Consider the following 43,133-nt stretch of genomic DNA (forward strand, 5'->3'; position numbering starts at 1 on the left):
CGTCACGACCCGCCCCGAGCACCGCGTCCCCGACGGCGTGCACGTCGCCGCCCGTCGCACCCGCCAGAACACCGACGGCACGGTCGGCGCCGTCCCGGCCGACGAGGCCTTCTACGTCTACCACCGCGACGGGCTGCCGTGCCGCGTGTGCGGCGCCCCGGTGCTCACCAAGGAGCTGGCCGGCCGCAACCTCTTCTGGTGCGGGGTCTGTCAGGCCTGACGCCGCAGCACCCCGGACAAGTGGCGGCCCGGGGCCTCGCCCCAGTCCGCCCATTCGGCGTCGGTGGCCTCGGCGAGCGCCCCGCACCACGCCCACGCGCGGTTGACGGCGTGCACGGTACCGGCGGCGCGGCGCAGGCCGTCCCAGCCGGCGCCCTCGCCCCCGGTCGCGCCGTCGTCGAACCCGGGCAGGCCGCGCGCCGCGAGCCACGCTTCCCACGACGACCGGTACGCGGCTTCGACGGGCGCCCAGGCCACCCCGGCGTCGCGGGCGACCGCCGAGGACACCTCGAGCACCTCCAGCGGGTGCGCCCACTGCGCGTCGCCGAGGTCGAAGACGCGCAGCGCGCCGCCCGTCTCGAACACGTTGCCCGGGTGCAGGTCGCCGTGCTGCAGCGTGGCCGGCAGGGGGCCTGCGGCGAGGAGGTCGGCGGCGGCGCGGACGGCGGGTCGCGCGCGGTCGAGGGCGGCGGCGGTCGTCTCGTCGAGCCGGACGGGGTGCCCCGGCGGCAGCGTCCGCAGGTGGTCCAGGACGGCGTCGAACCGGCCGGGCAGGGTGCCGGGGGAGCAGTCGGGCAGGCCCGTCGCCAGGAGCTCGTCGCGCCGCTCGGCGACGTCCTGCTGGAGGCGCGCGAACCGCACGAGCACGGCGGCCCAGTCGGCCGTCGACGGGTCGCGGCGCTCGCGCAGGGTCGCGCCGCGGTCGGCGGTGAGCATCCATCCTCGCGCGGCCTCGACCGCGAGCGGGGCGTCGACCTGGTCGGGCGCGATCTCGGCCAGCAGCCGCTGCAGCGCCGGCTCGTGCGCCGCCGCCCGGCAGCCGGCCTTGAACCAGGCACGCCCGGCGTCGGTCTCGAGGACGAGCTGGGTGGACCAGGGGCGCACCCGCGTCTGGTCGGCCGGGACGAGGACGCGCACGCCCCGGCGGGCGAGCGCGTCCTCGGTCCACGCGGCGACCTCGGACCGCCAGGCGGCGGAGGTCACCGTGGTGGAGAACGCGCCGGCCATCAGAACACCCAGCCGCAGGCGGGGGCCAGCGGCCACCCGAACGCCGCGCCGGCGTGTGCGAGCGCGCCCGCGGAGCGCTCGACGACGAGCCCCGCGCCCGCCAGCGCGACGAGGGACGTCCCGCCGAGGAATGCGGCGCCGAGCTCCCGCACGTCGAGCTCCAGGTCGGGCGCGGCGTCGGTCCGCTCGCACGTGGCCTCGCCGAACGCCGTCGCCCGCACGCGCCACGACCCGGTGTTGTCGGGCAGGCGGGCGTCGGTGACGCCGAGGACCACGTCGACGTCGGCCTGGTAGCGGCGCCCGGCGAGGGCGGCGGGGACGTCGACGACGCGCACCCACACGTTGTCGGTGATGTGGGCGTCCACGGCCCGCGCGTCGACGAGCAGGCTCATCACGACGTCGTCGGCGGGCAGCAGGAACGGGTTCGTGCTGCTCATGAGGTCGAGGTCGAGCAGCACGCCCCACAGGGCGCGGGCGGCGGCCGCGTCGAGCGCCACCACGTCGCCCAGGTGCACGGTGCCGCGGGGCCCGGTGACCTGCCAGTCCATGCTGCGGCGGAACGTCGCGTAGCCGCGGGGCTCGCCGTCCCGCTCCACGACGACGATCCGCAGCGACTCGCGCCCGCTCGCGCGGAACGTCTTCGGGTCCGCCCAGTAGCTCTCCCACAGGGCGTCGGTCTCCCGCGTCGCCCAGCCCGGCCGGTTGATCCCCGCCGAGTCGTCGGGCAGCCCCGGGGCCCGGTGCAGGCGGGCGACGAGCTCGCCGTGGCGTGCGCGGTCGGCGTGCTCCACTCGCACCGTGTGCTCCGCAGCCCCGGGGACGTCGCGCAGGGCGGCACCGCGCGGCACGGTGACGCGCAGGTCGTCCGCCGCCTTGCCGTACCCGAACCGCCCGTAGATGGCGGCCTCCGCGGCGAAGAGCGCCGACAGCGCCTCGCCGCGCTCGCGGCAGCGCGCGAGGTGCTGGTCGATCATGGCGGTGAGCAGGCCGCGGCGGCGGTGCTGCGGGTGCACGCCCACCCAGGTGAGGCCGGCCGTGGGCAGCGTGGCGCCCGGCACGGGGAACCGGGAGAACGGGTACGAGGCGTGGATCGCGGCGAGCCCCGCGTCGGGCGCGTCCTCGCGCTCGACGCCGACCGCCCGCTCCCACGTCAGCGGGAGCGGCAGGTCGTCGAACTCGGCGACGGAGTGCGGGTCGGGGAACGCCCAGGTGTCGAGGTCGAGCAGCGCGCGACGGTCGTCGGCGGTGAGCTGCCGGGAACGGTAGCCGACGGGCAGGTCGGCGGGCAGGGGGAGGGAGCGGTCGGAGGTCACAGCCCGATCGTGGCGCCGTGCGCGTCCCGCGGCCAGCCGATTTCCGCGCCGCCCGGGCGGCCGTAGGGTCGGGCGTGTGCACGCCGCCGACGAGACCGCGCCCACCGACGAGCCCCTGGACGGCCCGGACGAGTACGCCGCCGAGGTCCTGGCCCTGGTGCGCCGCATCCCGCCGGGCCGGGCGATGACGTACGGCCTGATCGCGGAGATCGTCGGCGAGCGGCTGGGGCGCGGGGGGCCGCGGCAGGTGGGGCAGGTGATGTCGGGCTCGGGCGACCGGTACGCGCACCTCGTGCCGGAGGGCGCCGCCGTCGTGGGCCCGGTCCAGGACAACCACCCGGTGCCGTGGTGGCGCGTGGTCAACGCGTCCGGGGCCCCGCCCGCCCGTCACGTCACCGCCGCGCTCGACGCGCTGCGGGCGGAGGGATGCCCGCTGAGCCGCGACGGGTGGCGCGTGGACCTGCGCCGCGCCGTCTGGTTCCCCGAGGACGACGGCGCGGCGGTCTGACGGTCAGGCCTTCGAGGGTGCCACCCGCGCGGCGGCGGTGCCGGCGACGGCGCGCACGCGAGCACCGAGGGGCGTGCCGCCGTCGTCGGTCCTCCGGGCGGCCTGCGAGGCGGCGAGCACGGTGAGCATCGAGGACGGGTCGCCCTGCAGCAGCAGCGTGGTCAGGGCGGTGTCGTCCCAGCGCGCGAGGTCGCGGGCCACCTTGTCCGCGGGGCCCACCAGGGCGATCTCCTCGACGAGGGCGGTGGGCACGGCGCGCGCCGCGTCCTCCTTGCGGCCGGCGAGATACAGCGCCTGCACCTCGTCGAGCTCGGCGGCGTAGCCCAGGCGGTCGAGCGAGGCCTTGTGGAAGTTGGCCTCCTTGGACCCCATGCCGCCCGCGTACAGGGCGATGTGGGGGCGGATGACGTCCGCCGCGGCCTCGACGTCGTCGCGCACGACGACGGGCACCGTCGCGAGGACCTCGAACTCCGAGGCGGGGGTGCGCTCGTCGGCGCGCTGCGCGAACCCGGCGGACAGGAGCTCGCGGTGCTCGGCGTCGGCCTTCGGGGCGTAGAAGCCGGCCATCCAGCCGTCGGCGATCTCGGCCGCGAGGGCGACGTTCTTGGGGCCCTGGGCCGCGAGCACGATCGGGATGTCGGCGCGGCGCGGGTGCACGGTCGGCTTGAGCGCCTTGCCGAGGCCCGTGGCGCCGGGGGCGTCCGCGGGCAGGGGCAGGCGGAAGAACTCGCCGTCCGCGGTCACGGGGCGCTCGCGGGCGAAGACCTGGCGCACCACGTCCACGTACTCGCGCGTCCGCGCCAGCGGGCGGCGGTAGGGCTGGCCGTACCAGCCCTCGACGACCTGCGGGCCGGAGGCCCCGAGACCCAGCACGAAGCGACCGCCCGACAGGTGGTCGAGCGTGATCGCCTGCATCGCGGTGGCGGTAGGCGTGCGGGCCGCCATCTGCGCGATGCCGGTCCCGAGCCGCAGGCGTCGCGTGCGTGACCCCCACCAGGCCAGCGGGGTGAACGCGTCGGACCCGTAGGCCTCCGCCGTCCACACCGAGTCGAGGCCGAGGGCCTCGGCCGCGACCAGCGCGGGGACGATGCCCTTCGGGGGCTTGCGGGACCAGTAGCCGGTCTGGATGCCGATGCGCAGCGTGCTCATGGGGCGGGGATGCTCCTCGTCGAGATGGGACCGCCGGAAAGTGTCCGGTACCCGCAGTACGGGGTAATGCCCGTCACACCCTAGCCGACGCCGTGCGCGCCGCGGGCGCGCGGCTAGGTTCGGGGGATGGCGACGATCGACGACGCGGGCCGCGCGGCCGCGGCGCTGCCCGAGGTGACGGAGACGACGACGTTCCGGAACCGTGCCTGGGCGGTGTCCGGGCGGGTGTTCACGTGGCACCGCCCGTTCAGCAAGGCCGACCTGCGGCGGTTCGGCGACGACCCCGTCCCCGAGGGGCCGATCCTCGCGGTCGTCGTGGAGGACCTCGGGGAGAAGGAGGCGGTGCTCGCCGCCCGCCCCGAGACGTTCACCATCCCGCACCTCGACGGGGTGCCGGTCGTCCTCGTGCGGCTGGAGGCGGTGGACGACGCCGCGCTGCGCGAGCTGATCCTGGACGCCTGGCTCGCCAAGGCGCCCCGCCGGGTCGCCGCGGCGCACCCGGAGCTGCTGGCCTGAGCGGTCCGCGGTCCGCGGGCCCGGTCCGCGAGCCCGCGGGCCCGGTCCGCGAGCCCGCGGGCCCGGTTCGTGCGCTCCGGGACGCGCCGGTCAGCGCGCGGCGCGCGAGCGGTCGGCCACGGTGTTGAGCAGGGCCGCGCCGGTGGCCGCGTCGTCGACCGTGACGACGATCGACCGCCCGCCGGTGCGCTCGACGAGCAGCGCCTCGCCGGCGCGCAGCACCACCCCGGTCCGGCCGCCGCGACCGACGCGCCACCCCCAGCCGCCGAACTCGCCGAACGGCCGGACCTCGGTCACGGACGCGGCGAGCACCTCGTCGGCGGGCACGTGGGTGCCGGGCCAGCCCAGCACCGAGCGGACCGTCAGCCCGGTGGCGTCGACGCGGACGGTGAAGGCGAACATGGCGGCGAACAGGGCGGCCAGCACGACCGGGACCGCGAGCATCGCCCAGGTCTCGAGCACGACGGCGAGCGCCGCCGTCACGAGGATCGCGACCATGCCGACGGCGAGTCCCGGGCCGCCGGTCGCGCGCCGGAGCCAGACCGCACGCTCACCGTCGCGCAGCGGGGCGCGCGGCGCGTCGTCGGCGACCGGCTCGTCGGCGGGGAGGGCTGGGTCTCCGGGGGCGAGGACCGCGGCCAGGACGGCCGGTACGAGGGGGAGCAGCAGCGCGAGCGCGGTCGCCCCGCCGTCGACGGTCACCTGCGACACGTCGGCGAGGCCCCGCTGCGGGGCGAGCGTGGTCAGGAGGGTGCCGCCGACGAAGCCGCCGGACCAGACGCTGCCGGCCGCGGCGATCCGCCGTGTCGACGCCGCGCTGCCGGCGGCGGTGCCGATGAACCAGAAGAGGACCAGCAGGCCCGCCGCGACCCCGACGAGCAGCAGCGTGAACACCACGGGGCCCGAGAAGCCGTCGGGCGCCCCGCCGCCGCTCCAGTGGGAGGCGATCTCGTCGGGCAGCTCGTCGAGCCACGCGAGGGCCACGATCCCGGCCGCGAGGACCAGAGCGCCCCCGGCGGCGGTGGCCCAGGCCATCGTGCGCCGGGCGCGGGCGCGCCAGGCCTCCGGCGCGGTGTCGGTGCTCGCTCCGTGCATCGCTGTCATCGGTGCATCGCCTCCTTGACGAGGGTGGTGGTGGTCTCCGCGGAGAGGCCCGCGCGCCGGGCGGCGGCGACCAGGTCGGACAGGGCCTGCTCGACGAGGCTCAGGTCCGGGCCGGCCCCCGTCGTGACGGCGCCGCGGCCGCGCCGCAGCTCGATCAGGCCGTCGTCGCGCAGGGCCTGGTAGGCCTTGAGGACGGTGTGCACGTTGACGTCGAGGGACGCCGCGAGCTCGCGGGCCGCGGGCAGCCGCTCGCCCGCGGGCAGCTCGCCGCGGGCGACGGCGAGGCGCACCTGGGCGACGAGCTGCGCGTAGAGCGGCTCGTCGGCCGCGGGGTCGATCCTCCAGAGCACGTGCCCATGCTAGTTGTTCTAAGGCAACTAGAACAATCCGTCCGGGGTGCGACGACGGCCCGCGCCCGCCCGCCGGGCGGGGGACGCGGGCCGTCGGGCGGGGCGCGCCTAGATCGACACCGTCAGATGACGTACTCGAGGAGCTCGGAGGCATCCTCGACGTGCTGGCCGTGGTCCGGCCGGTGACCGGGGGTGCGCGCGTGGGCGGGCACGCCCACTGCCACCATCCCCGTGGGCACGTCGCGGGTGACGACGGCGTTCGCGCCGATCTGCGCGTCGTCGCCGATCCACAGCGGCCCGAGGATCTTGGCGCCGGCGCCCACCATCACCCGGTCGCCCAGGGTGGGGTGCCGCTTGCCGCGTGTCATCGACCGGCCGCCCAGCGTGGAGCCGTGGAACAGCACGCAGTCGTTGCCGACCACCGCCGTCTGGCCGATGACCACGCCCATGCCGTGGTCGATGAAGAGCCGCCGCCCGATCCGCGCCCCGGGGTGGATCTCGATCCCCGTGATCCACCGCGCGGCCTGCGACAGGAGGCGCGCCGGCAGGCGCAGCCCCGGCCGGTGCCACATGCGGTGGCTCACCCGGTGCGCCCAGACGGCGTGCACGCCGGGGTACCCGAGGGCCACCTCGAAGCGCGAGCGGGCCGCCGGGTCGTGGGCGTGCGCCGCCTCAAGGTCCTCCGCGAGGATCTCGAGCAGGTGGCGCAGGCCCGGGCGGTGCCCGTCAGGCATCGGGTGGTCGACCTCGCCGTCGGCGTCGTGCACGCCCGCGGACGGGTCGGGGAGGGGAGCGGGGCGGTGGCTCGTCACGTCAGTCCAGCAGGTCCGAGTAGAGGATCGTGGACAGGTAGCGCTCGCCGAAGTCGGGGATGACGACGACGATCAGCTTTCCGGCGTTCTCCGGCCGCTTGGCGATCTCGAGCGCCCCGGCGATCGCGGCGCCCGAGGAGATGCCGACCAGCAGGCCCTCCTCCTTCGCGGCCCGGCGCGCGAGCTCGACCGAGGTCTCTGCGTCGATGTCGATCACCTCGTCGTAGACGGAGGTGTCGAGGATCTCGGGCACGAAGTTGGCGCCCAGGCCCTGGATCTTGTGCGGCCCGGGGTTGCCGCCGGTGAGGATGGGCGACTCGGCCGGCTCGACGGCGACGATCCGGACCTCGGGCTTGCGCTCCTTGAGCACCTGGCCGACGCCCGTGATGGTGCCGCCGGTGCCGATGCCGGCCACGACGACGTCGACCTCGCCGTCCGTGTCGGCCCAGATCTCCTCGGCCGTCGTCTCGCGGTGGATCTTCGGGTTGGCCTCGTTGGCGAACTGCCGGGCGAGGATCGCGCCGGGCCGCTCGGAGGCGATCTTCTCCGCCGCGGCGACGGCACCCTTCATGCCCTCCGCGCCGGGGGTGAGGATCAGCTCGGCGCCGTACGCGCGCAGCAGGGCGCGGCGCTCCTTCGACATCGTCTCCGGCATCGCCAGGACGACCTTGTAGCCGCGCGCGGCGCCGACCCAGGCGAGGGCGATGCCGGTGTTGCCCGACGTGCCCTCGACGATCGTGCCGCCGGGCTGCAGCTCACCGGAGGCCTCGGCGGCGTCGATGATCGAGACGCCGATGCGGTCCTTGACGGAGTTGGCGGGGTTGTAGAACTCGAGCTTCGCGACGACCGTCGCGTCGAGGCCGGCGGCGAGACGGCCCAGCCGGACGAGCGGGGTGCGGCCGATGAGCTTCGTCGCGTCGTCGTAGATGCGTGCCATGGTGATCCTTCTCGATGAGAGCGTGCGGGCGAGGGGTGCGGGTGTGCCGCGGCCTGCGACCGTCGGGCCCTCGGGGGCCGGGGGAGCGCAGGCGTCTCGGCGGGGTCGGTGCGAGCGCCGCACGATCGCCGGGGACCCGCCGTCAGGCGGGCCGGGCGTGGCGTGGACGCTCTATCGACAGCATCGCGGCGTCGTCGCCGCGGCGCACCCGGGGATGCGGAGCGTCGACGCCGGCCCCGTCCTGCGTGCGGACGAGGCGGCGACGCGGGGGACGACGATCGTCATGCCCGGCCCTCCTCGTGGTGCGTTCGGTCTGTCGCGGCTTGCGGCGCCGAGCCTAGCCAGGCGCCGACCGATCGACAAGGCGCATCTCATCCATCGGCGCCGTCGATCGGTCGAGGGGCACGCGTGTGCCGCGGACGATGGGGGACGAGGGGGCGCGAGCGCGCGCCGAAGGCGCCTCGGGGGCGAGGGGGAGGAAGAAGGAAGAAGAGGAGGGGAGCGGGCGACGGGAATCGAACCCGCGTAGCCAGTTTGGAAGACTGGGGCTCTACCATTGAGCTACGCCCGCACGGCCGTCCCGGGGCAGGTGCCGCCGGGGTTGAACGCGGGGCTCACCCTAGCAAAAGGGAGCCGGTGCGTCGGACCTCCGTTCGCGCACGTCGTGCCGTTCCGGCGGTGCCGTCGCACTACACTGACCGAGGCCCCGCCCGGCGGGCGGGCCACGGGGTGTGGCGCAGCTTGGTAGCGCATCTGCTTTGGGAGCAGAGGGTCGCTGGTTCGAATCCAGTCACCCCGACCGTCGCCCATCTGTGCGGACCTGTCCGGCGCAGGTGGGCGTCCCTGTGTCCGGACAGCCGGCGCCGCTACCGTGCGGACCATGGAGCGGACCACGGTGTCGATACCCCTGGAGGTCGACCGCGACCCCGAGGACCCGCGGCAGGCGCTGCCGTACCTCACGGTGTCCGTCGACGGCCGGCCGCACCGGGCGCTCCTCGACTCGGGCGCCGCGAGGACGGCGTTCGCCGCGCCGCCCGGCACGGTCACCCGCCCCGCGGCGGGCGCCGGCCGGGGCGTCTTCGGCGCGTCCTCCGAGCGGCGGCGGTGGCACGCGACGATCGCGCTCGGCGGGACGAGCCTGGGTTCGTTCGAGGTCGCCGACCAGCGCGACCCCGACGGGTTCCTCCTCGGCCAGGACGTGCTCTCGAGGTTCCGCTGTCACTACCGCCTCGCCGACGGCGAGCTCGTCCTCGACGGGCCGGAGCCGGACCATGCCGGTCCGATCCACGCCGAGCCGGTCTACCTGGACCCCGGCCGGCACGTGTACCTCGCCGCGCGCTGGCCGTCCGGCGCGACCGCCGACGTCGTGCTCGACACCGGCGCGTCGCTGACGGTCCTCGACGCCGGGTTCGCGGCGCGCCACCCGGAGCTCGTCGAGGCGCGCGGGACGGAGGCGGGCACGGACACCACCGGGGAGACCCGCGAGGCGGCCCTGGTCGAGCTGGCCGGGCCCGCGATCCTCGGCCACGAGTTCGCGGCCTCGCCGGCCGTCGTCGTCGACCTGTCCGGGGCGAACGCCACGCTGCCGCGACCGATGGACGCCATCCTGGGATGGCCGCTCCTCAGCCAGGTGGACTGGGTGGTCGACCATCCCCGCGGGCGGGCCGCGGTCGTCCCCCGGGAGGGTCGCGACGCATGAGACCTCCCCGGGGCCGGGGAGGCGGCGGCGTTCAGGGGCAGCCGACGCGGTGGAAGCCGTCGGGCTCGTCGAGCGGGAACAGGTAGCAGACCTCGGCGCCGACGTCGCCCGTGGGCTGGCCGAAGAAGTCCAGCTCGGGCCGCGTGTAGCGGACGGTGACCGTCCCGGTGCCCTGCGCGCCGCGCCTCGGCTTCGTCGACATCGGCCCAGGGTGCCACGAGCGGGGCCGGGCGGGATGCCGGGTGGGATCGCTCACGACGGTATCTCCGCGAGGGCCGCGTGCCGTAGCATGGACGGGTTGCCCGTACGCCCGTCGTACGGTCCCCGCACCCCGCGCCGCAGCAACCAGGCCGGCTCGCGCCGGTGAGACGCGCGCGCACGCACCCGAACCGTTGGAGACCATCGAAGTGAAGAGCGCCGTCGAGACCCTGGAGCCCACCAAGGTCAAGCTGACCGTCGAGGTGGAGTACGACGAGCTCAAGCCGAGCATCGACCACGCGTACAAGCACATCGCCGAGCAGGTGAACATCCCCGGGTTCCGCAAGGGCAAGGTTCCCCCGCGCATCATCGACCAGCGCGTCGGCTGGGGTGCGGTCGTCGAGCACGCGGTGAACGACGCGCTGTCGGGCTTCTACCGCGACGCTGTGACGTCGGAGTCGCTGCGCCCGCTGGGCCAGCCCGAGGTCGAGGTCACCGAGATCCCCGCCGCCGCCGGCGAGGGCCAGCTCGCGTTCACGGCCGAGGTCGAGGTCCGCCCGGAGATCACCCTCCCCGAGCTGTCGGGCATCGAGATCACGGTCGACTCGACCGAGGTCACCGACGAGGACGTCACGGAGCGCCTCGACGCGCTGCGCGAGCGCTTCGGCACCCTGGTGGGCGTCGACCGCCCGGCCGCCGAGGGCGACTACGTCGTCATCGACCTCAAGGCCGTCATCGGCGACGAGGAGATCGACTCGGTCTCCGGCGTCTCCTACCAGATCGGCGCCGGCAACATGCTGGAGGGCCTCGACGAGGCGCTCACCGGCCTGTCGACGGACGAGACCACGACCTTCGCCACGAAGCTCGCCGGCGGCGAGCACGAGGGCGAGGAGGCGCAGGTCACCGTCACGGCCACCGCCGTCAAGGAGCGCGACCTGCCGACGCCGGACGACGACTTCGCCCAGCTCGCCTCCGAGTTCGACACCCTCGAGGAGCTGACGGCGGACCTGCGCGAGCAGGTCGCGTCGATCAAGACGTCGAACCAGGCCGTCGCCGCGCGCGACCTGCTGCTCGAGAAGCTGCTCGAGGCCGTCGAGGTCCCGGTGCCGTCGGGCGCCGTCGAGGCCGAGGTGCACCGCCACCTGGAGTCGGAGAACCGCCTCGAGGACGACGAGCACCGCGCCGAGGTCACCGAGGACGCCACCAAGGCGCTCACGAACCAGATCCTGCTGGACACGCTCGCCGAGCAGCTCGAGGTGCAGGTCGGCCAGGGCGAGCTCGTCGAGTACCTGGTGCAGGCGTCGCAGCAGTACGGCATGGACCCGAACCAGTTCATCTCCAGCCTGGACCAGGGCGGCCAGATCCCCGCCATGGTCGGTGAGGTCGCGCGCTCGAAGGCCCTCGCGGTCGCGCTGCGCGAGATCGAGGTCAAGGACTCCGACGGCAACGTCGTCGACCTGACCGAGTTCATCGGCACCGAGGAGGAGGACGCCGCGGCCGCCGAGGTCGAGGGCGCCACCGACACGGAGGCCGCCCCGGCCGAGGCGTCGGACGACGCGGTCGAGGAGACCCCGGAGGAGACGGCCAAGGCCTGATCCCCGGCACCGCCGGACCAGACGTACCCCGACGGCCCGCATCGTCCTCACGGACGGTGCGGGCCGTCGTCGTACGCGGGGACCCGGCGCCGGGCCCCGCGTGTGCGCCTGCAGCGAAAACGGCCCGGTGCGGGACGTTTCGCCGCACCGGCGCACGTTAGGGTCGATCGACGGCGATGACGAAGGAGACGGACGTGAACGACTTGCTGCGGATGGACGGTGCGACGCCGGTGGCGCGCGCCGATGGCCCGGGCCTCGGCCTCAACGACTCCATCTACAACCGGCTCCTCAAGGAGCGCATCATCTGGCTCGGCTCGGAGGTGCGCGACGAGAACGCGAACGCCATCTGCGCCCAGATGATGCTGCTGGCCGCGGAGGACCCGGACAAGGACATCTGGCTGTACATCAACAGCCCCGGCGGCTCGATCACCGCCGGCATGGCGATCTACGACACGATGCAGTACATCCAGCCCGACGTCGCGACCATCGCGATGGGCATGGCGGCGTCGATGGGGCAGTTCCTGCTCTCCTCGGGCGCCAAGGGCAAGCGCTACATCACGCCGCACGCGCGGGTGCTGATGCACCAGCCGTCCGGCGGCGTCGGCGGGACCGCGACCGACGTGCGGATCGGCGCGCAGCTGATCATGCACATGAAGAAGGTGCTCGCGGAGCTCACGGCCGAGCAGACCGGCCAGCCGCTCGAGCGGATCCTCAAGGACAACGACCGGGACAACTGGTTCACCGCGGAAGAGGCGCTCGAGTACGGGTTCGTCGACCACGTGGTCACCAACGCGTCCTCGGTCTCGGGCGGCGGCGGCACCGCGGCGTCCTGACGATCCCCACCGACATCCACCTGAGGAGACCACAGTGAGCTACTCCGAGGAGTACCAGTTCGCCCTCCGGGCGCAGAACCTGGCCGGCGCCGCGGGCCGCCCCGGCGGCGTCGCGCTGCCGCACGGCGCCCCGTCGTCGCGGTACGTGCTGCCGCAGTTCGAGGAGCGCACGGCCTACGGGTTCAAGCGTCAGGACCCGTACACCAAGCTGTTCGAGGACCGCATCATCTTCATGGGCGTCCAGGTCGACGACGCGTCGGCCGACGACATCATGGCGCAGCTGCTTGTCCTGGAGAGCCAGGACCCCGACCGCGACATCATGATCTACATCAACTCCCCGGGGGGCTCGTTCACCGCCATGACGGCGCTGTACGACACGATGCAGTTCATCAAGCCGCAGATCCAGACGGTGTGCCTCGGCCAGGCGGCGTCCGCCGCGGCCGTGCTGCTCGCCGCCGGCCAGCCGGGCAAGCGGCTGGCGCTGCCCAACGCGCGCGTGCTGATCCACCAGCCCGCGATGGAGGGCGGCGGCTACGCCCAGGCGTCCGACATCGAGATCCACGCCAACGAGCTCATCCGCATGCGCGAGTGGCTGGAGTCGACGCTGGCGGCGCACACGGGCAAGTCCGAGGAGCAGGTGCGCGAGGACATCGAGCGCGACAAGATCCTCACCGCCGCGCAGGCGAAGGACTACGGCCTGGTCGACCAGGTGCTCGAGAGCCGCAAGCCGGCCGCCCTCGCGGCGCGCTGACCTGCGACGTCACGAGGTCCGCGACCTCCTCGACAGGGGGACGCGGACCTCGTGTCACGACGCACCGGGGTACTCGGCTGACAACGACGCCCCCGTGGTGTGGAATGGATGCAGGACCCAGCACTCAGGACATGGAGGCTCCCGGTGGCTCGGATCGGTGACGGCGCAGACCTGCTCAAGTGCTCGTTCTGCGGAAAGTCGCAGAAGCAGGTCAAGAAGCTGATCGCCGGCCCCGGCGTGTACATCTGCGACGAGTGCATCGACCTGTGCAACGAGATCATCGAGGAGGAGCTCGGCGAGGCGGCGGAGCTGGGGCTCACCGAGCTGCCGAAGCCGCGCGAGATCTTCGACTTCCTCGAGCAGTACGTCATCGGGCAGGAGCCGGCCAAGCGGGCCCTCGCGGTGGCCGTCTACAACCACTACAAGCGCGTCCAGGCGGGCGAGGCCGCGCGGGACGGCGACGACGCCGTCGAGATCGCGAAGTCCAACATCCTGCTCATCGGCCCCACCGGTACCGGCAAGACCTACCTCGCGCAGACGCTCGCGAAGATGCTCAACGTGCCGTTCGCCATCGCCGACGCCACGGCCCTCACCGAGGCCGGCTACGTGGGCGAGGACGTCGAGAACATCCTCCTCAAGCTGATCCAGGCCGCCGACTACGACGTGAAGAAGGCCGAGACCGGGATCATCTACATCGACGAGGTCGACAAGGTGGCCCGCAAGGCCGAGAACCCGTCGATCACGCGCGACGTCTCCGGCGAGGGCGTGCAGCAGGCGCTCCTGAAGATCATCGAGGGCACGACGGCGTCGGTGCCCCCGCAGGGCGGGCGCAAGCACCCGCACCAGGAGTTCATCCAGATCGACACCACCAACGTGCTGTTCATCGTGGCGGGCGCGTTCGCCGGCCTCGACGACATCGTGGCCTCCCGCGCCCGCAAGCGGGGCATCGGGTTCAGCGCCCCCATGGAGACCGCGGCCGACGACGACCTGTTCGCCGAGGTGCGGCCCGAGGACCTCCAGAAGTACGGGCTGATCCCCGAGTTCATCGGCCGGCTGCCCGTCATCGCCTCCGTCTCGCCCCTGGACCGCGACGCGCTGGTACGCATCCTCACCGAGCCGCGCAACGCGCTCGTCAAGCAGTTCCAGCGGATGTTCGAGATCGACGGCGTCGAGCTCGAGTTCGAGCAGGAGGCCATCGAGGCGATCGCCGAGCAGGCACTGCTGCGGGGCACCGGGGCGCGCGGCCTGCGGGCCATCATGGAGGAGGTCCTCCAGCAGGTGATGTTCGACGTGCCGAGCCGCGACGACGTCGAGCGGGTCGTCGTGACCCGCGAGGTCGTGCTGGAGAACGTCAACCCGACGCTGGTGCCGCGCACGTCGCCCGTGCGCCGTCGCCCCCCGCGGGAGAAGTCGGCCTGAGCCTCGCGGACGCCGGCCCTCGACCTGCGTCTCAGCGCGCGTAGAGCGCGTCGACCTCGTCCGCGAAGTCGCGGAGCACGAGGTCCCGCTTCACCTTCAGCGAGGGCGTGAGGTACTCGTTCGCCTCGGTGAAGTCCCCGTCGAGCACCCGGAACTTGCGGATCGACTCCGCGCGGGAGACCGCGGTGTTCGCCTCCTCGACGGCGGCGTCGAGCGCCGCGAGCACGCGCGGGTCCGTGCGGGCCGCGCCCACGGACATCGGCGGGATGCCCTGCGTGGCGAGCCAGCCGGGCAGCATCTCCGCGTCCAGGGTGACGAGCGCGCCGATGAACGGGCGCTTGTCGCCGACCACCACGACCTGCGAGACGAGCGGGTGCGCCCGCACCCGGTCCTCCAGCGGGGCCGGGGCGACGTTCTTGCCGCCCGCGGTCACGATGATCTCCTTGGTGCGGCCCGTGATGCGCAGGTGGCCGTGGTCGAGCGCGCCGACGTCGCCGGTGCGGAACCAGCCGTCCACCAGGGCCTCGGCCGTGAGGTCGGGTCGCCCGCGGTAGCCGCGGAACAGGTGCGGGCCCGCGACGAGGACCGCGCCGTCGTCGTCGATCCGCACCGAGGTGCCGGGGAACGGCGGGCCCACCGTCCCGATGCGCAGGTCGGACGGCAGGTTGACCGCGGTGGGCGCCGTCGTCTCGGTGAGGCCGTAGCCCTCGAGCACGGTGAGCCCCGCCCCCCGGAAGAAGTGACCCAGGCGGTCGCCCAGCGGGGCGCCGCCGGAGATCGCGTACCGCAGCGCGCCGCCCATCGCCGCCCGGAGCTTCGCGAGGACCAGCCGGTCCGCGACGGCGTGCTTCAGCCGCAGCGGGACGGGCACCGTGCCCTCGTCGAGTGCGCGCGAGTACGCGCCGGACACGCGCGCGGCCCAGCTGAAGACGCGGCGGCGCGCGCGGGAGCCGGCACGCTGCTCGGCCGAGTTGTAGACCTTCTCGAACACCCGCGGCACCGCGAGGAGGAACGTGGGCCGGAAGGTCCGCAGGTCGTCCGTGAGGGTCTTGACGTCCGGGAGGTGGCCGAGCACCGAGCCGCTGGCGATCACCGCGACCTGGATCAGCCGCGCGAAGACGTGCGCGAGCGGCAGGAACAGCACCGTCCGTGCGCCGTCCGCCTCCAGCAGCTCGGGGAGCGCGAGGCGGGCGTTCATGGCGAGGTGCGCGAAGCTGCCGTGCGTGAGCTCGGCGCCCTTGGGGCGGCCCGTCGAGCCCGAGGTGTAGACGATGGTCGCGAGGTCGTCGCGGCGCACCGCGTCCCGCCGGGCGACGACGTCGGCGGCGGGCACGGACGCCGCGGCCTCGCGCAGCGCGTCGACGGCCCCCGTCGCGATCACGAGGACGTCCTCGAGGTCGGGCAGCTCCGCGTCCACCTGGCGCACGGCGTCGGCGTGCGCGGGCGTCTCCACCACGACGAGGCGCGCGCCGGAGTCCGCGAGGATCCAGCGCACCTGGTCGGGGGAGGAGGTCTCGTACACCGGCACGACGACGGCGCCGACCGCCCACGCCGCGAAGTCGAGCAGCGTCCACTCGTAGCGCGTGCGGGACATGATGGCGACGCGGTCGCCCGCCTGGATCCCGCGGGCGACGAGCCCGCGCGCCACCGTGACGACGTCCGCCTGGAACTCGCCGGCCGTCACCGGCACCCAGGCGCCGCCCGACGTCGCGCGCCGCTCGATGAGGGGACGATCGCCGGCCCGGGCCACCCGCTCCGCCAGGAGGGTGCTGATGCTCGTGCCCTCGGGCACCTCCACGAGGCTCGGCGTGGTCGCGACCGTCATCTGTTCTCTCTCCGTGCGTCGGGTCGGCCGTCTCAGGCCGAAGAGGGACCTTACACGCTCGCGGGCTCGTAGGATCGACCCATGCCCGACACCCCCGACGAGACCACACCCGTGCCCGCGCCGGCCGGCCGACCCGCCGACGACGGGATGCCGCAGGAGATCCTCGACCTGCGCGCGAGCATCGACAACATCGACGCCGCGCTGGTGCACCTGCTCGCCGAGCGGTTCAAGATGACCCGGCGCGTGGGCGAGCTCAAGGCCGTGGGTGGGCTCCCGCCGGCCGACCCGTCCCGCGACCGGCAGCAGGTCGACCGGCTCAAGGGGCTCGCCGCGGGCGCCGGCCTCGACCCCGAGTTCACCGAGCAGTTCCGCAACTTCATCGTCTCCGAGGTGATCCGGCACCACGAGTGCATCGCCGCGGAGCACGCCGCGGGCCGCCTCAAGGGCGAGCTGCCGGCCCTGGACACCTACGCTTGAAGGGGTGAGATCTGACCCCGGCGTCGGGGTCGTGACCCTCCGGCCGACGCGGTGGCGTCGGCCGCGTTTCCGTCGCAGGCTGGAGGCCACAGCCGACGACGGACCTCAGGGGGATCACGAATGAAGATCGACTGGCTCAAGCCCCTCGTCGGCCGCCCCGGACCGTTCGCGACCGTCTACCTGGACGCGACGCCCTCGGCCGAGGCGGGCGACAGGGACGTCGCGAACCGCTGGCGGGCGGTGCGACGTTCCCTCGAGCGGCAGTCCGCACCCTCGGCGGTGCTCGACGAGCTCGAGGCCGCGGTGCTGCGGCCCACCCGGGTGGCCGGTGCGCACGGCCGGGTGCTCATCGCGGTGGACGGCGGCGTGGCCGTGGACCGCGTGCTCCGTACTCCGCCCGCCGTCGCGACGGGCGTCTGGCTGCCCGTCCCGGCGCTGCTGCAGGCCGCGCTCGCCGCGGACGAGACGGTCGACGCGCTGTGCGTCGCCGTCGACCGGAGCGGAGCCGACTTCTGGCCCTGCGACGCGGTGGGACGGCCCGGCGGCGCCCGCGAGACGTTCGAGGGACCCAGCGACGAGGTCAGCAAGACGTCCAGCACCGGCACGAAGCGCGCCATCATCGAGTCGCGCGCCGAGGACTCCTGGAAGCGCAACGCCGCCGCCGTGGCGGCCGAGATCGACCGCCGCGTGGCCGAGGGGCGCCCGGAGGTCGTGCTGCTCACCGGCGATGTGCGCGCGGTGAACCTCGTGCGCGGCGAGCTCGGCCAGGACGCCGCGCGGCGGACCGTCGAGGTCGCCGGCGGCGGGCGCGGACCGGGCATCCGGGCGGACAGCTTCGAGGCGAGCGTCGAGGACGCCCTCGACTCCTACCGGGAGCGGCGGCGCGAGGTCGTGCTCGCCGAGTACCGGCAGGACCAGGGGCGCGAGGAGGGCGCCGTGTCGTCCGTCGACGACGTGGTCGCCGTCCTCGCCCGCGGGCAGGTGAAGGCGCTGGTGCTGTCCGAACAGCTCGCCCTCGACGCCGCCGCCGTGCTCACCGCGCCGAGCAACGGCACCGGGGAAGCGGACCTCACCGGGTTGCTCGGCGGCCGCACGCTGTGGATCGGGCCGGACCCGATGCACGTCGCGACCTCCCGCGGCGACCTCGAGGACCTCGGCGTCACCGACGGGCTCGAAGAGCTGCCCGCGCCGTCCGCCCTCCTGCGCGCCGCCATCGCGCAGGACGCCGCGCTGACGTTCGCGCCCGAGGGCTCCGTGGACCTGATGGACGGCGTCGGCGCGACGCTGCGGTGGCACGACGACGGCACGCCGAAGGAGGTCGCCGCCACGATGAGCGGCGACGGTGACCGGTTCACCACGCCGAGGTAGGGCGGTGCCGAGGTAGTCCCAGATTTGCCGAGGTAGTTCGAAAAATGCCGAGGTAGTTCGTGCGGGCCGCAGAATTGCGGCCGTCTACGAACTACCTCGGCATTTTTCGAACTACCTCGGCAAATCCAGGACTACCTCGGCAGGCTTCGAACTACCTCGCGCGGGTCAGGCCTGGGGCTTGCGGGCCGGAGGCTCGCCCAGCTCGGACGCGGTGACGACGATGCCGCCCTGGACGTCCGGGTTGCCCTGGCCCTCGGCCGCCTCGACGACGTCGAGGGTGCCCGTGGCGCGGCCGGCGCCGCGGACGTCGTCGAGCGCGGACCGGACGCCGTCGAGCAGCGCGGCCGGGACGGCCATCGACGCCGCGAGGATCGGCGTGCGCATCGAGACCTTGGCCTCCGACTTGATCTTGCGGAGCGCGGCGAGGGCGTGACCGGCGGCCGTGAGCTGCACGGGGTCGCCGTCGCCGGCAGCCGCGCGCAGCGGGGCCGCGACGGGCCAGGCGGCGTGGTGCACCGAGCCGGTGCGCCACCACGACCAGACCTCCTCGGTCGCGAACGGCAGGAACGGCGCCAGGAGGCGCAGCAGCGTGTCGACCGCGAGGGCGAGCGCCGTGCGGGCCGACTCGGTCTCCGCCGTCACCTCCGTGGCCGCGGCGCCCGCGCCGTACGCACGGTCCTTGACCAGCTCGAGGTAGTCGTCGCAGAAGGTCCAGAAGAACGTCTCGGTGACCTCGAGCGCGCGGGTGTGGTCGTAGGCCTCGAACGCGGCCGTGGCCTGCTCGACCACCTCCGCCAGGCCGGCGAGCATCGCGCGGTCCAGCGCGACGGTGACGCGCGCCGGGTCGAGGACGATCTCGCCCGCGCCGGTCTCGGCGTCGACGCCGAAGGTCAGGGCGAACTTCGAGGCGTTGAGCACCTTGATCGCGAGCCGGCGCCCGATCTTCATCTGGCCGACCTCGAACGCGGCGTCCGTGCCCAGGCGGGCCGCGGCGGCCCAGTAGCGCACCGCGTCCGCGCCGTGCTCCTCCAGGAGCGCCATCGGCGTGACGACGTTGCCCTTGGACTTGGACATCTTCTTGCGGTCCGGGTCGAGGATCCAGCCGCTGATCGCCGCGTGCTTCCACGGCAGCACCCCGCACTCGAGGTGCGAGCGCACCACCGAGGAGAACAGCCAGGTGCGGATGATGTCCTGGCCCTGCGGGCGCAGGTCCATCGGGTAGACGCGGGAGAACAGGTCGGCGTCGCGCTCCCAGCCGGACACGATGAGCGGCGACAGGGACGACGTGGCCCAGGTGTCCATCACGTCGGCGTCGCCGACGAAGCCGCCGGGCGCACCGCGCTGCGACTCGTCGTAGCCGGCCGGGGCCTGCGAGGTCGGGTCGACGGGCAGCTCGGCCTCGGTCGGCACGATCGGGTGGTCGTGGTCGACCTCGCCGTCCGCGGTGATCGGGTACCAGAGCGGCACGGCCACGCCGAAGAACCGCTGGCGCGAGATGAGCCAGTCGCCGTTGAGACCGTTCACCCAGTTCTCGTAGCGCACGCGCATGAAGTCGGGGTGGAAGTCGAGCTCCTTGCCGCGCGCGAGCAGCTCGGCCTTGAGGTCGCGCTCGGCCCAGTCGCGCCCGCCGTTGCGGATGTACCACTGGCGGGAGGTGACGATCTCGAGGGGCTTGTCGCCCTTCTCGTAGAAGTTCGTCATGCGCTGGGTGGGCGTGGGGTCGCCGTCCAGGTCGCCGGACGCGACGAGCGCCTCGACGACGGCCTTGCGGGCGCTGAACGTGGTCTTGCCGGCCAGCTCCTCGGCGTACAGCGCCTCGCCCGGTCCGCCCGCGACCCAGGCCGGCGTCTCACGGGACAGGCGGCCGTCGCGCTGGATGACCGAGCGGGTGGCGAGCTGGAGCTCGCGCCACCACTGCACGTCGGTGAGGTCGCCGAAGGTGCAGCACATGGCGATGCCGGCGCCCTTGTCCATGGCGGCGGCCGGGTGCGCGAGCACCGGGACCTCGACGCCGAACAGGGGGGAGGTGACGGTGGTGCCGAACAGGCCCTGGTACCGCTCGTCGTCCGGGTGGGCGATGAGTGCCACCACCGCCGGGATCAGCTCAGGACGGGTGGTCTCGATGTACAGCGGGCTGCCGTCGGGCCGGTGGAAGGCCACGCGGTGGTAGAAGCCGGGGTACTCGCGCGCCTCGAGCTCCGCCTGCGCCACGGCGGTCTGGAACGTCACGTCCCACAGGCCGGGGGCCTCCGCCTGGTACGCCTCGCCGCGCGCGAGGTTGCGCAGGAAGGCGCGCTGGGAGGCGGCCCGGGAGGTGGCGTCGATGGTCTGGTAGTTCTGGGCCCAGTCCACGGACAGGCCGAGGCGGCGCCACAGCTCCTCGAACTGGCGCTCGTCGTCGGCGGTGAGCCGCTCGCACAGCTCGATGAAGTTGCGGCGGCTCACCGGCACCTGGTCGCCGGGCTTGACGTTCTTGCCGTCGGTGCCCTGGTGCGGCGGCTCGAAGCCCTCGACGTACGGCAGCGACGGGTCGCAGCGCACGCCGTAGTAGTTCTGCACGCGGCGCTCGGTGGGCAGGCCGTTGTCGTCCCACCCCATCGGGTAGAAGACCTTCTTGCCGCGCATGCGCTGGAAACGGGCGACCGTGTCGGTGTGGGTGTAGCTGAACACGTGGCCCACGTGCAGCGAGCCGGAGACCGTGGGGGGCGGGGTGTCGATCGAGTACACCTGCTCGCGCGTGGCGGTGCGGTCGAAGGCGTACGTGCCCTCGGCCGACCAGCGCTCGTCGAACCGCTGCTCCAGGCCGTCCAGGCTGACCTTGTCCGGTACCTCCCGGACCACCGCGCGCACGACGTCGCCGGCTACCTGAGCAGCAGAGCTGCCGGCGGTCGGGGTCGCTGCGGGGGTCTGCGCGGGCGCGGTCGGCGCCTCGGGGGTCGGGAAGTCGCTCATGGTCGCCCATTCTCCCAGATCCGAGGTGGCTCTCCGCGCATCGAAATCTCACGGGTCGGACGCTCGTGCCACATCGTGGACAGGTGTCCTGGGCGGGGCGCGAACAGTCGTATCGTGACGCCGGGCGCCCCTCCGGGCGCCGCACTCGAAACGTCCGGCCGCCACGCCGGCCGGACCGCACGAAGTCCCGGGAGGACGAGATGCAGGCGATGTGTTGTCGGTGCTGCCACCGCCGCTTCGCCCTGCCCGTCTGACACCCGAGGAGCTCCCATGACGCTCGACCACGCCGACGAGCTGGTCGTGCCCGAGGGGCAGCCCGTGCCCTCCGCCGGTGGCCGCCGCACGTTCTGGCGCCGGTTCGCCCAGGACCGGTTCGCCGTCGCCGGCGCGGTCGTGATCGCCCTCTACGTGCTGGTCGCGCTGCTCGCCCCGCTCATCATCCGTCTCCTCGGCGTGGACCCGTACACCTACGACCTGGGTGCCCTCGACGGGACGGGGGCGCCGGCCGGCTGGGGTGGCGGCATCAGCGGCGAGCACTGGTTCGGCGTCGAGCCGCTGACGGGCCGCGACCTGTTCGCCGTCGTCCTCACGGGCTCGCGGACCTCGCTGGTGGTGGGCATCGGGGCCACCGTGGTCTCGATGATCATCGGCACGGTCCTCGGCCTGCTGGCCGGCTACCTGGGCGGCTGGGTCGACTGGGTGGTCAGCCGCGGCGTCGACGTGATGCTCGGGCTGCCCGCGCTGATCTTCATGATCGCGATCGGTGCCGTCGTGCCGGACTCCTTCCCGCCGCTCCTGCTGCTGGTGCTCGTCATCGGGTTCTTCAGCTGGTCGTCGGTGGCGCGCGTCGTGCGGGGCCAGGCCCTCGGGCTGCGCACGCGCGGCTTCGTCCGCGCCTCCCAGGCGCTCGGCGCAGGGCACGGTCACGTCCTGTTCCGCCAGGTGCTGCCCAACCTCGCCGCGACCATCGTCGTCTTCGCGACCATTAGCATCCCCGGCGCGATCGGCGCCGAGGCCGCGCTGTCCTTCCTGGGCGTCGGCGTCCCGCCGCCGACGCCGTCGTGGGGCCGCTCCATCGGTGACGCCGTCACCTGGTTCAGCTCCGACCCCATGTACCTCGTCTTTCCCGGCATCGCCCTCTTCGGCATCACGCTCGCGTTCAACGCGTTCGGCGACGGCCTGCGCGACGCCCTCGACCCGCGCTCCGGAGGCCGCAAGTGAGCTCCCTGCGGTTCCTCGGCACACGCCTCGCGAGCATGGTCTTCGTGCTGCTCGCGGTGTCCCTGCTGACCTACGCGATCTTCGTGCTGCTGCCCGCGGATCCCGCCCAGCTCGCCTGCGGGCGGCCGTGCACCCCCGAGCGCCTCGAGACCGCGCGGGCCTTCATGGGGCTCGACCAGAACTTCGTCGTGCAGTGGTGGAACTTCGTCACGGGGATCTTCACCGGCCGCACGTTCGGCTCCGCGGGCGCGCAGATCGACTGCCCGGCGCCGTGCCTCGGCTACTCCTTCGTGCTGCGCCAGCCCGTCACCGACCTCATCGTCGGGCGGCTGCCCGTGACGTTCTCGATCGCGATCGGCGCCGCCGTGCTGTGGCTGCTCGCCGGCGTGGCCGGGGGCGTCGTCGCGGCGGTGCGCCGCGGCACGGCCGCGGACCGCGCCATCATGGTCGCGGCGATCACGGGCGTCTCGGCGCCCAGCTACCTCGTGGGGCTGCTCGGCATCCTGCTGTTCGGCTTCACGCTCGACATGGTGCCGGTGAACGGGTACGTCCCCTTCACCACGAGCCCCGTCGACTGGGCGTGGCACCTGGTGCTGCCGTGGTGCGTGCTCGCGTTCCTGTCCGCGGCCATCTACGCCCGGCTCACCCGCGCGCAGATGCTCGACGCCCTCGGGTCGGAGTACGTGCGCACGGCGCGGGCCAAGGGGATCACCGAGCGGCGCGTCGTGACGCGGCACGCGCTGCGCAACGTCCTGGTGCCGGTCGTCACGCTCTTCGGCCTCGACCTGGGCGTGCTGCTCGGCGGCACCGTCATCACCGAGAAGGTGTTCTCGATGGCGGGGCTCGGCGCGCTGCTGCTCGACGCCGTCGGCAACACCGACGTGCCGCTCCTGGTGGGCGTCACCTTCTTCTCGGCGGCCCTCATCGTGGTCGCCAACCTGCTCGTCGACGTCGTCTACGGCGTCATGGACCCGAGGGTGCGCGCATGAGCGCCCGCCTGCACGCCGGGCGATGTCCCCGCGTGACGCGACACCCCGACCCTGACGAACTTCCCGAGAGGCACTGAGAAGACCATGACCCGCAACCTCGCCCGCCGACGCGCCGTCGGCGCCGTCTCCGCCGTCGCCGCGCTCGCGCTGGTGCTCACCGCGTGCGGCGCGAACGACAAGGACGACAGCACCACCGGCAGCCCGACGGCCGTCCAGAAGGGCGGCACGCTGCACATCCTCACCTCGGCCCCGTCCATCAACTGGGACCCGGCGACGAGCCAGAACCTCGCCATCACGACCCTCGGCCTGGTCGAGCGCCGCCTCACGGCGTGGCAGACCAACCCGGACGGCAGCACCGAGGTCGTCCCCGACCTCGCCACCGACACCGGCAGCGTGTCCGACGACGGCAAGACCTGGACCTACACCCTCAAGGACGGGGTGACGTTCGAGGACGGCACCCCGATCACCTCCGAGGACGTGAAGTACTCGGTGGAGCGCTCCTTCGCCCCGGAGCTCTCGGGCGGCCTGAGCTACCACAAGAGCCTGCTCACCGGCGGCGACGACTACGCCGGCCCGTACGACGGCAAGCAGCTCGACTCGATCGAGACCCCCGACGAGAAGACCATCGTCTTCCACCTGGACAGCGCCTACGGCGACTGGCCGTGGATCGTCTCGATGCCGGCGTTCGGCGCCGTGCCGGAGGACAAGGACGACGTCTCGACCTACACGACGACGCCGGTCGCGACCGGCCCGTACACCGTCGCCGAGACGAAGGAGGGGACCTCGGTCACCCTCGAGCGCAACGACAAGTGGGACGCGTCGACGGACGAGGTCCGCACGGCCGGCCCCGACTCCATCGTCTTCGAGCTCGGACAGGACGAGACGGTCGTGGCGCAGCGCCTCATCGCGGACGCGGGCGACGACCAGAACGCCTTCGGCGCGACGTTCGTGCCCGCGGCGCAGCTCGCCCAGGTGCAGAACGACCCGGCCGCCAAGGAGCGCCTCGTGACCTCCGGGCCGGGCGCCCTGGCCTACCTCGCGATCAACACCGAGGCCGACGGCCTCGACGACGCGAAGGTGCGCGAGGCGATCGAGTACGCCGTCGACAAGCAGGCCTTCCTCGTCGCGTCCGGCGGCGAGATCTCCGGCGAGCTCGCCACCACGCTCATCACGCCCGGCATCCCGGGTCGCGAGGACTTCGACCTGTACCCGGCCGACGCGTCGGGCGACCCGGACAAGGCGAAGTCGCTCCTGAAGGAGGCCGGCTGGGACGGCCGCACGCTGCGGCTCGTCGTGCCGGACGACTCGCCCACGCTGGCGAAGGCCCAGGCCATCGAGCAGGGTCTCAAGCGCGCCGGCCTCACGGTGAAGATCGTGTCGCAGCCCTCGGACGTCTGGACGCAGACCGTGACGCAGGGCGACGGGTCGGACTACGACCTGACCCTCTCCTCGTGGCAGCCGGACTTCCCGAGCGCGAACGGCAACATCCAGCCGCTGTTCGCCACGTCCCAGATCGGGGGCGGCGGGTACAACCTGTCGCGGTACTCGAACAAGGACGTGGACGCGCTCATCGAGCAGGCGACGCAGGAGACCGACGCCGACACGGCCGCCGGCATCTGGGCGCAGGCCGACAAGGCGATCCTCGAGGACGCCCCGGTGGTCCCGCTGATCTACACGAAGAACTCCTTCCTGCACGGCTCCAAGGTGCAGAACTTCGAGATCCCGGACTTCCCGGCCTACCCGAACTACCTGAAGGTCTCGCTGGCCCAGTGAGCATCGACACCGGTGTCCAGCCCGGGAACGGGCAGCCCCTCCTGCAGGTGGAGGGGCTGTCCGTCGTGTTCGAGGACGCGGCCGCGCCCGCCGTCGACGGGTCGGCCTGGGCGCTGCGCCCGGGACGGGTGACCGCGCTGGTGGGGGAGTCCGGCTCCGGCAAGTCGGTGTCCGCGATGGCGGTGCTCGGGCTGCTGCCGCCGAGCGCCACCGTGACGGGCAGCATCCGGTACGGCGGCCAGGAGCTGGTCGGCGCGGGGCCGGAGGAGTACCGGGCCGTGCGCGGCGCGGTCTTCTCCCTGGTCTCGCAGGAGCCGATGAGCGCCTGGAACCCGGTGCTCACCATCGGGGACCAGGTCGCCGAGGCCGTGCGAGCGCACGCTCGCGTGCCGCGCGGCGCGGCACGCGAGCGGGTGCTCGCGCTGCTGCGCGAGGCCGGGCTGCAGGAGCCGGAACGGATCGCGCGCTCCTACCCGCACCAGCTGTCCGGCGGGCAGCTGCAGCGCGCGCTCATCGCGATGGCGCTGTCCCAGGACCCGGTGGCCATCGTCGCCGACGAGCCGACCACCGCCCTCGACGTCACGGTGCAGGCCGACATCCTCGACCTGCTGCGCCGGCTCCGAGACACCCGCGGCACGGCGGTGCTGCTCATCACGCACGACATGGGCGTGGTCGCGGACCTCGCGGACGACGTCGTGGTGATGCGCGGCGGGCGCGTCGTCGAGCACGCCCCCGTGCGCGAGCTCTTCGCCGCGCCCCGCGAGGCGTACACCCGGACCCTGCTCGACGCCGTCCCGCACCTCGGGCAGCAGCTCGCCCGCCAGGACGCCGACGCGACGGTGACCGCCCGGGACCGGCCCGCGGCCGACGGGGCGACGCCCGCGGGCGGCCGCGACGTCGTCGTGCTCGAGGACGTCGACGTCGTGTACCCGGGTGGGCGTCGTCGTGCGCCCGTGCGGGCCGCCGACGGGGTCGGCCTGCGGATCGCGGCCGGCGAGGTGCTCGGCCTGGTGGGGGAGTCGGGCTCCGGAAAGTCCACGCTCGGCCAGGTGGTGTCCGGGCTGCTCGTCCCCGACCGGGGGCGGGTCGTGGTGGACGGGCTCGAGCTGGCCGGCGCCCGGCGCGCCGACCTGCGGGCCGTGCGGCGCCGCACCGGGATCGTCTTCCAGGACCCCGCGTCCACGCTCAACCCGCGCTGGTCGGTGGGGGCGTGCGTCGCCGAGCCGCTGCGGCTGCACGGCGACGGCAGCGACGCGGAGCACCGGGCCAGGGTGCTGGAGCTCCTGGGCATGGTGGGGCTGGACGCCGAGCACGCCGTGCGATACCCGCACGAGCTCTCCGGCGGGCAGCGGCAGCGCGTCGCGATCGCCCGCGCGGTGGCCCTCGACCCGGCGGTGCTCGTGGCCGACGAGCCGACCAGCGCGCTCGACGTGTCGGTCCAGGCGCGCGTGCTGGAGGTGTTCGCCGAGCTGCAGGCACGGCTCGGGTTCGCGTGCCTCTTCGTGTCGCACAACCTGGCCGTCGTGGAGCGCGTGAGCGACCGCGTCGCCGCCATGCAGGCGGGTCGCATCGTCGAGACCGGGCCGACCGCCCGCGTGCTGGGCGACCCGCAGGAGGAGTACACCCGGCGGCTCGTGGGGGCCGCGCCGGTCGCCGACCCGGACCTGCAGGCGCGGCGGCGCCGGGAGCGGGCGGGGGCCTGACCCCCTGGCATCGGCCGGTACCACGTATCTCGTCCGTGGTCGGGGATAGGGTCGGAGGCATGCCCTCCGGTCTCACCATCGGCTATGCCGCGATGCTCGAGCAGTTCCACCCGACCGACGTCGTCGAGTACTCCGCGTACGCGGAGGAGCACGGCTTCTCCGGCGTCATGGCCGCCGACCACTTCCAGCCCTGGGTGCCCCAGCAGGGCGAGGCCGCGTTCGTGTGGAACGTGCTCACCGCCCTCGGCGAGCGCACGCGCGGCGACCTCGGCCCCGGCGTCACCGCCCCGACCTTCCGCTGGCACCCCGCGATGGTCGCGCAGGCCTCCGCCACGCTCGCCGCGATGTACCCGGGCCGGCACTGGCTCGGGCTTGGCTCGGGCGAGGCTCTCAACGAGCACGTCGTCGCCGGCTATTGGCCGGAGGCCCCCGAGCGGATCAACCGCATGTTCGAGGCCATCGACATCATCAAGAAGCTCTTCGCGTCCGGCATCGACGGCAAGGACGTCAAGCACTCCGGGCAGTACTACAAGATGGAGTCCACCCGCCTGTGGACCATGCCCGAGGTGCCGCCCGAGATCCTCGTGGCCACCGCCGGCCCGATCACCGCCAAGCGCGCCGGCAAGCACGCCGACGGCCTCATCACGGTCGGGGCGCCGCTCGAGAAGATCGAGATGCTGTTCGGCAAGTTCGACGACGGTGTGCGCGAGTCGGGCCGCGACCCCCAGGGGATGCCGAAGGTGCTGCAGGTGCACATGTCGTGGGCGGCCACCGACGAGGAGGCCCTCGCGAACGCGACGACCGAGTGGCCCAACGGCGGCATGAAGTTCCCGAAGGCCGACATCCGCTCCCCGCACGACTTCGCGCAGATGGCCAAGCTGGTGCGCCCGGAGGACTTCGCGGGCCGCATGGTCATCAGCTCGGACCCGGACGAGCACCGCGCCGCCATCCAGAAGTACGTGGACCTCGGGTTCGACCGCATCTACCTGCACAACGTCGGCCGGAACCAGAAGGAGTGGATCGAGGTCTTCGGCCGCGAGGTGCTCCCGAAGCTCGTCCGGTGACCGCCGCCGGTCCAGCGCCGCGGCTCGTCGTCTGGGCCCCGGCGGGCGTGCCCGAGGTGCGCCCCGGCGACGACCTCGCCGGGCTCGTGGGCGACGCGCTCGCCGCCGACGGCGCGGCGTCGGGCGACCCGCTCGCCGAGGGCGACGTGGTCGTCGTGACGTCCAAGATCGTCTCCAAGGCCGAGGGGCGCGTGGTGCGCGCCGCCGACCGCGAGCAGGCGGTCACGGACGAGACCGTGCGGGTGGTCGCGACGCGCGAGCGCCCCGACGGCCTGCCGCCGCTGCGGATCGTCGAGAACCGGCTGGGCCTGGTCATGGCCGCGGCGGGCGTCGACGCGTCGAACACGCCCGACGGCACCGTGCTGCTGCTCCCCGAGGACCCGGACGTCTCCGCCCGCGCGCTGCGGGCCGCCCTGCGCGGCCGGTTCGGGATCGACCGGCTCGGCGTCGTCGTCACCGACACGGCGGGGCGGACGTGGCGGGACGGGCTCACGGACATCGCGATCGGCGCGGCCGGGGTGGACGTCGTCGACGACCTGCGCGGCGGCGTCGACGCGCACGGGCGCCCGCTCTCGGTCACGGTCACGGCCGTGGCCGACGAGGTGGCCGCCGCCTCCGAGCTGGTGCGCGGCAAGGCCGACGGCCGGCCCGTGGCCGTGGTGCGCGGGCTCGCGCGTCACGTGCGCGCGGGGGAGGGCGCCGAGGCCGACGGGCCCGGCGCACGCACCCTCGTGCGCCCCAGCGCCGACGACCTCTTCCGCGAGGGCAGCGCCGAGGCGTACGCGCGCGGCCTCGCCGACGGCCGGGCGGAGGGGGCTCGATGAGCGTCCCCGCCGACTGGATCGAGCACCGGCGCCCCGAGGACCGCGAGGCCGTCGGCTGGCTGCGTCCCGACGGCGACGACTGGGTGGCGGTGTCGCTGCTCGGGCGCGACGTCAGCGGGCCCCTCGACTGGAGCGACGCCGAGGAGGCGCTGGAGGAGACGGGGCTGCGGTGGATGGCCGACGTCTGGATGCTCGAGCGCGACGACGACGAGCCGCTGCGGGTGCGGCTCGTCGAGGTCACGCCAGGCAGGGTGGTGGTGCAGACCGACGACTTCGGCGCCATCGACGCCGTCGTCACGCGGTACGAGCTGCCCTGGCCGGCTCCGGGCGCGCTACGGCCGCGGCGGGACGGCGACCCCGACGGCCGCGTCTTCTTCGCCGGCTGACCCCCTGCAGGCCTCGGAGCCAGGGTCAGCCGGCGTCGGTGGTGCCCTCGTAGAGGCCGATCCGGTTGCCGTCCGGGTCCTGCAGCACCGCCCACCAGCTGGTGGGGCTGATCTCCGACTTCGCCATGAGCACCGTGCCGCCCAGCTCGGTCACCTTGGCGAGCGTGTCGTCGATCGAGTCCACCTCCACGTAGCTGCGGGGCTGGTCGAAGCCGTCGTCCCGCGGCGCGAGGCCGCCGCCGCTGATCTGGTTGGGGGCGCGCCACATCGGGTAGTCCTCGAACCCGGGCGGCGCCTGGATCTGCCAGCCGAACAGGCCGCCGTAGAAGCCCTTGGCCCGTTCCTTGTCCGTCACGGGGATGTCGATGTGCGTGATGTCGCCGTGAGCCATCGTCGTGCTCCTTCGCGGATGGGGGGCGGGATCGCCCGGTTCCACGCTAGGCACGTCGTGCCGCACCTGCGAGCCTGTCGCCCATGACGACGACTCCCGCCACTGTCGACCTGTCCACGCCGCACGGTCGGCGTGCCGCCGAGCGGCTGCGCACCGAGGAGGTCGTGTGGCTGACCACCGTGGACCCCGCGGGGACGCCGCAGCCCACGCCGGTGTGGTTCCTCTGGCACCCCGACGGCGACGGCGTCGGCGAGATCCTGCTGCTGTCCCGGCCGGGGACGGCGAAGCTGCGCAACGTGCGGCGGTCCCCGCGCGTCGCCCTGCACTTCGGGACGGACGCGGTGGGCGACGACGTCGTCGTCCTGGTCGGCGACGCCGTCGTCGACGACGGCGGGCTGACCGCGGACCAGGCGGCCGTGTTCGACGCGAAGTATGCGGGCCCGGTCCGCCGGCTCGGCATGACCCCGGACGAGTTCCGCGCCGAGTACGCGGCGCTGCTGCGCATGGTGCCGGACCGGCTGCGCGGCTGGTAGCGGCCCCGACGCGGCGGATGCCGGGGGCAAGGATCGTCGGCGCGCCGCGTGGTAGACGGCGTCGCACCTCGTGATACTCGGTCTCGGCGTTCGACGAGGAACGCCTGCGGACACACGAGGGAGTGGTCTCATGCAGCACGCACGTCACAGCCACGGCACCACCCGGAGCACCCGTACCGCCCGCGCCGCGCTCGCGGCGCTCTCGGCGACGGCCGTCGCGGCGGCCGCGCTGGTCGCCGGCGCGGCCCCCGCGGGCGCCGCGCCCGCCCCCGACCGGTACGTCGCTCTCGGCGACTCGTACTCGGCCGGGTCGGGCATCCTGCCCGCCGACCTGCGCGCCCCGGTCGCGTGCCTGCGCAGCACGCTCAACTACCCCCACCTGATGGCCGACCGGCTCGACGCCGACGTCGTCGACGTGACCTGCGGGGGAGCGCAGACCGCCGACCTCACGTCGCGGCAGTACCCCGGGGTGGCGCCGCAGCTCGACGCCGTCACCGCCGACACCGACCTGGTCACCCTCACCATCGGCGGCAACGACAACAGCACGTTCATCGGCGCCCTGCTGGCCTGCGGGTCGATCGGCTCGCTCACCGCCGGCCACGGGAACCCCTGCGAGCGCACCTACGGCGACCGGTTCACCCGCCAGGTCGAGGAGTCCACCTACCCCGCCGTCCGGCAGGCGCTGGAGGACATCAGGGCCCGCGCCCCGCACGCGCGCGTCGCGATCCTCGGCTACCCGTGGATCGTGCCGGCGGAGAAGGGCTGCTTCGCCAAGCTCCCCGTCGCCGCCGGGGACGTGCCCTACCTGCGCGACCTGCAGGCCACGCTGAACCGCGTCATCGAGCGCGCCGCCGACGAGACGGGCGCGACGTTCGTCGACCTCGCCGAGCGCAGCGAGGGTCGCGACGCGTGCGCCCCGGCGGGGGAGCGCTGGGTGGAGCCGCTGCTGTTCGGCACCAACGTCGTGCCCGTGCACCCCAACGCGCGCGGGGAGAGCGCGATGGCGGACGCCGCCCTGGACGTGCTCGGCTACTGAGCCGCCCGGCGCGCCCGGCCGGTCACTCCGCGGGCGGCACGACCGGCGTCGGTGTGCCGCCCGTGATCCGCACCAGCTCGTCGAACGACGTCGGGAAGACGGTGCGGGCGTGCCCCGCGGCCGCCCACACGACGTCGTGGTCGCGCAGGTCGACGTCGACCAGCGTGCGCACGGGCGCGGGGTGGCCGACGGGCGCGACGCCGCCGATCACCTGGCCGGTGGCGCCGCGCACGGTGTCCTTGTCGGCACGGGCGAGCCGCCCCCCGAGGCGCGCGCCCAGGAAGTCGGTGTCGACGCGGTGCGCTCCGCTGGTCATGACGAGCACGGGCTCGTCCTCGAGCGTGAAGACCAGGGAGTTCGCGATCGCCCCGACGGGCACGCCGAGCGCCTCCGCCGCGCGGGCGGCGGTGGTGGCGTGGTCGTCGAGCCAGCGGACCTCGCCGTCGGCACCGGCGGCGTCGAGCGCGGCGCGCACCTTGTCGACCGCGGGGTGCGAGGGAGCGGGGGTCGACGGTTCGGGGTGCGACGGTTCGGGGTGCGAGGGCGTCGGGGCCTGGTCGCCGCCGGTCGGGGCGGGGGTGGCGTCGCCGGCGGCGGGCGCGGCGGCGAGGACGGGCACGGCGGCGGGGGGCAGCTCGTCGGCCAGCGTGACGTCGTCGCCGGACAGCCAGCGCAGCCACACCGTGCGCGGGTCGCCCTCGAGCACCAGCGCGCGGACCAGCAGGGTCAGCGGGATGGCAAGGATGGCGCCGAGCGGGCCGATGACGAAGGTCCAGAAGACCACGGAGACGAAGCTCAGCGTGAGGCTCAGGCTCACCGCGTCGGAGACGAACTTGGGCTGCACCAGAACCTGCAGCACCACGTTGACGACGCAGTAGACGGCGGCGACCGCGAGGGCGAGGGGCCAGCCGCCCACGACGAACGCCATGATGACCGGCGGGATGAGGCCGAGCACGAAGCCGATGTTGGGGATGAAGTTGGTGACGAACGCGAGGATCGCCCACACGACGGGCGCCGGCACGCCGAGCAGCGCGAGGGCGAACCCGTCCACCACGGCCACGACCGCACCGAACGACGCGTTGACCACGAAGTAGCGCCGCACGCCGGAGCTGAACCGGGTGGCGCGCGCGATCTGCGCGCCGTGGGTGGCGCCGAAGACGCGGGACGCCGTCGCGTACCGGGCGGCGTCGGCCGCCATGAAGATCGCGTACGCGAGGACGAAGAACAGCGCCGTGGCGATCGACAGAGCGATGCTGCTCACGCTGCCCGCCACGGCGAGCACGCGCGACGGCTCCAGGAACGACGACGCCGCGTCCGCGATCTGGGCGTCGAAGCCCAGGGCGGACAGTTGCGCCGCGATGTCGTCGACGGACTGCTGCAGCTGACCGAGGTACTCGCGCACGAGGCCCGCGAACTGGTAGCCGGCGAAGACGAGCATCGCGAGCAGCGCCGCGAGGATCAGGTAGGCGACGACGATGACCGCCGTCGTCGCCAGCCACCGCGGCCAGCCGCGCGCCTCGAGCGGCCGCCGCACGGGGTGGCAGATGATCACGATCACCGCGGCGAGGAACACCGGCGCGAGGACGTCCCTGGCCCAGTACATGCCGGCCAGGACCAGGACGGCCCCGCCGAGCGACAGCAGGGTGCGGGTCGCGGGGTTGAGCCCGCCGTGGTCGGTGGTCGGGCTGCCGGTTACGGGCGCCGGGGTCGATGTCACCCCGCGACCCTAGCGACCACGCCGGGCGCCGTCCTGCTCGACCACCTGTCGGGTCAGATCCATCGCTTCCCGCGGAACACGGCGAACAGCGCCACGCTCACGCCGAGCATCGCGACGAGCGCGGCCGGGTAGCCCCACGACCAGTGCGTCTCGGGCATGACGTCGAAGTTCATCCCGTAGACCGTCCCGACGAGCGTCGGGGCGAAGAGGATGGCCGCCCAGCCGGAGATCTTCTTGACCTCCTCGCCCTGGCGGATGCTCACCTCGGTGAGGTGCGTCATCTCCTCGTTCTGCCGCTGCGCGACGAGCGTCGCGTTCACCGTGAGGATGTCGCGCAGCGCGGCGCGGAAGGACTCGACGCGGTCGGCGACCTCGGTGAGGTGGTCGGCGACGTCGCGCAGGTACGCCTGCATCTCCTCGGTGACGCCGTACTTCTCCGCGCCCTTGGCGAGGGACCCGCACACGCGCTGCAGGGGGCGCACCGCCCGCTGGAACTCGACCACCTCGCGGGACAGCTCGTAGATGCGCCGCGACACGGCCGCGTCACCGCCGAACACCTCGGACTCGATCTCGTCGATGTCGGCGTCCAGGCCGGCGACGACGGGGGCGTAGTCGTCGACGACGCGGTCGACGATCGCGTACAGCACGGACTCCGGGCCGCGGGCCAGCATGCCGGGGTGCGCCTCGAGGTGGGTGCGCACGGCCGCCAGGTCGGGGCACGCCCCGTGCCGCACGGTGACGACGAAGTCGGGCCCCACGAACACGTGCAGCTCGGAGAACTCGACCGACTCGGTCGCGTCCACGTACCGCGCGGCGTGCAGCACGACGAACAGCGTCTCGCCGTAGCGCTCGATCTTGGGCCGCTGGTGCGCCACGATCGCGTCCTCGACGGCGAGCGGGTGCAGGTCGAACTCGCGCGCGAGCTGGGCCAGCTCGTTCTCGTCGGGCCGCTCCAGGCCGATCCACGCCATCCCGCCCGGGCGGGAGCGCAGCTCGCGGAACACCTCCGCGAGGCGGGTGAAGCTGGCCACGCGGCGGCCGTCCGCGTCGTAGAGGGCGGCCTCGACGATGGAGGACCGGCCGGGCAGGTCGCGGCGGTCGAGGCGCTCGCCGTCTGGCCGGTCCGCGTCGCGTCGCGCGCTGCCGAGGCGGCCGCCCGCGCCGCTGGCCGGGGTGGCGCGGCGGGGGCGCAGGGCGCCGAGCAGGGGGCGCGTGCGGACGGTGCGGGTGCTGGAGGTGAGGGACATGGCGGACTCCGAGGGCAGGCAGGGGCGAGGCGGGGCGCATCGTGCTGTGCATCGTTCCCGCGACTGCGGCTCGGCCGAGGCAGCCCGGCGACGTCCCGGGGCGTGCCACGGGAGGAGCGGGGAGCTCGGGAGGGGGCGACGCGGCGGTGCGCGTCGCGGCCGCCCGGACGTGTGCCGGGCGGGGAGCCGTCAGTCGCGGCTCGGACTACTGGGAGGCTCGCTACGGGTCATGTGCGTGCACCTCCCTCGTGTGTGCGGCGGTCGCCGCTGCTGCTCAGGCCGCCGCCCAGCATATCCGCGGCGGCGCCGGGAGGCCACGCCCGCCACCCGCCGGGCGGGGTGATCTCCGCGACGTCGGGGTGCTCAGCGCCGCGGGTCCACGAGGACCATCCCGGCGCGCAGGGTGTCGTGCAGGCCCGGCAGCAGGCGCGCGCCCTCGTCGAGCCCGACGACGCGGTCGACCAGGGCGGCCGGGCGCAGCGTGCCGTCGGCGACGCGCGCCAGCATCTCGGGGTAGTCGGCGGCGGCCATGCCGTGGCTGCCGAGCACGTCGAGCTCCCAGCCGATCACACGCGACATCGGCACGCGGGGGTGGCCGCCGACCGGCGGCAGCAGGCCCACCTGCACGTGCCGCCCCCGCCGCCGCAGGCTCCCGATCGCGTCCGCGCAGGTGCGCTCGCTGCCGACGGCGTCGACGCTCACGTGGCACCCGCCCGTGAGCTCCTGCACCACGGCGGGCACGTCCACGCCCTCGGCGGCGAGCACCGTGCGCGCGGCCCCGGCCCGGCGCGCGGCGTCGAGAGCGCCGTCGTGCCGGTCGACGGCGACGACCTGGGCGCCCAGCGCGGCCGCGACCATCACGGCGCTGAGGCCGACCCCGCCCGCGCCCACGACGACGACGCGTTCGCCGGGCTGCACGCGGGCCCGCCCGACGACGGCGCGGTACGCGGTCGCGAAGCGGCAGCCCAGGCTCGCGGCGGTGGCGTCGTCGACGTCGTCGGGCAGGGCGACGAGGTTGGTGTCCGCGGCGTGCAGCACGACGAGCTCCGCGAACGACCCGGCGTGCGTGAAGCCCGGCTGGGTCTGGTCGGGGCAGACCTGCGCCTGCCCGGACCGGCACCAGTCGCAGCGTCCGCAGCCGCAGACGAAGGGGGACGTCACGCGGTCGCCCACGCGCCACCGGCTCACGCCCCCGCCGACGGCGGCGACGACGCCCGCGAGCTCGTGGCCCGGCACGTGGGGGAGCGCGGTGATGTCCGTGTCGTGGCCGGCCCAGGCGTGCCAGTCGCTGAGGCACAGGCCGCTGGCGTGCACCCGCACCACCACGCCGCCGGGCGGCGCCTCGGGCTCGGGCACGTCGCGGACCGTCACCGGGCCGCCGAACCGGTCGAACGTCATCGCGCGCACGGGCCGATCCAACCACGGACTCGACCCCGGACCTGTCAGGACCAGGGCGACGAATTCCAGGTCCTGGTCCTGACAGCTCGCGCCGGGTGACGGGTCACGATTGGGCCACGGGAGGGGCGCGCGGCTAGGTTGCGCGCGTGATCCAGACCCGGTCGTGGGCGACGTCGCTCGCGTGCTCCCTGTTCCTCCTCGTCCTCGCGGCGCTCGCCGTGTGGTCGGTGCTGCCCCCGTCGCCGCGCCCCGCCGACGCGGCCGCCGACGAGTTCAGCGCGGAGCGCGCGTTCGCCACCGTCGAGGCGATCGGCACGCAGGTGCACCCGCACGGCACGGCCGCCGCGGCCGACGTCCGCGACCGGATCGTCGCCGACCTGCGGGACCTCGGGCTCGACCCCGACGTCACTGAGGGCGTGGGCATGTCGGGACGCCTGGGAGACCAGAGCCGCGTCGCCGCCACCACCAACGTGGTCGCCACGATCGAGGGCACCGACTCCACGGGCCCCGTCTTCTTCGTCGCGCACTACGACTCCGCCGAGGTGTCGCACGGGGCCAACGACGACGGGGCCGGCGTGGCGACCCTGCTGGAGACCGCACGCGCGCTCGGCGCCGGCGAGCCCCTGCGCAACGACGTCGTCCTCGTGTTCACGGACGCCGAGGAGGCCTGCCTGTGCGGGGCGGAGGCCTTCGCGCACGCCGACCCGCGGGCCGCCGACGGCGGGGTCGCCGTCAACGTCGAGGCCCGCGGCTCGTCGGGCCCGGCCATCATGTTCGAGACCTCCGACGGCAACGCCGCGCTCGTCGACGCGTACTCCCACGTGCCGTACCCGGTGGGCAGCTCCATGGCGGTCGAGGTCTACCGGATCCTGCCGAACGACACCGACTTCTCGCCGTTCCTCGACGACCCGCAGAGCCGGTTCACGGGCCTGAACTCCGCGTACATCGATGGCTCCGCGACCTACCACGCGCCCCAGGACACCCCCGACCGGATGTCGCTGGCGAGCCTGCAGCACCACGGGTCGAACGCCCTGGCCCTGGCGCGCGAGCTCGGGAACGGCGACGCCGCGGCGCTCGCGCGGCCCGCGTCGGACGACGCCACCTACTTCCCGCTGCCGGGCGGTGTGCTCGCGCGCTACCCCGGCTGGCTCGTGTGGCCGCTGGCCGTCGCGGCCGTGCTCGCCGTCGGGGCCCTCGCCGTCGTGCTCGCCCGCCGCGGCGAGGTCCGTGGCGAGCGGACCGGCGCCGGCCGCCTCGCGCTCGGCTTCGCGTCCGCGCTGATCCCGCTCGTCGGGGCCGTCGTGGGATCCATGGCGCTGTGGTGGGTCATGACCCTCGTGCGGCCCGGCTACGCCGAGATGCTCGACCCGTGGCGGCCGTGGGGCTTCCGCGTCGCGCTGCTCGGCATCGTCGCGACCGTCCTCGTCGCCTGGTTCGTCGGGCTGCGCCGCTCGCTCGGCGGGCCCGCGCTCGCCGTCGGCGCGCTCGGCTGGCTCGCCGTGCTCGGCGTCGTGCTCGCCGCCGTCACCCCCGGCGGCTCCTACCTCGCCGCACTGCCGGCGCTCGCGGGCGCCGTGGCCGGCCTGGTCGCCGTCACGGTGGCACGCGGGACGGTCGGCCGCCGGGTGGTCGTGACCCTCGGCGCGGCCGTCGGGGTGGTCGTCATCGTGCCGATCGGTCTGCTGTTCTTCCCGGCGCTCGGCCTGGCGACCGGGGCTGCCCCGGCCGTGGTCGCGGCGCTCCTCGGCCTCGCCCTCGCGCCGGTGCTCGCCGTGCTGCTCCCGCGCGGCCGGCGCCTCGGCCTCGGCCTGGTCGGGTCGTGCGCCGTCGTGGCCGTCGGGGCTCTCGTCGTCGGGTTCGTCGTGGACCCGTTCGACGCCGAGCACCCCGAGCCCACCCGCCTCGCGTACGCGCTGGACGCCGACACGGGCACCGCGCACTGGGTCTCCGACGAAGAGACGCCGAGCGACTGGACCGCGCAGTACGTGGACACCGAGACCGACCTGTCCGAGCCGTTCCCGATGTTCGCCGACGAGGTCTACGCGGGCGACGCCGAGGCGGCCGACCTGCCCGCCCCCGTCGTCGACGTGGTGGACAGCGAGCCCGACGGCGACGCGCGCCGCCTCACCCTGCGGGTGACTCCGGGCGAGGGCGCGCCGATCGGCACCAGCGACGCGCTGCGGTACGTGCAGCTCAACGCCGGGGGCGTCGAGGCGGCGACCGTGGCGGGCCGCGAGGTCCCGGTCGACGCCGGTGCTCTCGACACCCGCTTCTACGCCCCGGGCGCCGACGGGTTCGAGGTCGTCCTCACCGTCCCCGCGGGCCAGCCGCTCGACCTGCGGGTCGTCGCCGCCGGCGGCGGGCTCGAGGACCTGCCCGGGTTCGTCGAGCGCCCCGCCGACGTCGGCGTCGCCGGGTCGCACACGTCCGAGCTGGTGCTGGTCGGGACGTCCGTCACCCTCTGACCGGGATGACGGCGGCGGTCACCCGGCCGGCTCCGGCCGGGCGACCGCGTCGGCCAGCTGCGCCGGCGCCTGGATGCAGTAGGAGTCGGTGAGCAGCTCGGCCATCTCCTCCCAGTCGGTGCGCGCGTCGAGCACGACGCCGACGACGTTGCCGCCCCAGCCGGCGCGGAAGTACGGGCCGCCGAGGTGCTCGAACGCCTGCACCTCCTGAGGGTCGGCGCGGAACGTCACGCGGAACAGCTGGTCCTCGCCGCCGAAGACGTGCGCCACGGTCGCGCGGCGGACCCGCCATCGCACGCCCGTCCAGGCGTCCTCCTCGGCGCACTCCGGGAATCGCAGCAGGCCGCGGAGGCGGTCGACGAGCTCGGGCGGTACGTCAGGGCGGTCGGGCACAGCACGAATCTGCCACGGCCCGCCGACACCGGGCGGGCCGCTCAGCCCAGGCGGGCCGTGATGACGAGGTCCTCGCCGACGTCGATGCGCACGTCGGTGAGGCGGACGCCGGGCGGCAGCGCCGCGGCGAGGTCGTGGCTCTGGTTGCCCGCGGCCTCGACGCGTCCGCGCACGGTGGCGAGCAACGCGGCGACCAGCGGGTTGCCGCTGGAGATCCGCACGTCGCCGACGGTGAGCACCATCTGCGCGTCGACGGACGCCGACGCCGTCGCGGACACGGCGGCCGACAGGAAGCCCTTGCGGATCTTCGCGTCGATCCGCAGGCCGGCCGCGCGCGGGCCGCGCGAGTCGATCTGCACGTCCAGGTCGCTCAGCGTGACGCCCTGCGACTGCAGCGACACGGCCAGCAGCCCGTGCACGGTGGCGACGAGGCCCGCGCGCGAGACGGCGACGCTGGCCTGCCCGGTGACCGGGTGCGCGTCGTCGGGCTCGACCGGCTCGACGCCGACCTGGCCGTCGGACCCCTCGACCCAGGCGAACCGCAGGCCGGACGCCTCGACGAGCACGTCGACGGGGAGGTCGACGGCCGTGAGTGGGTGGGCGTCGACCCGCAGCCGGCGCACCGCGCCCTCCTCGCGCGACACGACCGTCGCGGGCGACCACTCGACGCCCGGCGCCTTCTGGTGCGCGCCGAACGCGACGCCCGTCAGATCCAGCTCGAGCGAGGCGACGTCCGCGCCGTCCAGCACCGCCCGCACCCCGGACCGGTCCAGGCCTGCCACGCCGGGGCCCGCCGCGCGGACGGCGAGGGCACGCAGCCGGGCGGCGAGGTCGTCGCCCGACGTCGGGCGCGGGGCAGGGCCGAGCGGCAGCAGCTGCGGTGAGGTCATGCGCGCGAGCCTAGTCGGCGCTCGCGAGGTGACTCGTCGCGGCGAGCTCGACCAGCGTCCGGTTGCGCCAGCCGTCGTCGTGGGCGAGGTGCGTGATGGCGCCCGGCGAGGTGGCGAAGGTGGCGAACCCGGCCGCCTCGACGGGGACGCGCAGCCACGTCGTGACGACGAACGTGTGCGCGAAGCCGTGCGTCACCACCACGTGGTCGTGGGCCTCATCCGCCATGAGGCCGGCGACGCACGCGCCGACCCGCTCGGCCACCTCGCGCCGCGTCTCCGCCCCGGGCACCGGGCCGCGGTGGTCGAGCCGGTCATCGTCCGGGGCGTGGACGCGCCGCGCGTCGAGCCAGGCGTTCGGCCGGCCCTCGGCGTCGCCGAAGCTGATCTCGCGCAGCCGCCGGTCCCGCTCCGCCGCGACCCCGAGCGCCGCGCCCACGACGTCCGCGGCCTCCGCCGCCCGGGCGAGGTCGGAGGTCGTGACGCGCACCGGTCGCCCCGGCTCCGGGCGGGCGTCCAGCCGCCGGCTCAGCTCCGCGGCCACCCGGTGCGCGTCGGCGCGGCCCCGGTCGGTGAGGCGCGAGTCGTACCAGCCGCCGACGAGGCCGGCGGCCGTGTGCTCCGCGTGCGGGTGGGCGACGACGAACAGGCTGCGTCTCATGCCGCCATCCTGCCCGTCCCGCAATCCTGTCCGCCGCCGCGCCGGGATCTCGTCAGCGCGCGACGCCCAGCAGGTCGGCGTCGATGGACGCGGCCGCGAGCTGGCCCGCCGCCATCGCCGCGGTCACGGAACTCACGGGCATCGGGAAGTCGGCGGTGTGCGCCAGGTCGCCGGCGGCGAGGACGCCGGGCAGGCTCGTACGTGCCATGGCGTCGACCGCCACGCAGCCGGAGTCGCGCAGCTCGAGGCCGAGCCGGTCCGCGAACGGCGCCGACTGGCGGAGGGTGGGCGCGACCATGACGCCGCCGAGCTCCTCCGCCGCGCCGCCGTCCAGCACCGCCCGGGCGCCCGGGTGGCCGCCGGGCAGCGTCAGGGGCTCGAGCCGCAGCACGCGCTCGGGCCGGACCGCGACGCCGCGGGCGTCCAGCGCCGCGCGGACCTGCGGGTCGACGCCTGCGCCGTCGGCGAGCACGACGACGCGGCTCGCGATGCGCTCGATCAGGCCGGCGACGCGCGGGGAGTGCGGGCCCGCCCCCAGGATCGCCACCGGCGTGCCGGAGAACTCGTGCCCGTGGCAGTAGGGGCAGTGCGCGGCGACGGTACCGAACAGGGCGTCCAGGCCCGGCGTCGCGGGGAGCTCGTCGCGCACGCCCGTGGCGAGCAGCAGGCGGCGGGCGGCCACGTCGCCGGCGTCCGTGCGCACGACGAAGCCGTCGGCGGGGGACGTCGGGTCGAGCGGGGCGATCTCGCGCGCCGTGGTGCGCCGCAGCTCGACGGTCTCGTAGGCGGCCAGGGTGCGGTGCGCGGCGGCGCGGAACTCCGCCGGCGCCGCGCCGTCGAAGCCGAGCACGTTGTGCATCGCGTCGGTCGGGTCGTTGCGGTAGGTGCCCGAGTCGAGCACGACGACGTCGCGGTGCGTGCGGCCGAGCATCAGCGCGGCGGCGAGGCCGGCGGGGCCGGCGCCGACGATCACCGCGTCGTGGAGGGTGGGGCGGGGGTCGCTCATGGCGTCTCCTTCGAGGGTCGGGTTGCGTGCTGCCCCCAGGCTGTGACTTCATGTCAACATGAAGTCAAGCGGTGGGGTGGAACCGGCGACCTGGAGCGTGGGCGAGCTGGCGGAGCGGTTCGGCCTGGAGACCCACGTGCTGCGGTACTGGGAGGAGGTCGGCCTGCTCGACCCGGCCCGCGACGGCGCCGGGCGGAGGCGCTACGGACCCGACGACGTGGTGCGCGTCGCGACGATCCTCAGCTCCAAGGTGGCGGGCATGAGCCTGGAGCAGATCCAGGTGCTGCTGGACGCCGGGGCGTCCGGGCAGGGCGCGCGCGAGCGGCACGAGGTGCTCACGGCCCACCTCGCCGAGCTCGACCGCCGACAGGAGGAGATCGACCGCTCCCGGCACATGACGGAGCACGCCCTGTCGTGCCGGGCGCACGACATCGCCACCTGCCCCCGCTTCCGGGAGCACGTGCAGGACCTCGTGGACGGCACCCGCACCTGGCGCGACGTGCACCCGGTGGCTCTCGTCCCGGCCGGGGCACGCTCGTGAGCGCGGGGGCGGCGGGCCCGGGGGTGAACGGCGAGCGCCCCGGGCCGCGCGAGCTCGGCATCGTCGTGGGCGACCTGCCCACCGGGCCGGCGAACGCCATCACCGACGTCGCCGGGGTGCGCGTCGGGCACGCGACCCTGCACGAGGGCCAGCGCCTGCACACCGGCGTGACGGCCGTCGTGCCCGACGCGCTGGGTGTCGGGCCGGGCCAGCGCCGCGCCCTGCCGTGCGGGCTGTTCGTGGGGAACGGGTTCGGCAAGCTGGTCGGCGCCACGCAGCTGGAGCAGCTCGGCGCGATCGAGACGCCGGTCGTCCTCACCGCGACGCTGTCGGCGTTCCGCGCCGCGGACGCCCTCGTCACGCACGTGCTGGCGTGGCCCGGCTACGAGGAGGTGCGGTCGCTGAACCCTGTGGTGGGGGAGACGAACGACGGGTACCTCTCCGACATCCGCGCCCGCCCGATCACGGAGGCGCACGTGCTGGCCGCGCTCGACGGCGCGACGGCCGGCCCGGTGGCGCAGGGCTGCGTCGGCGCGGGGGCGGGCACGTCCGCCCTCGGCTACAAGGGCGGGATCGGGACGGCGTCGCGCCGCGTCGAGGTGGCGGGCGAGACCCGCACCGTGGGGGCGCTGGTGCAGTCGAACTTCTCCGGCACGCTCACCGTGCAGGGGGTGCCGATGCCTGCGGCGGATCTGTTCGGCACCCCGTCGATCCCTTCGGCAGGGCGACGTGCCGAGGAGATCGACGGGCTGCCGAACAGACCGGAGGGGCCGGGGGTGCGGGACGGGAACTCCTGCATGATCGTCGTCGCGACGGACGCGCCCCTGGACGCACGGCGCCTGGAGCGGGTGGCCCGCCGCGCGGTGTTCGCGATGGGCCGCGTGGGCTCCGACTTCGCCCACGGCAGCGGCGACTACGGTCTGGCGTTCACCACGGCCGACCCGGCCGACCCGCTCCTGCCGGACGACGTCCTGAACCCGCTGTTCGCCGCCACGATGGACGCCGTCGAGGAGGCGCTGCTCGCCTCCGTGCTCACGGCCGTCACGACCGTCGGGCACCGCGGCACGGAGCGCGGCGTCCCGCACGACGCGCTGCTGGCTCGCCTCCGCGCGGCGGGGGTCGGCAGCTGACCGTCGGCGTCAGCCCTGCTTGGCCGCCTTGGCCGCCGCCTTCTGCGCCTTCTTGAACGTGCGCACCTCGGCGAGCGACTCCGCGCTGGTCACGTCGGCGATCGAGCGGCGCGACCCCTCGTCGCCGTAGTGGCCCGCCGCCTCCTGCCAGCCCGCGGGCCGGATGCCGCGCTGCTTGCCCAGCAGGGCGAGGAAGATCTTGGCCTTCTGCTCCCCGAAGCCGGGCAGCGCCCGCAGCCGCGCCAGCACCTCGGCGCCCGTGGCAGGGCCGTCGGCCCCGGGCGTCGTCCAGAGCTTCGCGACGTCGCCGTCGTAGTCGTCCACGATCGCGCGGGCCAGCGCCTGCACGCGCCCGGCCATCGAGCGCCCGTACCGGTGGATCGCTGGGGGAGTGGTGGCGAGGGTGACGAACTCGTCCGGATCGGCGTCCGCCACCGCGTGCGGGTCGATGCTGCCGAGGCGGTCACGGATCTTGCGCGGCCCCGCGAACGCGTGCTCCATCGGGTACTGCTGGTCGAGCAGCATGCCCACGAGCAGCGCGAACATGTCGTCGCTCAGCAGCGCGTCGGTCTCGGGGTCGCCGGTGATCCAGAGTGGTGCGGTCATGGGTCCATGATGCCTCGCACGCCCTGAGGTCGGTCGTCTGTCACGAGGTCGGTCGACATCCCGACCTCGTGACAAAAGAACGAACCCCAGGTACGGATCCCTCGTTTCAACGCCCGGCAAGGAAGGAAG

General features: G+C 74.4%; 41 protein-coding genes, 2 tRNA genes and 1 pseudogene (1 of these 44 running past the window's edge). 23 read left to right on the top strand and 21 right to left on the bottom strand.

Annotated features, from left to right (window positions below):
- Positions 1-220: the 3' portion of an Fpg/Nei family DNA glycosylase gene (locus ACWF41_RS08835; RefSeq protein WP_380322069.1), read on the top strand. Its footprint begins 797 nt before the window's first position; 220 of the gene's 1,017 nt are visible here — the last part of the coding sequence; its start codon lies off the left edge, out of view; its stop codon occupies positions 218-220.
- Here the strand turns inward: ACWF41_RS08835 and ACWF41_RS08840 are convergent.
- Both ACWF41_RS08840 and ACWF41_RS08845 read right to left on the bottom strand, forming a co-directional pair.
- Positions 211-1,227, bottom strand: a complete 1,017-nt coding sequence (locus tag ACWF41_RS08840) for a phosphotransferase (RefSeq protein ID WP_380322072.1) — start codon at positions 1,225-1,227, stop codon at positions 211-213. The two genes, ACWF41_RS08835 and ACWF41_RS08840, sit on opposite strands and share 10 nt — an antisense overlap.
- Positions 1,227-2,540, bottom strand: coding sequence for a GNAT family N-acetyltransferase (locus ACWF41_RS08845; protein WP_380322075.1), 1,314 nt, complete (start codon positions 2,538-2,540; stop codon positions 1,227-1,229). The genes ACWF41_RS08840 and ACWF41_RS08845 overlap by 1 nt, the downstream gene beginning before the upstream one ends.
- A 76-nt stretch (positions 2,541-2,616) precedes the next feature.
- Between ACWF41_RS08845 and ACWF41_RS08850 the strand changes: the two genes are divergently transcribed.
- Positions 2,617-3,048, top strand: coding sequence for an MGMT family protein (locus ACWF41_RS08850; RefSeq protein WP_380322078.1), 432 nt, complete (start codon positions 2,617-2,619; stop codon positions 3,046-3,048).
- A 3-nt stretch (positions 3,049-3,051) separates the two neighbouring features.
- Here the strand turns inward: ACWF41_RS08850 and ACWF41_RS08855 are convergent, their stop codons facing one another.
- Positions 3,052-4,188: an LLM class F420-dependent oxidoreductase gene (locus ACWF41_RS08855; protein WP_380322099.1), complete on the bottom strand. Its 1,137-nt coding sequence runs from the start codon at positions 4,186-4,188 to the stop codon at positions 3,052-3,054.
- 135 nt (positions 4,189-4,323) lie between these two features.
- Between ACWF41_RS08855 and ACWF41_RS08860 the strand changes: the two genes are divergently transcribed.
- Positions 4,324-4,713 (top strand): MmcQ/YjbR family DNA-binding protein, encoded by a 390-nt coding sequence (locus ACWF41_RS08860; RefSeq protein ID WP_380322081.1) that lies wholly within the window; start codon positions 4,324-4,326, stop codon positions 4,711-4,713.
- Positions 4,714-4,803: 90 nt separating this feature from the next.
- Here the strand turns inward: ACWF41_RS08860 and ACWF41_RS08865 are convergent, their stop codons facing one another.
- The 5 genes from ACWF41_RS08865 to ACWF41_RS08885 form a co-directional block, all read right to left on the bottom strand.
- Positions 4,804-5,817 (bottom strand): DUF1648 domain-containing protein, encoded by a 1,014-nt coding sequence (locus tag ACWF41_RS08865; protein ID WP_380322084.1) that lies wholly within the window; start codon positions 5,815-5,817, stop codon positions 4,804-4,806.
- On the bottom strand, positions 5,814-6,167 hold the full coding sequence (locus ACWF41_RS08870) for a GntR family transcriptional regulator (RefSeq protein WP_380322087.1): 354 nt from the start codon (positions 6,165-6,167) through the stop codon (positions 5,814-5,816). Before ACWF41_RS08870 ends, ACWF41_RS08865 begins: the two co-directional genes overlap by 4 nt.
- Before the next feature lie 122 nt (positions 6,168-6,289).
- The gene (gene cysE / locus ACWF41_RS08875; protein ID WP_380322102.1) at positions 6,290-6,901 is read right to left on the bottom strand and encodes a serine O-acetyltransferase; all 612 of its coding nucleotides are present in this window, start codon (positions 6,899-6,901) and stop codon (positions 6,290-6,292) included.
- Between the two features lie 79 nt (positions 6,902-6,980).
- The gene (gene cysK, locus ACWF41_RS08880; protein ID WP_380322090.1) at positions 6,981-7,916 is read right to left on the bottom strand and encodes a cysteine synthase A; all 936 of its coding nucleotides are present in this window, start codon (positions 7,914-7,916) and stop codon (positions 6,981-6,983) included.
- A 500-nt stretch (positions 7,917-8,416) separates the two neighbouring features.
- Positions 8,417-8,487, bottom strand: a tRNA-Gly gene (locus ACWF41_RS08885).
- 154 nt (positions 8,488-8,641) lie between these two features.
- On the opposite strand from ACWF41_RS08885, the gene ACWF41_RS08890 reads away from it, so the two are divergent.
- Both ACWF41_RS08890 and ACWF41_RS08895 read left to right on the top strand, forming a co-directional pair.
- A tRNA-Pro gene (locus tag ACWF41_RS08890) sits at positions 8,642-8,715 on the top strand.
- An 81-nt stretch (positions 8,716-8,796) separates the two neighbouring features.
- The gene (locus tag ACWF41_RS08895) at positions 8,797-9,615 is read left to right on the top strand and encodes an aspartyl protease family protein (protein ID WP_380322093.1); all 819 of its coding nucleotides are present in this window, start codon (positions 8,797-8,799) and stop codon (positions 9,613-9,615) included.
- Between the two features lie 31 nt (positions 9,616-9,646).
- Here the strand turns inward: ACWF41_RS08895 and ACWF41_RS08900 are convergent, their stop codons facing one another.
- The gene (locus tag ACWF41_RS08900; protein WP_380322096.1) at positions 9,647-9,817 is read right to left on the bottom strand and encodes a hypothetical protein; all 171 of its coding nucleotides are present in this window, start codon (positions 9,815-9,817) and stop codon (positions 9,647-9,649) included.
- Positions 9,818-10,022: 205 nt separating this feature from the next.
- Between ACWF41_RS08900 and tig the strand changes: the two genes are divergently transcribed.
- The 4 genes from tig (at position 10,023) to clpX (ending at position 14,411) form a co-directional block, all read left to right on the top strand.
- A complete protein-coding gene (gene tig, locus ACWF41_RS08905) occupies positions 10,023-11,408 on the top strand; it encodes a trigger factor (protein WP_380347003.1) in 1,386 nt (461 codons plus the stop codon).
- Positions 11,409-11,620: 212 nt separating this feature from the next.
- Positions 11,621-12,241 (top strand): ATP-dependent Clp protease proteolytic subunit, encoded by a 621-nt coding sequence (locus ACWF41_RS08910; RefSeq protein ID WP_380326085.1) that lies wholly within the window; start codon positions 11,621-11,623, stop codon positions 12,239-12,241.
- Between the two features lie 34 nt (positions 12,242-12,275).
- Complete coding sequence (locus ACWF41_RS08915) at positions 12,276-12,992, top strand: ATP-dependent Clp protease proteolytic subunit (RefSeq protein ID WP_380326082.1); 717 nt, start codon at positions 12,276-12,278, stop codon at positions 12,990-12,992.
- Positions 12,993-13,136: 144 nt separating this feature from the next.
- Complete coding sequence (gene clpX, locus ACWF41_RS08920) at positions 13,137-14,411, top strand: ATP-dependent Clp protease ATP-binding subunit ClpX (RefSeq protein WP_380326079.1); 1,275 nt, start codon at positions 13,137-13,139, stop codon at positions 14,409-14,411.
- 31 nt (positions 14,412-14,442) lie between these two features.
- Here clpX and ACWF41_RS08925 read toward each other — a convergent pair whose 3' ends face one another.
- Entirely contained in the window at positions 14,443-16,236 is a 1,794-nt protein-coding gene (locus ACWF41_RS08925) for an AMP-dependent synthetase/ligase (RefSeq protein ID WP_380326076.1), read from the bottom strand.
- A gap of 81 nt (positions 16,237-16,317) precedes the next feature.
- Between ACWF41_RS08925 and ACWF41_RS08930 the strand changes: the two genes are divergently transcribed.
- A complete protein-coding gene (locus ACWF41_RS08930; protein ID WP_380326073.1) occupies positions 16,318-16,713 on the top strand; it encodes a chorismate mutase in 396 nt (131 codons plus the stop codon).
- Positions 16,714-16,833: 120 nt separating this feature from the next.
- On the top strand, positions 16,834-18,081 hold the full coding sequence (locus ACWF41_RS08935) for a baeRF2 domain-containing protein (protein ID WP_380326070.1): 1,248 nt from the start codon (positions 16,834-16,836) through the stop codon (positions 18,079-18,081).
- 165 nt (positions 18,082-18,246) lie between these two features.
- Here ACWF41_RS08935 and valS read toward each other — a convergent pair whose 3' ends face one another.
- Positions 18,247-21,033 carry a valine--tRNA ligase gene (gene valS, locus ACWF41_RS08940; protein ID WP_380320143.1) on the bottom strand — a complete coding sequence of 929 codons (2,787 nt, stop codon included), beginning with the start codon at positions 21,031-21,033 and terminating at the stop codon, positions 18,247-18,249.
- A gap of 270 nt (positions 21,034-21,303) precedes the next feature.
- Here valS and ACWF41_RS08945 point away from each other — a divergent pair, with 270 nt between their 5' ends.
- The 7 genes from ACWF41_RS08945 (at position 21,304) to ACWF41_RS08975 (ending at position 28,993) form a co-directional block, all read left to right on the top strand.
- Positions 21,304-22,254, top strand: coding sequence for an ABC transporter permease (locus tag ACWF41_RS08945; RefSeq protein WP_380320146.1), 951 nt, complete (start codon positions 21,304-21,306; stop codon positions 22,252-22,254).
- Positions 22,251-23,243: an ABC transporter permease gene (locus ACWF41_RS08950; RefSeq protein WP_380320149.1), complete on the top strand. Its 993-nt coding sequence runs from the start codon at positions 22,251-22,253 to the stop codon at positions 23,241-23,243. Before ACWF41_RS08945 ends, ACWF41_RS08950 begins: the two co-directional genes overlap by 4 nt.
- A gap of 84 nt (positions 23,244-23,327) precedes the next feature.
- Positions 23,328-25,016: an ABC transporter substrate-binding protein gene (locus ACWF41_RS08955; RefSeq protein ID WP_380320152.1), complete on the top strand. Its 1,689-nt coding sequence runs from the start codon at positions 23,328-23,330 to the stop codon at positions 25,014-25,016.
- Positions 25,013-26,719, top strand: coding sequence for a dipeptide ABC transporter ATP-binding protein (locus ACWF41_RS08960; RefSeq protein ID WP_380320155.1), 1,707 nt, complete (start codon positions 25,013-25,015; stop codon positions 26,717-26,719). Before ACWF41_RS08955 ends, ACWF41_RS08960 begins: the two co-directional genes overlap by 4 nt.
- A gap of 59 nt (positions 26,720-26,778) precedes the next feature.
- A complete protein-coding gene (locus tag ACWF41_RS08965; RefSeq protein WP_380320158.1) occupies positions 26,779-27,783 on the top strand; it encodes a TIGR03557 family F420-dependent LLM class oxidoreductase in 1,005 nt (334 codons plus the stop codon).
- A complete protein-coding gene (cofE, locus tag ACWF41_RS08970) occupies positions 27,780-28,607 on the top strand; it encodes a coenzyme F420-0:L-glutamate ligase (protein ID WP_380320161.1) in 828 nt (275 codons plus the stop codon). The genes ACWF41_RS08965 and cofE overlap by 4 nt, the downstream gene beginning before the upstream one ends.
- On the top strand, positions 28,604-28,993 hold the full coding sequence (locus ACWF41_RS08975) for a hypothetical protein (RefSeq protein ID WP_380320164.1): 390 nt from the start codon (positions 28,604-28,606) through the stop codon (positions 28,991-28,993). The genes cofE and ACWF41_RS08975 overlap by 4 nt, the downstream gene beginning before the upstream one ends.
- Before the next feature lie 25 nt (positions 28,994-29,018).
- Here ACWF41_RS08975 and ACWF41_RS08980 read toward each other — a convergent pair whose 3' ends face one another.
- A complete protein-coding gene (locus ACWF41_RS08980) occupies positions 29,019-29,384 on the bottom strand; it encodes a VOC family protein (protein ID WP_380320167.1) in 366 nt (121 codons plus the stop codon).
- Between the two features lie 83 nt (positions 29,385-29,467).
- Here ACWF41_RS08980 and ACWF41_RS08985 point away from each other — a divergent pair, with 83 nt between their 5' ends.
- Both ACWF41_RS08985 and ACWF41_RS08990 read left to right on the top strand, forming a co-directional pair.
- Positions 29,468-29,917, top strand: a complete 450-nt coding sequence (locus tag ACWF41_RS08985; RefSeq protein ID WP_380320170.1) for a TIGR03667 family PPOX class F420-dependent oxidoreductase — start codon at positions 29,468-29,470, stop codon at positions 29,915-29,917.
- Between the two features lie 130 nt (positions 29,918-30,047).
- Complete coding sequence (locus tag ACWF41_RS08990; RefSeq protein WP_380320173.1) at positions 30,048-30,953, top strand: SGNH/GDSL hydrolase family protein; 906 nt, start codon at positions 30,048-30,050, stop codon at positions 30,951-30,953.
- 22 nt (positions 30,954-30,975) lie between these two features.
- On the opposite strand, the gene ACWF41_RS08995 is transcribed toward ACWF41_RS08990, so the two are convergent.
- The 4 genes and pseudogenes from ACWF41_RS08995 to ACWF41_RS09010 form a co-directional block, all read right to left on the bottom strand.
- Positions 30,976-31,428 carry a YbaK/EbsC family protein gene (locus ACWF41_RS08995; protein WP_380320206.1) on the bottom strand — a complete coding sequence of 151 codons (453 nt, stop codon included), beginning with the start codon at positions 31,426-31,428 and terminating at the stop codon, positions 30,976-30,978.
- Between the two features lie 288 nt (positions 31,429-31,716).
- Positions 31,717-32,556: pseudogene (locus tag ACWF41_RS09000) on the bottom strand (AI-2E family transporter); the annotation flags it as partial.
- A gap of 167 nt (positions 32,557-32,723) precedes the next feature.
- Entirely contained in the window at positions 32,724-33,917 is a 1,194-nt protein-coding gene (locus ACWF41_RS09005; RefSeq protein WP_380320176.1) for a magnesium and cobalt transport protein CorA, read from the bottom strand.
- 363 nt (positions 33,918-34,280) lie between these two features.
- A complete protein-coding gene (locus ACWF41_RS09010) occupies positions 34,281-35,324 on the bottom strand; it encodes an alcohol dehydrogenase catalytic domain-containing protein (protein ID WP_380320179.1) in 1,044 nt (347 codons plus the stop codon).
- Positions 35,325-35,461: 137 nt separating this feature from the next.
- Between ACWF41_RS09010 and ACWF41_RS09015 the strand changes: the two genes are divergently transcribed.
- Positions 35,462-37,780: a M28 family peptidase gene (locus ACWF41_RS09015; RefSeq protein ID WP_380320182.1), complete on the top strand. Its 2,319-nt coding sequence runs from the start codon at positions 35,462-35,464 to the stop codon at positions 37,778-37,780.
- Positions 37,781-37,798: 18 nt separating this feature from the next.
- Here the strand turns inward: ACWF41_RS09015 and ACWF41_RS09020 are convergent, their stop codons facing one another.
- From ACWF41_RS09020 to ACWF41_RS09035, 4 genes are read right to left on the bottom strand one after another with little or no spacing between them, the layout of a single operon-like run.
- On the bottom strand, positions 37,799-38,173 hold the full coding sequence (locus ACWF41_RS09020) for an MmcQ/YjbR family DNA-binding protein (protein ID WP_380320185.1): 375 nt from the start codon (positions 38,171-38,173) through the stop codon (positions 37,799-37,801).
- A gap of 41 nt (positions 38,174-38,214) precedes the next feature.
- On the bottom strand, positions 38,215-39,063 hold the full coding sequence (locus ACWF41_RS09025) for a hypothetical protein (RefSeq protein WP_380320188.1): 849 nt from the start codon (positions 39,061-39,063) through the stop codon (positions 38,215-38,217).
- A 10-nt stretch (positions 39,064-39,073) separates the two neighbouring features.
- Positions 39,074-39,721, bottom strand: coding sequence for a histidine phosphatase family protein (locus ACWF41_RS09030; RefSeq protein ID WP_380320191.1), 648 nt, complete (start codon positions 39,719-39,721; stop codon positions 39,074-39,076).
- Positions 39,722-39,773: 52 nt separating this feature from the next.
- Positions 39,774-40,727 carry an FAD-dependent oxidoreductase gene (locus tag ACWF41_RS09035; RefSeq protein WP_380320194.1) on the bottom strand — a complete coding sequence of 318 codons (954 nt, stop codon included), beginning with the start codon at positions 40,725-40,727 and terminating at the stop codon, positions 39,774-39,776.
- Between the two features lie 76 nt (positions 40,728-40,803).
- On the opposite strand from ACWF41_RS09035, the gene ACWF41_RS09040 reads away from it, so the two are divergent.
- Entirely contained in the window at positions 40,804-41,268 is a 465-nt protein-coding gene (locus ACWF41_RS09040; RefSeq protein ID WP_380347034.1) for a MerR family transcriptional regulator, read from the top strand.
- Positions 41,265-42,398 (top strand): P1 family peptidase, encoded by a 1,134-nt coding sequence (locus ACWF41_RS09045; RefSeq protein ID WP_380320200.1) that lies wholly within the window; start codon positions 41,265-41,267, stop codon positions 42,396-42,398. Before ACWF41_RS09040 ends, ACWF41_RS09045 begins: the two co-directional genes overlap by 4 nt.
- A gap of 9 nt (positions 42,399-42,407) precedes the next feature.
- On the opposite strand, the gene ACWF41_RS09050 is transcribed toward ACWF41_RS09045, so the two are convergent.
- The gene (locus ACWF41_RS09050) at positions 42,408-43,004 is read right to left on the bottom strand and encodes an HhH-GPD-type base excision DNA repair protein (protein ID WP_380320203.1); all 597 of its coding nucleotides are present in this window, start codon (positions 43,002-43,004) and stop codon (positions 42,408-42,410) included.
- Between the last annotated feature and the right edge of the window lie 129 nt (positions 43,005-43,133).

The organism is Isoptericola sp. NPDC055063, assembly GCF_053608125.1.

What these genes read in the sequence shown, in the direction of transcription:
- cysK (WP_380322090.1), bottom strand. Translation starts at nt 7,916, where the DNA reads ATGGCACGCATCTACGACGACGCGACGAAGCTCATCGGCCGCACCCCG.
- ACWF41_RS08930 (WP_380326073.1), top strand. Translation starts at nt 16,318, where the DNA reads ATGCCCGACACCCCCGACGAGACCACACCCGTGCCCGCGCCGGCCGGC.
- ACWF41_RS08935 (WP_380326070.1), top strand. Translation starts at nt 16,834, where the DNA reads ATGAAGATCGACTGGCTCAAGCCCCTCGTCGGCCGCCCCGGACCGTTC.
- ACWF41_RS08910 (WP_380326085.1), top strand. Translation starts at nt 11,621, where the DNA reads ATGGACGGTGCGACGCCGGTGGCGCGCGCCGATGGCCCGGGCCTCGGC.
- ACWF41_RS08840 (WP_380322072.1), bottom strand. Translation starts at nt 1,227, where the DNA reads ATGGCCGGCGCGTTCTCCACCACGGTGACCTCCGCCGCCTGGCGGTCC.
- ACWF41_RS09050 (WP_380320203.1), bottom strand. Translation starts at nt 43,004, where the DNA reads ATGACCGCACCACTCTGGATCACCGGCGACCCCGAGACCGACGCGCTG.
- ACWF41_RS08895 (WP_380322093.1), top strand. Translation starts at nt 8,797, where the DNA reads ATGGAGCGGACCACGGTGTCGATACCCCTGGAGGTCGACCGCGACCCC.
- ACWF41_RS08945 (WP_380320146.1), top strand. Translation starts at nt 21,304, where the DNA reads ATGACGCTCGACCACGCCGACGAGCTGGTCGTGCCCGAGGGGCAGCCC.
- ACWF41_RS08975 (WP_380320164.1), top strand. Translation starts at nt 28,604, where the DNA reads ATGAGCGTCCCCGCCGACTGGATCGAGCACCGGCGCCCCGAGGACCGC.
- ACWF41_RS08990 (WP_380320173.1), top strand. Translation starts at nt 30,048, where the DNA reads ATGCAGCACGCACGTCACAGCCACGGCACCACCCGGAGCACCCGTACC.
- ACWF41_RS08860 (WP_380322081.1), top strand. Translation starts at nt 4,324, where the DNA reads ATGGCGACGATCGACGACGCGGGCCGCGCGGCCGCGGCGCTGCCCGAG.
- valS (WP_380320143.1), bottom strand. Translation starts at nt 21,033, where the DNA reads ATGAGCGACTTCCCGACCCCCGAGGCGCCGACCGCGCCCGCGCAGACC.
- ACWF41_RS08980 (WP_380320167.1), bottom strand. Translation starts at nt 29,384, where the DNA reads ATGGCTCACGGCGACATCACGCACATCGACATCCCCGTGACGGACAAG.
- ACWF41_RS09035 (WP_380320194.1), bottom strand. Translation starts at nt 40,727, where the DNA reads ATGAGCGACCCCCGCCCCACCCTCCACGACGCGGTGATCGTCGGCGCC.
- ACWF41_RS09005 (WP_380320176.1), bottom strand. Translation starts at nt 33,917, where the DNA reads ATGTCCCTCACCTCCAGCACCCGCACCGTCCGCACGCGCCCCCTGCTC.
- ACWF41_RS08965 (WP_380320158.1), top strand. Translation starts at nt 26,779, where the DNA reads ATGCCCTCCGGTCTCACCATCGGCTATGCCGCGATGCTCGAGCAGTTC.
- ACWF41_RS08900 (WP_380322096.1), bottom strand. Translation starts at nt 9,817, where the DNA reads ATGTCGACGAAGCCGAGGCGCGGCGCGCAGGGCACCGGGACGGTCACC.
- ACWF41_RS08865 (WP_380322084.1), bottom strand. Translation starts at nt 5,817, where the DNA reads ATGACAGCGATGCACGGAGCGAGCACCGACACCGCGCCGGAGGCCTGG.
- ACWF41_RS09025 (WP_380320188.1), bottom strand. Translation starts at nt 39,063, where the DNA reads ATGACCTCACCGCAGCTGCTGCCGCTCGGCCCTGCCCCGCGCCCGACG.
- ACWF41_RS08955 (WP_380320152.1), top strand. Translation starts at nt 23,328, where the DNA reads ATGACCCGCAACCTCGCCCGCCGACGCGCCGTCGGCGCCGTCTCCGCC.
- ACWF41_RS09030 (WP_380320191.1), bottom strand. Translation starts at nt 39,721, where the DNA reads ATGAGACGCAGCCTGTTCGTCGTCGCCCACCCGCACGCGGAGCACACG.
- ACWF41_RS08985 (WP_380320170.1), top strand. Translation starts at nt 29,468, where the DNA reads ATGACGACGACTCCCGCCACTGTCGACCTGTCCACGCCGCACGGTCGG.
- cysE (WP_380322102.1), bottom strand. Translation starts at nt 6,901, where the DNA reads ATGCCTGACGGGCACCGCCCGGGCCTGCGCCACCTGCTCGAGATCCTC.
- ACWF41_RS08925 (WP_380326076.1), bottom strand. Translation starts at nt 16,236, where the DNA reads ATGACGGTCGCGACCACGCCGAGCCTCGTGGAGGTGCCCGAGGGCACG.